This is a genomic window from Citrobacter sp. Cb080, assembly GCF_030334745.1.
Taxonomy (GTDB): domain Bacteria; phylum Pseudomonadota; class Gammaproteobacteria; order Enterobacterales; family Enterobacteriaceae; genus Citrobacter; species Citrobacter braakii.
In genome coordinates this window covers 57,355-115,025 of sequence record NZ_JAOWDG010000062.1, presented here as the reverse complement: position 1 = coordinate 115,025, position 57,671 = coordinate 57,355, and the positions used below count along the sequence as shown (strand labels likewise).

At 52.8% G+C, this 57,671-nt stretch carries 53 protein-coding genes, 1 tRNA gene and 1 other RNA gene (2 of these 55 only partly in view); 29 read left to right on the top strand and 26 right to left on the bottom strand.

Annotated elements, in window-relative coordinates:
* Positions 1-501, top strand: partial view of an SLC5/6 family protein gene (locus OGV38_RS11045; protein ID WP_103283339.1) — the end only. Its footprint begins 798 nt before the window's first position; only the last 501 of its 1,299 coding nucleotides appear in the window; its start codon lies beyond the left edge, outside the window; it ends in the stop codon at positions 499-501.
* Positions 502-534: 33 nt separating this feature from the next.
* Here the strand turns inward: OGV38_RS11045 and OGV38_RS11040 are convergent, their stop codons facing one another.
* From OGV38_RS11040 to OGV38_RS10985, 12 genes are all read right to left on the bottom strand, one after another.
* On the bottom strand, positions 535-1,737 hold the full coding sequence (locus OGV38_RS11040; RefSeq protein ID WP_141895690.1) for a sigma-54 interaction domain-containing protein: 1,203 nt from the start codon (positions 1,735-1,737) through the stop codon (positions 535-537).
* A gap of 176 nt (positions 1,738-1,913) precedes the next feature.
* Positions 1,914-2,918, bottom strand: coding sequence for a dipeptide ABC transporter ATP-binding subunit DppF (gene dppF, locus OGV38_RS11035; RefSeq protein ID WP_003827418.1), 1,005 nt, complete (start codon positions 2,916-2,918; stop codon positions 1,914-1,916).
* A complete protein-coding gene (gene dppD / locus OGV38_RS11030) occupies positions 2,915-3,898 on the bottom strand; it encodes a dipeptide ABC transporter ATP-binding protein (protein ID WP_016154901.1) in 984 nt (327 codons plus the stop codon). The genes dppF and dppD overlap by 4 nt, the downstream gene beginning before the upstream one ends.
* 10 nt (positions 3,899-3,908) lie before the next feature.
* Positions 3,909-4,811 (bottom strand): dipeptide ABC transporter permease DppC, encoded by a 903-nt coding sequence (dppC, locus tag OGV38_RS11025; RefSeq protein ID WP_016154902.1) that lies wholly within the window; start codon positions 4,809-4,811, stop codon positions 3,909-3,911.
* A 9-nt stretch (positions 4,812-4,820) separates the two neighbouring features.
* Complete coding sequence (gene dppB / locus OGV38_RS11020) at positions 4,821-5,840, bottom strand: dipeptide ABC transporter permease DppB (RefSeq protein ID WP_016154903.1); 1,020 nt, start codon at positions 5,838-5,840, stop codon at positions 4,821-4,823.
* 161 nt (positions 5,841-6,001) lie between these two features.
* Positions 6,002-7,609: a dipeptide ABC transporter periplasmic-binding protein DppA gene (gene dppA / locus OGV38_RS11015; RefSeq protein WP_016154904.1), complete on the bottom strand. Its 1,608-nt coding sequence runs from the start codon at positions 7,607-7,609 to the stop codon at positions 6,002-6,004.
* A complete protein-coding gene (locus OGV38_RS11010) occupies positions 7,524-7,760 on the bottom strand; it encodes a hypothetical protein (protein ID WP_137398959.1) in 237 nt (78 codons plus the stop codon). The genes dppA and OGV38_RS11010 overlap by 86 nt, the downstream gene beginning before the upstream one ends.
* Before the next feature lie 419 nt (positions 7,761-8,179).
* Positions 8,180-8,313, bottom strand: a non-coding RNA gene (locus OGV38_RS11005) — RtT sRNA.
* 33 nt (positions 8,314-8,346) lie between these two features.
* Positions 8,347-8,423, bottom strand: a tRNA-Pro gene (locus OGV38_RS11000).
* Between the two features lie 90 nt (positions 8,424-8,513).
* The gene (gene eptB, locus OGV38_RS10995; protein ID WP_181546697.1) at positions 8,514-10,208 is read right to left on the bottom strand and encodes a kdo(2)-lipid A phosphoethanolamine 7''-transferase; all 1,695 of its coding nucleotides are present in this window, start codon (positions 10,206-10,208) and stop codon (positions 8,514-8,516) included.
* Positions 10,209-10,418: 210 nt separating this feature from the next.
* The gene (locus OGV38_RS10990) at positions 10,419-11,621 is read right to left on the bottom strand and encodes an L-lactate MFS transporter (RefSeq protein ID WP_016154906.1); all 1,203 of its coding nucleotides are present in this window, start codon (positions 11,619-11,621) and stop codon (positions 10,419-10,421) included.
* A 251-nt stretch (positions 11,622-11,872) separates the two neighbouring features.
* On the bottom strand, positions 11,873-12,574 hold the full coding sequence (locus OGV38_RS10985) for an autotransporter outer membrane beta-barrel domain-containing protein (RefSeq protein ID WP_016154907.1): 702 nt from the start codon (positions 12,572-12,574) through the stop codon (positions 11,873-11,875).
* A gap of 159 nt (positions 12,575-12,733) precedes the next feature.
* On the opposite strand from OGV38_RS10985, the gene tag reads away from it, so the two are divergent.
* Both tag and OGV38_RS10975 read left to right on the top strand, forming a co-directional pair.
* Positions 12,734-13,303, top strand: coding sequence for a DNA-3-methyladenine glycosylase I (gene tag, locus OGV38_RS10980; RefSeq protein ID WP_047358205.1), 570 nt, complete (start codon positions 12,734-12,736; stop codon positions 13,301-13,303).
* Entirely contained in the window at positions 13,293-13,733 is a 441-nt protein-coding gene (locus OGV38_RS10975; protein WP_016157718.1) for an N-acetyltransferase, read from the top strand. The genes tag and OGV38_RS10975 overlap by 11 nt, the downstream gene beginning before the upstream one ends.
* Here OGV38_RS10975 and OGV38_RS10970 read toward each other — a convergent pair.
* Positions 13,702-16,035 (bottom strand): molybdopterin guanine dinucleotide-containing S/N-oxide reductase, encoded by a 2,334-nt coding sequence (locus OGV38_RS10970; protein ID WP_211941390.1) that lies wholly within the window; start codon positions 16,033-16,035, stop codon positions 13,702-13,704. The genes OGV38_RS10975 and OGV38_RS10970 overlap by 32 nt on opposite strands.
* Before the next feature lie 159 nt (positions 16,036-16,194).
* Here OGV38_RS10970 and OGV38_RS10965 point away from each other — a divergent pair, with 159 nt between their 5' ends.
* From OGV38_RS10965 to ghrB, 6 genes are all read left to right on the top strand, one after another.
* On the top strand, positions 16,195-16,857 hold the full coding sequence (locus OGV38_RS10965) for an OmpA family lipoprotein (RefSeq protein WP_016157720.1): 663 nt from the start codon (positions 16,195-16,197) through the stop codon (positions 16,855-16,857).
* 101 nt (positions 16,858-16,958) lie between these two features.
* Positions 16,959-17,975, top strand: a complete 1,017-nt coding sequence (locus tag OGV38_RS10960; protein ID WP_005133828.1) for a LacI family DNA-binding transcriptional regulator — start codon at positions 16,959-16,961, stop codon at positions 17,973-17,975.
* Positions 17,976-18,074: 99 nt separating this feature from the next.
* On the top strand, positions 18,075-18,824 hold the full coding sequence (locus OGV38_RS10955) for a sugar phosphate isomerase/epimerase family protein (RefSeq protein ID WP_269519139.1): 750 nt from the start codon (positions 18,075-18,077) through the stop codon (positions 18,822-18,824).
* 3 nt (positions 18,825-18,827) lie between these two features.
* On the top strand, positions 18,828-19,766 hold the full coding sequence (locus tag OGV38_RS10950) for a sugar kinase (RefSeq protein ID WP_046275780.1): 939 nt from the start codon (positions 18,828-18,830) through the stop codon (positions 19,764-19,766).
* Positions 19,767-19,836: 70 nt separating this feature from the next.
* Entirely contained in the window at positions 19,837-21,117 is a 1,281-nt protein-coding gene (locus OGV38_RS10945) for an MFS transporter (protein WP_003827389.1), read from the top strand.
* Between the two features lie 22 nt (positions 21,118-21,139).
* Positions 21,140-22,114 carry a glyoxylate/hydroxypyruvate reductase GhrB gene (gene ghrB / locus OGV38_RS10940; protein ID WP_047415858.1) on the top strand — a complete coding sequence of 325 codons (975 nt, stop codon included), beginning with the start codon at positions 21,140-21,142 and terminating at the stop codon, positions 22,112-22,114.
* Between the two features lie 58 nt (positions 22,115-22,172).
* Here ghrB and OGV38_RS10935 read toward each other — a convergent pair whose 3' ends face one another.
* Positions 22,173-22,883 carry a DUF3053 domain-containing protein gene (locus OGV38_RS10935; protein ID WP_016154915.1) on the bottom strand — a complete coding sequence of 237 codons (711 nt, stop codon included), beginning with the start codon at positions 22,881-22,883 and terminating at the stop codon, positions 22,173-22,175.
* A 380-nt stretch (positions 22,884-23,263) separates the two neighbouring features.
* Between OGV38_RS10935 and OGV38_RS10930 the strand changes: the two genes are divergently transcribed.
* The 3 genes from OGV38_RS10930 (at position 23,264) to cueP (ending at position 24,773) form a co-directional block, all read left to right on the top strand.
* On the top strand, positions 23,264-23,554 hold the full coding sequence (locus OGV38_RS10930) for an HTH-type transcriptional regulator (protein WP_016157726.1): 291 nt from the start codon (positions 23,264-23,266) through the stop codon (positions 23,552-23,554).
* 279 nt (positions 23,555-23,833) lie between these two features.
* On the top strand, positions 23,834-24,046 hold the full coding sequence (gene cspE, locus OGV38_RS10925; protein ID WP_000014594.1) for a transcription antiterminator/RNA stability regulator CspE: 213 nt from the start codon (positions 23,834-23,836) through the stop codon (positions 24,044-24,046).
* 187 nt (positions 24,047-24,233) lie between these two features.
* Entirely contained in the window at positions 24,234-24,773 is a 540-nt protein-coding gene (gene cueP, locus OGV38_RS10920) for a copper-binding periplasmic metallochaperone CueP (RefSeq protein WP_104651747.1), read from the top strand.
* 63 nt (positions 24,774-24,836) lie between these two features.
* Here cueP and glyS read toward each other — a convergent pair whose 3' ends face one another.
* The 3 genes from glyS to OGV38_RS10905 all read right to left on the bottom strand — a co-directional run bounded on the left by glyS (position 24,837) and on the right by OGV38_RS10905 (position 28,231).
* Positions 24,837-26,906, bottom strand: a complete 2,070-nt coding sequence (gene glyS, locus OGV38_RS10915) for a glycine--tRNA ligase subunit beta (protein ID WP_286473299.1) — start codon at positions 26,904-26,906, stop codon at positions 24,837-24,839.
* Between the two features lie 9 nt (positions 26,907-26,915).
* Positions 26,916-27,827, bottom strand: coding sequence for a glycine--tRNA ligase subunit alpha (gene glyQ, locus OGV38_RS10910; protein WP_001168551.1), 912 nt, complete (start codon positions 27,825-27,827; stop codon positions 26,916-26,918).
* A gap of 95 nt (positions 27,828-27,922) precedes the next feature.
* Complete coding sequence (locus tag OGV38_RS10905; RefSeq protein ID WP_016154920.1) at positions 27,923-28,231, bottom strand: YsaB family lipoprotein; 309 nt, start codon at positions 28,229-28,231, stop codon at positions 27,923-27,925.
* A 173-nt stretch (positions 28,232-28,404) separates the two neighbouring features.
* On the opposite strand from OGV38_RS10905, the gene OGV38_RS10900 reads away from it, so the two are divergent.
* Complete coding sequence (locus OGV38_RS10900) at positions 28,405-29,400, top strand: acyltransferase (RefSeq protein WP_046275799.1); 996 nt, start codon at positions 28,405-28,407, stop codon at positions 29,398-29,400.
* Between the two features lie 40 nt (positions 29,401-29,440).
* Here the strand turns inward: OGV38_RS10900 and yiaA are convergent, their stop codons facing one another.
* The 4 genes from yiaA to xylA all read right to left on the bottom strand — a co-directional run bounded on the left by yiaA (position 29,441) and on the right by xylA (position 33,262).
* Positions 29,441-29,878: an inner membrane protein YiaA gene (gene yiaA / locus OGV38_RS10895; protein ID WP_286473298.1), complete on the bottom strand. Its 438-nt coding sequence runs from the start codon at positions 29,876-29,878 to the stop codon at positions 29,441-29,443.
* Positions 29,879-30,247, bottom strand: coding sequence for an inner membrane protein YiaB (gene yiaB / locus OGV38_RS10890; protein WP_047415855.1), 369 nt, complete (start codon positions 30,245-30,247; stop codon positions 29,879-29,881).
* A gap of 166 nt (positions 30,248-30,413) precedes the next feature.
* Positions 30,414-31,868: a xylulokinase gene (gene xylB, locus OGV38_RS10885; RefSeq protein WP_222186612.1), complete on the bottom strand. Its 1,455-nt coding sequence runs from the start codon at positions 31,866-31,868 to the stop codon at positions 30,414-30,416.
* Between the two features lie 71 nt (positions 31,869-31,939).
* A complete protein-coding gene (xylA, locus tag OGV38_RS10880; RefSeq protein ID WP_222186611.1) occupies positions 31,940-33,262 on the bottom strand; it encodes a xylose isomerase in 1,323 nt (440 codons plus the stop codon).
* A 365-nt stretch (positions 33,263-33,627) separates the two neighbouring features.
* On the opposite strand from xylA, the gene xylF reads away from it, so the two are divergent.
* From xylF to xylR, 4 genes are all read left to right on the top strand, one after another.
* Positions 33,628-34,620 carry a D-xylose ABC transporter substrate-binding protein gene (gene xylF / locus OGV38_RS10875; protein WP_016154926.1) on the top strand — a complete coding sequence of 331 codons (993 nt, stop codon included), beginning with the start codon at positions 33,628-33,630 and terminating at the stop codon, positions 34,618-34,620.
* 109 nt (positions 34,621-34,729) lie between these two features.
* Positions 34,730-36,271, top strand: a complete 1,542-nt coding sequence (locus OGV38_RS10870; protein ID WP_286473296.1) for a xylose ABC transporter ATP-binding protein — start codon at positions 34,730-34,732, stop codon at positions 36,269-36,271.
* A complete protein-coding gene (gene xylH, locus OGV38_RS10865) occupies positions 36,249-37,430 on the top strand; it encodes a xylose ABC transporter permease XylH (RefSeq protein ID WP_286473295.1) in 1,182 nt (393 codons plus the stop codon). The genes OGV38_RS10870 and xylH overlap by 23 nt, the downstream gene beginning before the upstream one ends.
* Positions 37,431-37,510: 80 nt before the next feature.
* Positions 37,511-38,689 (top strand): D-xylose utilization transcriptional activator XylR, encoded by a 1,179-nt coding sequence (gene xylR / locus OGV38_RS10860; RefSeq protein WP_016154929.1) that lies wholly within the window; start codon positions 37,511-37,513, stop codon positions 38,687-38,689.
* A 42-nt stretch (positions 38,690-38,731) separates the two neighbouring features.
* On the opposite strand, the gene OGV38_RS10855 is transcribed toward xylR, so the two are convergent.
* Positions 38,732-39,556, bottom strand: coding sequence for a protein bax (locus OGV38_RS10855; RefSeq protein WP_286473294.1), 825 nt, complete (start codon positions 39,554-39,556; stop codon positions 38,732-38,734).
* Positions 39,557-39,872: 316 nt separating this feature from the next.
* Here OGV38_RS10855 and malS point away from each other — a divergent pair, with 316 nt between their 5' ends.
* Positions 39,873-41,903 carry an alpha-amylase gene (gene malS / locus OGV38_RS10850; RefSeq protein WP_286473293.1) on the top strand — a complete coding sequence of 677 codons (2,031 nt, stop codon included), beginning with the start codon at positions 39,873-39,875 and terminating at the stop codon, positions 41,901-41,903.
* 176 nt (positions 41,904-42,079) lie between these two features.
* Entirely contained in the window at positions 42,080-43,330 is a 1,251-nt protein-coding gene (gene avtA / locus OGV38_RS10845) for a valine--pyruvate transaminase (RefSeq protein WP_075848044.1), read from the top strand.
* Between the two features lie 34 nt (positions 43,331-43,364).
* On the opposite strand, the gene OGV38_RS10840 is transcribed toward avtA, so the two are convergent.
* Positions 43,365-43,838 (bottom strand): 4Fe-4S binding protein, encoded by a 474-nt coding sequence (locus OGV38_RS10840; RefSeq protein ID WP_075848042.1) that lies wholly within the window; start codon positions 43,836-43,838, stop codon positions 43,365-43,367.
* Between the two features lie 117 nt (positions 43,839-43,955).
* On the bottom strand, positions 43,956-44,771 hold the full coding sequence (yiaJ, locus tag OGV38_RS10835) for an IclR family transcriptional regulator YiaJ (protein ID WP_016154934.1): 816 nt from the start codon (positions 44,769-44,771) through the stop codon (positions 43,956-43,958).
* Positions 44,772-44,988: 217 nt separating this feature from the next.
* Between yiaJ and yiaK the strand changes: the two genes are divergently transcribed.
* The 8 genes from yiaK (at position 44,989) to araD (ending at position 52,565) form a co-directional block, all read left to right on the top strand.
* Entirely contained in the window at positions 44,989-45,987 is a 999-nt protein-coding gene (gene yiaK / locus OGV38_RS10830; protein WP_269519161.1) for a 3-dehydro-L-gulonate 2-dehydrogenase, read from the top strand.
* Between the two features lie 11 nt (positions 45,988-45,998).
* Positions 45,999-46,463, top strand: coding sequence for a YhcH/YjgK/YiaL family protein (locus OGV38_RS10825; RefSeq protein WP_075848038.1), 465 nt, complete (start codon positions 45,999-46,001; stop codon positions 46,461-46,463).
* Between the two features lie 13 nt (positions 46,464-46,476).
* Positions 46,477-47,409, top strand: coding sequence for a DUF4862 family protein (locus OGV38_RS10820; protein ID WP_286473292.1), 933 nt, complete (start codon positions 46,477-46,479; stop codon positions 47,407-47,409).
* A gap of 31 nt (positions 47,410-47,440) precedes the next feature.
* Positions 47,441-48,760: an MFS transporter gene (locus tag OGV38_RS10815; RefSeq protein WP_286473291.1), complete on the top strand. Its 1,320-nt coding sequence runs from the start codon at positions 47,441-47,443 to the stop codon at positions 48,758-48,760.
* Between the two features lie 98 nt (positions 48,761-48,858).
* Entirely contained in the window at positions 48,859-50,361 is a 1,503-nt protein-coding gene (locus OGV38_RS10810; RefSeq protein ID WP_075848032.1) for an FGGY-family carbohydrate kinase, read from the top strand.
* Positions 50,361-51,023 carry a 3-keto-L-gulonate-6-phosphate decarboxylase UlaD gene (gene ulaD / locus OGV38_RS10805; RefSeq protein ID WP_075848133.1) on the top strand — a complete coding sequence of 221 codons (663 nt, stop codon included), beginning with the start codon at positions 50,361-50,363 and terminating at the stop codon, positions 51,021-51,023. The genes OGV38_RS10810 and ulaD overlap by 1 nt, the downstream gene beginning before the upstream one ends.
* Positions 51,016-51,876 (top strand): L-ribulose-5-phosphate 3-epimerase, encoded by an 861-nt coding sequence (locus OGV38_RS10800; RefSeq protein WP_047415838.1) that lies wholly within the window; start codon positions 51,016-51,018, stop codon positions 51,874-51,876. The genes ulaD and OGV38_RS10800 overlap by 8 nt, the downstream gene beginning before the upstream one ends.
* Positions 51,870-52,565 (top strand): L-ribulose-5-phosphate 4-epimerase, encoded by a 696-nt coding sequence (gene araD, locus OGV38_RS10795; protein ID WP_049271758.1) that lies wholly within the window; start codon positions 51,870-51,872, stop codon positions 52,563-52,565. The genes OGV38_RS10800 and araD overlap by 7 nt, the downstream gene beginning before the upstream one ends.
* 4 nt (positions 52,566-52,569) lie before the next feature.
* Here araD and OGV38_RS10790 read toward each other — a convergent pair whose 3' ends face one another.
* On the bottom strand, positions 52,570-53,385 hold the full coding sequence (locus OGV38_RS10790) for a helix-turn-helix domain-containing protein (protein ID WP_047415836.1): 816 nt from the start codon (positions 53,383-53,385) through the stop codon (positions 52,570-52,572).
* Between the two features lie 253 nt (positions 53,386-53,638).
* On the opposite strand from OGV38_RS10790, the gene OGV38_RS10785 reads away from it, so the two are divergent.
* Together OGV38_RS10785 and OGV38_RS10780 are read left to right on the top strand one after the other, a co-directional pair.
* The gene (locus tag OGV38_RS10785; RefSeq protein WP_047415834.1) at positions 53,639-55,039 is read left to right on the top strand and encodes an MFS transporter; all 1,401 of its coding nucleotides are present in this window, start codon (positions 53,639-53,641) and stop codon (positions 55,037-55,039) included.
* Between the two features lie 10 nt (positions 55,040-55,049).
* The gene (locus tag OGV38_RS10780; RefSeq protein ID WP_049271757.1) at positions 55,050-57,002 is read left to right on the top strand and encodes a glycoside hydrolase family 127 protein; all 1,953 of its coding nucleotides are present in this window, start codon (positions 55,050-55,052) and stop codon (positions 57,000-57,002) included.
* 95 nt (positions 57,003-57,097) lie between these two features.
* On the opposite strand, the gene OGV38_RS10775 is transcribed toward OGV38_RS10780, so the two are convergent.
* On the bottom strand, positions 57,098-57,671 hold the 3' portion of the coding sequence (locus OGV38_RS10775) for a MipA/OmpV family protein (RefSeq protein ID WP_016154944.1). Its footprint extends 167 nt past the window's final position; the window shows 574 of its 741 coding nt (coding positions 168-741); its start codon lies beyond the right edge, outside the window; the stop codon is at positions 57,098-57,100.

Below are 57,671 nucleotides of genomic sequence, written 5' to 3'. Positions count from 1 at the left end.
TTTTTCTCATTCTCTTTTACCTTTTCTATTAGTCATGAAGAGGCCGTTTCGGCCTTCGAACAAAATATTTCCGCACTGGCGCTGGCAGCGCAAGTCATTCCTGGGCAAATTATTCATATCACCTCAACGGTGCTAAATATCTTCGCCGTATTAACCGCATTCTTTGGTATTTATCTGGGGTTCCACGAGGCGATTAAGGGTATTATTCTTAATGTTCTGAGCCGTATTATTGATGTGGAAAAAATTAATCCCCTGGTGCTTACGCTGGGTATTTGCACCTTTATTGTTATCACCCTGGTGATCTGGGTGTCATTTCGTGTATCGGTACTGGTGTTCTTCCAGTTGGGTAGCCCACTTTACGGGATTGTGTCCTGTATTATTCCGTTTTTCCTGATCTATAAAGTAACGCAACTGGAAAAACTACGCGGGCTGAAAACCTGGCTAATCCTGTTGTACGGGATCCTGCTGTGCCTGTCGCCATTATTGAAGCTGATTGACTAATCCGTTTACAGCGCCGTCAGTCACTGACGGCGCTTAACTCACACTCTCCAGTTGATAGCTGCGAATTTTATTCAGTACCGTGGTATGTGACACCCCCAGCGCTTTAGCGATATGCCGCGACGACACATTCTCTTCCACCATCTGTTCAATAAGCTGGCGTTCAGCACACAAAACCTGTTCTTTAAAAGGACGCTCTGTCGGCGTCAGCTCAACGGCAGGCAAATTCACCATCCCTAATTCTTCCCGCGTAATGACATCGGATTCCGCCATCAGCATCAGGCGAATGATGGTATTTTCCAGTTCGCGAACGTTTCCCGGCCAGGTGTGATGATGCAGGGTATCAAAGCAGGCTTTATCCAGAATGATCCGTCGTTGGAATTCCTTCGCGTATTTCTGCACAAAGTGGCGAATCAATAGGCTGATATCCTGCGGGCGCTCCCGCAGGGGCGGAATGGTCAGTGAAAGTACATTGATGCGGTAATAGAGATCGGCGCGCAGCAGACGTTGTTCCACCATCTCTTCCAGATTGGCGTTGGTTGCCACAATAATGCGCACATTGACCGGAATAATTTGCGCCCCGCCAACGCGACGGATCCCGCCATCCTGAAGTACGCGCAGTAATTTAGCCTGTGAGCTCAGCGACATTTCACCAAACTCATCGAGAAAAAGGGTGCCTTTATCGGCCATTTCAAACAGCCCTTTTTTGCCTTTACAATCTGCACCGCTAAAAGCTCCTTTCTCATAGCCAAAGAATTCACTCTCCATCAACGACTCAGGTAGCGCAGAGCAGTTGACAGGAATAAACGGATAAAAACGTCGCTGCCCGGAATTATGGATAGCCCGGGCAAGCAGTTCTTTGCCAGTACCCGTATCGCCGCGGATCAAAACGGTATATTTGCTGTCGGCAATTTTTATCGCCTTTTCGATAAGCGAGTGCATGCTCTGGCTGCTACAAATAATGTCAGAGAAATAGCGCGGGCGTTCCGGCTCAGGCGTTGACAGTTCGCTTATCTCTTCACACAGGTAAGCGACGTTAATAATATCGGCGCGCCGGCCTAAACAGGATTGCACGCAGGAAATATCCTGTAACTGACGGCACCAGGATTTAATCAGGATCCGTCCAGGCGTGACTTTCATGGAGATGATATTGATATCGCAGCAGGAAAATTCCTTCAGGACATCCTCAACCATCGACAGACGATCAATTGTTTTAATATCCCAGCGTATCGTGACCACATTTGCTCCTGACAGTTAGCAACTGCGAAATAGATATTTCTGTGACGAGAGGAAATCTGACTACATTTTAGACGCTGTGGAATAATGTTCTGCCAGAGGACTCACATTGTGGATGTAAAAACAAAATATAAAAAAACCGGAGCACAAGGCTCCGGTTATCAGGTCATAACCCACGTTTATTGCTGTGGATTTTCATCCTGGTCAACAGCGAAACAGGCCACGAGTTGTCCACCGTAATCCTTCAACTGCGGCTGAAGCTGGGTACACGGACCAAAACGCCGACGGCAGCGGGCATTGAACGCACAGCCCGGCGGTGGATTCAGCGGGCTTGGCAGCTCACCGGTCAGCTTGATACGCTCGCGGCGATCGTCCGGGTTCAGGCGTGGCGTTGCGGAGAGCAGCGCCTGCGTATACGGATGACGCGGATTATTGAAGATCTGATCCTTCGTTCCTTTTTCCACGCAACGGCCTAAATACATCACCATCACCTCATCGGCAATGTGCTCTACCACCGACAGGTCGTGCGAGATAAAGACGTATGACAGCCCCAGTTCCTGCTGCAAGTCCATCATCAGGTTCAGCACCTGCGCACGAACAGAAACGTCCAGCGCCGAGACCGGTTCGTCGGCAATCACCACGTCTGGATCAAGCATCAGCCCGCGAGCGATGGCAATACGCTGACGCTGACCGCCGGAGAACATGTGCGGATAGCGGTCGTAGTGCTCGGTTTTCAGCCCCACTTTCGCCATCATCGCCAGCGCTTTTTCACGACGCTCCTCTTTACTTAGCGTGGAGTTGATCAGCAGCGGCTCTTCCAGAATCTGCCCTACTTTCTTGCGCGGGTTCAGGGAACCGTAAGGGTTCTGGAACACAATCTGGATTTTCTGCCGGCGCAGCTTCTGCGCCTGCGGGTCGTGCTTAAGCAGATCCTGCCCCTGATAATACAGCTCGCCGCCGGTCGGGACTTCAATCATCGTCAGCAGGCGACCAAGGGTGGATTTCCCACAGCCCGACTCGCCTACCACCGCCAGGGTTTTGCCGCGTTCCAGCGTAAAGGAGACGCCGTCCAGCGCTTTCACCAGGCGTTCCGGGGCGAACATCCCCTTCTTCACCGGGTAGTGTTTTTTCAGGTCAATTGCCTGCAACAGCGGCTGTGGCAAAGCGGCCTTTTGCGTACTCATAGCCCAGGCCTCCCGGCATCATCAAGTGGGTAGTGGCATTTCGACTGACGACCGCCTTCCAGCAGGTTCAGTTCAGGTTCTTCAGCGCGGCATTTGTCAGTCGCATAGGGGCAGCGCGGGTTCAGTAAACAACCGGTCGGGCGGTCATATTTACCTGGCACCACGCCCGGCAACGAAGCCAGACGCGCTTTATCCTGAGCGAACTCCGGCAACGCGCGCAGCAACGCCTGGGTATACGGATGACGCGGCGCGCGAAAAATATCCTGCGCGGCCCCGGCTTCCACTACCTGCCCGGCGTACATCACAATGATCTTGTGCGCCGCTTCGGCCACCAGCGCCAGGTCGTGCGTGATTAGGACCAGCGCCATGTTCTCTTTTTGCTGCAATTCCAGCAGTAGCTCGATGATCTGCGCCTGAATGGTCACATCCAGCGCTGTTGTCGGTTCGTCGGCAATCAACAGCTTTGGACGACAGGCAATCGCCATCGCGATCATCACGCGCTGGCTCATCCCACCGGACAACTGGTGCGGATAGACATCCAGACGCGAGGCCGGATCGGGGATCCCCACCAGCGTCAGCAGGTCAATCGCCCGCTGAATACGCGTTTTTTTGTTGCCGCCCTGGTGCACCTTAATGGCTTCCATAATCTGGTAGCCGACGGTGTAGCACGGGTTAAGGCTGGTCATCGGGTCCTGGAAGATCATCGCCACTTCCGCGCCCACTAACTGGCGACGCTCTTTCTCAGAGATGCGCTTCAGGTCACGACCATTAAACTCCAGATTTTCGGCCATAACGCGACCTGGGTAGTCAATCAGTCCCATGATCGCCAGCGAGCTGACGGACTTACCAGAACCGGATTCCCCTACAATGCCAACCACTTCACCCTGGTTCACGCTGTAACTAATGCGGTCTACGGCACGGAATTCGGACCCCACATCGCCGAAGTGCACCGATAATTTATCTACATTTAATAACGCCATCTCGAACCTCTTACTGCTTCAGTTTGGGATCGAGCGCGTCACGCAGACCGTCACCCATCAGGTTAAATGCCAGCACCGTCAGCAGGATTGCCAGCCCCGGGAAGGTCACGACCCACCAGGCGCTTTGGGCAAATTGCAACACGTCAGAGAGCATGGTGCCCCATTCCGGCGTAGGCGGCTGTGCGCCCATCCCCAGGAAGCCGAGGGCAGCCATATCGAGAATGGCGTTAGAGAAGCCAAGCGACGCCTGAACAATCAGCGGCGCAAGACAGTTAGGAAGAATATTGACGAACATCTGGCGCATCGCACCGGCTCCGGCCACGCGGGATGCGGTAACGTAGTCGCGGTTAACCTCCACCAGGACGGCGGCGCGCGTCAGACGCACATAGTGCGGCAATGCCACGAACGTCAGCGCCAGCGCGGCATTGCCAATTGAGGGCCCAAATACCGCCACCAGCACCAGCGCCAGTAACAGGCTCGGCAGTGCCAGCATGATATCGACCACACGCATGATGACGTTATCGACAATCCCACCAAAGTAACCGGCAATCAGCCCGAGAATCACGCCCATCAGCAGGGAGAGCACCACCACCAGACAGCCGACCAACAGAGACAAACGCGCACCGTACATCAGGCGGGACAGCACATCGCGGCCCACATCATCAGTACCAAACAGATGCGCCATGGTACCGCCTTCCTGCCACGCAGGAGGAGCCAGCAGCGTATCGCGGAACTGCTCTGCCGGGTTGTACGGCGCGAGGACGTTGGCAAAGACCGCAATCAGGATCATCACTACAACGTACACCAACCCAACAACCGCACCTTTGTTGCGTTTAAAATAGTGCCAGAACTCCTGCAGCGGGGTCATGGGCACCGGTGCAGCAATAACTTTATTTTCAGTAACCTGTGACATGATGGCCCCTTACTTCCTATGCCGAATACGCGGGTTCACCACGCCGTACAGCAGGTCTACCAGCAGGTTGACGAGGATAATCATCGTCGCGACCAGCAGCACCCCGCCCTGTACCACTGGATAATCACGGCGTTGTAGCGCATCGATCAACCAGCGTCCCAGTCCCGGCCACGAGAAAATAGTCTCGGTCAGGATCGCCCCAGCCAATAACGTACCGACCTGCAGGCCGATAACGGTCACAACGGGCAGCATCGCGTTACGCAGAGCGTGAATGATGATGACGCGCATACGGGTCAGGCCTTTGGCGCGTGCGGTACGAATGTAATCTTCACCCAGTACTTCCAGCATCGATGAACGAGTCATACGCACAATTACCGCCAGAGGGATGGTGCCAAGCACCATTGCCGGCAGGATCATATGCGCCAGCGCATCGATAAAGTTGCCCTCTTCACCCCAAATGGCGGTGTCAATCAGCATAAAACCGGTCAGGGGATTGGAATCATCAAGGAACACCATGTCGCTCACCCGACCGGAAACCGGCGTCAGGTTCCACTGCACGGAAACCAGCATGATCAGCATCATGCCCCACCAGAAAATCGGCATGGAGTAACCGGTCAGCGCCAGGCCAACGGCAGTGTGGTCGAAAATTGAGCCGCGCTTAACGGCAGCAAGTACACCCACCGGAATACCCACCGCAACGGCGAAAATCATCGCGCAGACGCCAAGTTCCAGCGTTGCTTTAAAGCGAGGAACGAACTCTTCCCACACCGGTAATCGGCTTTTCAGCGAGATACCTAAATCACCATGCATAACCCCCCAGATGTAATGGAGGTACTGCTGCCACATCGGTTTATCCAGACCGAGTTCAGCCAACAGTTGAGCATGACGCTCAGGGGAAATTCCACGCTCACCCGCCATGATCATTACCGGATCGCCGGGTATCATATGAACGAAAGCAAAGGTGAGAAGAGTGATACCGATAAACGTGGGGATGACAAGTCCCAAACGTCGGAGAATGAACTGCAACATAACCCGGATTCTCTCTAATGACGCACGGCCTGGAACCGTGAATCTGTATTGCTCACAAATCTTATCTCCCCCTCCAGCGAGAGGGAGATAAAGCATTACTGTCAGGTGGCGCTACGGTGACCCGACTTAACGGTCCGTAGCGCTGCCTGGCTTGCTTTTAATTATTCGACAGAGACGTTTTCGAAGTGATGTTTGCCTAATGGATCAACCACATAGCCTTTCACTTCTTTACGCACTGGTTCATACACGGTGGAGTGAGCAACAATCAGAGCCGGGGCCTGATCGTGCATAACAACCTGAGCTTGCTTGTACAGTTCAATACGTTTGTTGTGATCGTCGGTCGCACGCGCCGGCTGGATCAGATCTTCAAACGGCTTGTAGCACCAGCGAGAGTAGTTGGAACCGTCTTTCGCTGCCGCACAGCTGAACAGGGTGGCGAAGAAGTTGTCCGGATCCCCGTTGTCACCGGTCCAACCCATCATCACCGCCTGATGCTCACCCGCTTTGGCGCGTTTCAGATATTCGCCCCACTCGTAGGTCACAATCTTGGCCTGAACGCCAATTTTCGCCCAGTCAGCCTGAACCATTTCCGCCATACGGCGGGCGTTCGGATTGTAAGGACGCTGTACCGGCATGGCCCACAGCTCAACGGTGAAGCCTTTATCCTGACCCGCTTCCTTCAGCAGCGCTTTAGCCTTTTCAGGATCGTAGGTGTAGTCTTTAACGTCGTCGTTATAGCCCCACATGGTCGGTGGGATCAGGTTTTTCGCGGCAACGCCGGCGCCCTGATATACCGCTTTAATGATGGCTTCTTTGTTCACCGCGTAGGTCAGCGCCTGACGGACTTTCACGTCATCAAACGGTTTCTTCTCGGTGTTGAAAGAGAGGTAACCAACGTTCAGACCGGCCTGCTCCATCAGGTTAATGTTTTTATCCTGCTTCATGCGCGCGATATCTGCCGGGTTCGGGTACGGCATCACCTGGCACTCGTTCTTCTGCAGTTTGGCGTAACGCACGGAAGCGTCAGGCGTAATGGAGAAGACCAGACGGTCAATCTGTGGCTTGGTGCCCCAGTAACCTTCGAATGCTTTATACAGAATACGGGAGTCTTTCTGGTACTGCTGCAGCTGGAACGGACCGGTCCCAATTGGGTTCAGATCCACTTTCTCCGGGGAGCCGGCTTTCAGCATGTTGTCTGCATATTCTTTGGAAAGAATAGAAGCGAAGTCCATCGCCAGGTCAGCCAGGAAAGGCGCTTCCGGGCGAGTCAGCACGAACTGAACGGTTTTATCGTCCACTTTTTTCACTTCGGAGATCAGATCTGGCAGACCCATCCCTTCGAAGTATTCATAGCTACCGCCAGAGACTTTGTGGTACGGGTTCTGGGCATTTTTCTGACGATCGAAAGAGAACACCACGTCATCGGCGTTTAAATCGCGCGTCGGTTTGAAATCTTTGTTGTCCTGCCACTTCACGCCCTGGCGCAGGTGGAAGGTATAGGTTTTACCGTCTTCGCTGATTTCCCACTTCTCAGCAAGGCCCGGGATCACTTCAGTTGTACCGGTTTTGAACTCGACCAGGCGGTTATAGATCGGTACGGAGCTGGCATCATAGGTCGTGCCAGAGGTGAAAAGCTGTGGGTTAAAGCCTTCAGGAGATCCTTCTGAACAATAAACCAGAGTTTTAGCCTGTACGCTTGCGGCGCAGGTCATAGCCACCAGGCTCAGACCAAGCTTCAGCATCCCTGACTTCTTCAAGGAAATACTCATTCTTCTGCTCCAAATGTGATGTTTGTTGTTTTACCCTTTGCAGTGGGTTTGCACCGCCTGGCCTTTTTTGTTTTTTACCCGGCCGGGTCGGCGTTAAGAGGATAGGGATTCCGTTCACATAAGCGACTGAGTTGCAGTGCGGATTCTCCATGAAATGCCCCTCATGCCCTACAATCTGTCAACAGAATGTGAAAACGTCAATACAGGTAACCGTGATTTACACCAACGGTGAGAATTCGCAAACAAAGATTAAAAAAAGTGCAGAAGGACATTTTCAGCAGGGAAATTTGTGCTACGCGCACTATGCCAGAATAAACATCTTCATATTTCGCAACATTTGGTGATTAACATTTATGCAAATTATTAAAACTTTCTAAATTAATGCTGCATATCTGAGCGATTAATGCCATGAACGCTAAAGCGCACAGCGGAAAATGCCAGGTTCAGCCATAAGTAGCGCAAAAAAAGTTTCAAGCAAATATAAAAAAAGGCAATGGAATATGTCACAGAATCGTTAACAGTCAGTGGGAAGTGGTGCACAATTTTTGCAGATAAAAGGAAGGTCAATTTTGGTCGGAGAGAGAGGATTACTCGCCACTGACGTGGCTCGCCCTACGGGCCGTTGCTAACGCAACGTTCTCTCGCTGCGCTCGAGTCGAACCTCTTACCCCCGGAGGTTCTCATCATCGTGGGTTTCAAATGCAAAAAACCCTGCTCGTTGAGCAGGGTTTTGAATTTGGTCGGTGATAGAGGATTCGAACCTCCGACCCCTTCGTCCCGAACGAAGTGCGCTACCAGGCTGCGCCAATCACCGAATGCGGGCGCATCTTACTGCTCAGCCGCGCCCCCGTCAATCCCTTAGTATCAAAATGCCATTTGATCGGCGAGAAAGTCAGCAGCCCAATTACTGAGCCGTAACCTTCTTCGCGTCCGGGATACGGCACCAGTTGTTATTCTCGTTAATACCGCCATTTGGCGAGGTATAACCGAGGCAACCCAAGATAGTGTCGTACAGTTCCACATGACGACGCGGCACCTTCATATCAGCTTCTTGCTTCAGGTGTGCAAACGCCTTCGCATGGTCTGGGTCTTCCAGATATTTATCTGACATCCACACCAGCATAGGAACGCGGAACTGCTCTGGCGGAGCCATTTTACGCGGCGTACCGTGCAGGTGCTCACGCTCGTTAATCGACTCACCGTGATCGGCGGCGTAGAACACTATCGCTTTCTTATCCCGCAGTTGATCAAACACTTTGGTAATAAAGTGATCAACATAGGTTACCGAGTTATCAAAAGAGTTAATCATCTCGGCTTTCGAGCAACCGCTATCCACATTGACACACTCCGGCTTCCACTGCGCATATTCGCGGGTGTAGCGCTGCGTGTAGTTAAAATGCGAACCTTTGGTATGCAGAATAATCAGACGTTTGCCATCATCGTCATTCGGTTGCAGAGACTGCTGCATTTCAGTAATCAACAGCATATCGTCAACGTTCTTGCCACGGTTACGCGGCTCTGCGCCAATCTGCTCTCGGTAAGCGATGTTCTCCGCCATGGTATTGCTGTAGAACCACATCTCGCTTTGCATCGCGTAGAGGTCTGTCTTGAACCCTAACTGACCGAGCACGGAAAAGACGTTTTGTTCTTTCAGGGTACGCTGCGGGTTTTCTTCCGCCCCACCTTCACGCACAAACATACAGCGCAGCGAAAGCTTGGTCGCCGTATCACAGGAATATCCACGGAACGCGGCCAGATTTTTCTCCTGGGCGAGCCTTGGCGTGGTATTTCGCTCATAGCCAAAAATCCCCATATGGTCCCAGCGGGTGGTTTCGCCGATAATAAAAACCACATAGGTGTCGTCGAGGTTCTTAGGCTCAACATAGGTAAATTTCTTCGCCGGGTTCATCAGCGATTTGTTGTCTGAGGATTCATCCACCTGTGCCCAGGCGTACAAACCCAGCGCAGAGAGCCAGTTTGACGGCAAGTAAGAATTCGCCACAACCCCGCCATAGCTGGGTAAATCGATACCTGTTTCTCGCTCTACGCTTCTCTGTTGCATGCTCAGCAGGCGAATCGGCGCCCATACCATCAGGCCGGCCAGTAAAACTACCGCTACGCTACGCCACCTCATGCCCGGTGTACGAATTTGTCTCATCAACGTGTAGCGGCAGCGGTTACTCCAAATCAGCACCAAGGGAATAATACTGACCGAAACCAGCCACACGATGAAATGCCAGCCGACGACTTCTTTCGATAAATCAATATCCGTGGTCATTACGGAGGCGATAATACCGTAACCAATTACCACGTTCAGGAAGGTCATATAATAACTGGCGCCAGCAGAACACAGCACCAAACAGGTTGCCAGGACACGCCAGGCGCGGCGGCCAAACAAAGAGAGAAGTCGTAGTAAAAAGAAGGTCACCAGCACAGTGCCGGCCAATTCAACAACCGCGGAGAGTCCTTTCCAGACGGTAAAATCGTGCGCATATCCGCTAAAGCGACGGAAAAATACAGCACAGTTCATAAACAAACCGATATAGATTGCCAGCAAGAAACTGAGTTTCTGCTGCGTCATCGACTTAATGTATCTCATGCAAACAAACCCTGGAAATCGGGATAAAAAACCCTGAGCAGCGATCAATCAGACCTGACAGAGGAAAAATGCGACAACAGCAGAGGTGAAATGTCTACGGGCGCGGGTAAGTAGACCACAGGAGGGAGCAAAAGTGCTTATAGAGAATGAAAATGGCGCATAAATTTTTGTAAATATATGCGCCAGGTATTAATCATACTACTAATAGATTTAGGCGTGCGCCTCGGTATAGACGCTACGTTGTGGCTGACGAATAGTGGTAGAAAGCGCCAGCGAAATGATTAACAGCGCAAAGATAACGCAGAAGGTCACATAGAACCCGCCAAACAGCGAGGCGATAATGGAACCGCAAATGCTACCGATACCGAAGCCCAGGTAAATAACACCGTAGTTTTTAGCCAGGTTATTCAGACCGAAGAACTCGCTGACCAGTGACGGGAATACGGTGATGGTGCCGCCAAAGTTAAATGCGACACAGGCAATAGCCATAAAGAAGGTTACGTCATTCAGCGGCGCGAACAACAGTGCAGCCATACCGACCAGCGAAACGACCTGACCAATGGTGATCACGCGAATACGGGAGATTTTATCGGACAGAATCCCCAGCACCAGACGACCCGACAGGTTCGCGATAGAAATGACGGTAACCGCATTCGCCGCCGTCGCCACATCCATATGCGCCAGGCTTTGTGCGATATCTTTCGCCACGCCAATGACGTACAGACCGCTCATACACGCTGTCAGGAACATGACTGCCAGCATCCAGTACTGCGGTTTGCGCATGGACTGCGCCAGGGTGTAGTCGTTCTCAACTACGCCATTCTTCGCTTTCACTTCCTGATTCGGCGCATCTTTCATCAGCGTGGAGCCAAAGACGATCATCACCAGTACGATCGCGCCCCAAATCATGAAGGTTTTTTCCAGGCCCACGGTGCTCAGCAGTTGGCTGTCGATAAATTTAAAACCGAGGCTGCCAAGGCCATAAGAACCGATGGCAAAGGCGGAAATCAGCCCTTTACGCTCAGGGAACCATTTTACGCAGTTGGAAAGCGTTAACAGGTAACCTGCACCATCCGCCAGACCAACCAGCACACCGGCGCTCAGCCACAGCATAATCAGGCTGTTGGAATGGGCGGTTAAGAAGAAACCGACGCCGAGTAAAATACCGGAGGCCATGGTGACGCGTTTCACGCCAAAACGTTCCTGCAGCTTGCCGGCAACGGAAGAGGAAATCGCCAGCCCGAGGCTCAGCAGGCCAAAGGAAAATGCCACCTGACTTACCGGCGCATCGAGCTTAGAAGAGAGCGCGCCATTAAACAGGCTCCAGGTATAAACAGAACCTAAAGCAAATTGGGTAATAATCGTGCCGATCAGTGTTAGCCAGCGAGTGCGCTGATAATCAGAAGTTTTCATGGCAGTCTTCCTGCATAAGCAAAATGGGAAATTCTCTGCCAACAACCATACCGAAGCGCTTTTATGGCCAGGAGAAAACGGCATGAAATGCCACCAGGACGGAATGAAATGCCTGGAATGCGGAATGAATGACGAGACAAAAAGTCGGGTTACTGAATTTTATCGTAAGAGTTAGTACACGCTATCGCTGAGGGGCGTGTGATTGTTGATCTCAATATGTAACAGAGATGTTTATATGATGATTGTTTGCGTTAAAATTTGGCACTCACTCCCATGGTGTACATATAGTCGCTGTTATTGGTGCTATTTTCCGCCTGCGAAAGCGCCGCGTAAGCCGCCATGTGCCGGTTCAACAGCATATCTGCGCCAACGGTAACATCCAGCCAGTTACCGTCTTGACCCGCCGCCGTCATGCGACTGAGGCCCGACTGCGCTTTCCAGATATTCTCGCCAAACTGCTGGTTATAGCTGATTTGCGCCCACGGTCGCACATCACCGAACTGAGAATTGACTCGCCAGCCTAACGTGCTGACGCTGGCATGCCACAGCGGATCGTTCTGCGTTACCGACGTCACGCTATCGCCAAATTCGTTGTAAGTAGACGTGGTCGAACCGTCATAATGCAGCGCGGCCACCGGACCGGTCATCACCTGCCTTGAAAGCGGAAAGTTCCAGCCCATACTCATGCCGCTGGTCGCATCCATAGGCGTTTCATCCGCCAGATTCACCACGGGACCCGCCACGTTTTGAGTGGAGCGAATACGTTCTTCCAGAATGTCGTTATAACGTGGTTGGTGATCGCTGTCCCATGTATAACGTTCAGCCGTATGCCCTGACATCGCATCAACGATATATTCTTGTTGCCAGCCATATGCTGTATTGATGAACAGCGCACAAACTACGACGCTCGCCAGAGTTAACCTTTGGCGACCACTACTGTTTCTTATAATCATCAACGCGACTCCAGAAAAGAGCCGAATTCGGCGATATTATTGTCATTGTGTGAAGGATATCGGGCCCATCAGGCCCTGTATTAAATATTGTCTTTTTAGCTGGCGCGTCAAGGCGGGCCGAATGAAATTTTTACGCCAGTAAAAACAGCGAGGAAGAATATGCAGCGTTGCGGATGGGTCAGCCAGGACCCACTTTACATTGCCTACCACGACAAGGAATGGGGCGTCCCCGAAACAGATGGCAACAAGCTGTTCGAAATGATCTGTCTGGAAGGCCAACAGGCCGGTTTATCGTGGATCACCGTGCTAAAGAAACGGGAAAATTATCGCCACGCCTTCCACCATTTTGACCCGGAAAAAGTGGCGGCCATGACCGAAGAGGATGTGGAAAGACTGGTACTGGATGCCGGCATTATTCGCCATAGAGGAAAAATTCAGGCCATTATCGGCAACGCTCGCGCCTTTCTGACCATGGCGCAAAACGGAGAATCGTTTAGCGAGTTCGTCTGGTCGTTTGTTGATAACCAACCGCAACTGACCCGCGCCGCCAACCTGAGCGATATCCCCACCTCTACACCGGCGTCAGATGCTCTGTCTAAAGCGTTAAAAAAACGCGGATTTAAGTTTGTCGGCACCACCATCTGTTACTCCTTTATGCAGGCATGCGGCCTGGTCAATGACCATGTCACCAGCTGTATCTGTTACCCGGGAGAACAACATGATTCGTGAATCAAAGGCTGACGATCTACCGTCGATTCTGGCGCTGTGGATGGAAAGCACGATCCATGCCCATCCGTTTATCGAAGAACGCTACTGGCGCGAAAGTGAATCCATCGTGCGGGATGTTTATCTGCCAGCCGCACAAACCTGGGTATGGGAAGAAGAAGGGGTGCTCAAAGGCTTTGCCAGCGTCATTGACGACCGCTTTCTCGGCGCGCTGTTCGTCGCGCCTGCCGCCATCAGAAGCGGGATCGGCAAAGCGCTGGTGCAGCATGTGCAGCAGCGCTTTTCGTTACTCAGCCTCGAGGTCTACCAGAAGAATCAATCAGCGGTGAACTTCTACCATGCGCTGGGTTTTCGCATTGAAGATGGCGCATGGCAGGAAGAGACTCACCATCCCACGTGGATTATGGGCTGGCAGGCGGATCAAACGCCGTAAGCGCCAACGTTGGTCCGCTGTATTTTTCGAGCCACGCCAGCGCAGTGTTGCCCGCACAGCCATTCCCCAGCTTCGAGCTGGGGAGATCTTTGGTCAGCACGTTGACGGCGCCATTTTTACAAATACCGTTGGCGGCGAGATCCAAATCAGGCCAGGCGCCCTCATGAATACAGATGACACCGGGTTTAATTCCCGTCGTCACGACCGCTCCCGCCAGAACGTGCCCACGCTGGTTCCACACCCTGACCGTGTCGCCATCCGCAATACCGCGCGCTTTGGCATCCTGCGGATGAATCGTGACGGGCTCACGATCCGCTACCGCATACTGTTCGCGCAACGCGCTGTAATTTAGCTGACTGTGCAAACGGTGCGCCGGATGGGCGGAAAGCAGCTGTAACTGGCCCGGCTCGGCGTTACCGAACCACTCATCCGGCTCCAGCCACATCGGATGCCCCGCACAGTCCGCGTAACCGTAACTGGCAATCCTCGCGGAGTAGATTTCAATTTTACCGCTGTCCGTTTTCAGCGGATGCGCCTGTGGGTTGCGGCGAAAATCCGCGAAACGGATAAACTCCGCGCTGGCGGCGTTTTCTGGCATTTCGATCAGCGCATTCCGCTGCCAAAACTCGGTGAATGGCGGCAACGTCACCTGCTGGCTAGCCCCACGCTGCCCGGCAATGTTGTAAAAAGTCTCCAGCCATTCCAGCTCGCTTTTGCCTTCGGTAAATCGCTCATACCCGCCCTTCTCCCAGCGTTCACTCAGCTCGGCAAAGACATCAAAATCATTTCGCGCTTCATCCTGCGGCGATACAACCTGCTTCATCGGCACCAGATGCTGGTTGCTGTAATCGCCGGTCATGGTCAAATCATTACGCTCAAAAGACGTCGTCGCCGGCAGCACGATATCGGCATGCTTCGCTGCGGCTGTCCAGAAACACTCCGAGATAACCACCAGCTCCGGTTTTTGCCAGGCGCGAATCAGACGGTTGGTGTCCTGATGATGGGTGAAGTTAGCGCCGCCCGCCCACCACAGCATACGGATGTCCGGGAAATGGCGGTCCATACCGTTGTGCTGATAAAAACCACCCGGGTTCTCCAGCGCTTCAACAATTCGCGCCACCGGGATTTTATCCACCGCGTCGGTGCCGTTTTTAACGCTGCCCTGCATTGAAGCCAGCACCGCAGCGCGGCGCGTTGGGTTGCCGCCGTTGGCAAAATGGTACGACAGCCCAAAGCCGCCGCCAGGCGTCCCGATTTGCCCGAGCATGGCAGCCAGCGTGACAATCATCCAGTGTTTCTGCTCGCCATACTGCTGGCGTTGCATACCCCACCCCGCCATCAGCATGGTGGTGTTTTGGTGAAATATCGCCGCAAGTTCACGTATTTTCGCCGCCGGAACACCACAAATTTCAGCGGCCCATTCTGCCGTTTTTGCAACATCGTCAGATTTGCCCAGCAGATAGTCGGCAAAACGGTCATATCCGGTCGTACACCGGGCGAGAAAGTCCGCGTCGTGCCAGCCGTTTTCCACCAGCGTATGCGCGATACCCAGCATCAGCGCCACGTCGGTCCCCATATGCGGAGCGATCCATTCCATCTTCTCGCCAAAGAAATCGACGCTTTCCGATCGCATCGGATCGATACAGATCAACCGCTTCCCGCTGCCACGCAGTGCCTCAAAGTAAGCGAGGCCCTGCTCGTCGGAGGCGTTCCAGGCAATTTTCAGGGTATTCAGCGGATTGGCGCTCCATAACACCACCACTTCGCTGTTCTCCAGCACCACCGGCCAACTGGTCTGCTGCTGGTAAACTTCGTTACCGCCCACCACGTACGGCATGATGGCCTGCGCAGCACCCGTCGAGTAATCCCCCAGATGCCCGGTATAACCACCCGCCAGCGCCATATAACGCTGTAGCAGGGTCGCTGCTTTGTGTAACACGCCGTTGGAACGCCAGCCGTAGGAACCGGCAAAAATCGAGGCCGGGCCGTAGCTGTCACGGATGCGTTTATGCTGCGTATGGATAAGATTCAGCGCGTCGTCCCAACTGACACGAACAAATTCATCCTGCCCGCGCACCCCCTGCGGATCCTCCGGCGAGGCGAGAAAGCCTTTACGCACCATGGGAAAACGTACCCGCGTTTTACTGTGTACCTGGTCGCGCACCACGGTTTGCAAAGAGTTGGGATGGGCGGTGGGCAGCACGCCGCGAGAGGAGAAAACCGTCTCGCCATCGGTTTCGACGAGAATAGGTCCCCAGTGGGCGGCGGTTAACACCGAGTAATGTGCGGGTGAATTAGCCAAGATGGCGCTCCTGAATGCGATGTGACGGCTTATTTATTATGCCGTTCAATGTTACTTACAAATTTCAGAGTCTTCCCTGGAATTTTCTTCATGTTCACACGTCATAATCAACCGCCACGGTCGCTGTGGCAAAGAAGAAAAAGTCATTAAGGAATTAAGATGAAGAAACGTGTTTTTGTTATTGCTGCCATCGTGAGCGGCGCCCTGGCGGTTTCTGGCTGCACAACAAACCCTTACACCGGAGAACGCGAAGCGGGTAAATCCGGCATTGGCGCGGGTATTGGCTCTCTGGTCGGCGCGGGTATTGGCGCACTCTCTTCTTCGAAGAAAGATCGCGGCAAAGGCGCGCTGATTGGTGCGGCGGCTGGCGCGGCCGTTGGCGGCGGTGTCGGCTATTACATGGACGTGCAGGAAGCAAAACTGCGCGACAAAATGCAGGGAACGGGCGTCAGCGTGACGCGCAGTGGCGATAACATCATCCTGAATATGCCAAATAACGTCACCTTCGACAGCAACAGCAGCAACCTGAAACCTGCGGGTGCCAACACCCTGACCGGCGTGGCAATGGTACTGAAAGAGTACAATAAAACCGCCGTCAACGTGCTCGGCTTCACCGACAGCACCGGCAGTCAGGATCTGAATATGCGCCTGTCGCAGCAGCGCGCGGACTCTGTGGCCAGCGCCTTAATCACTCAAGGCGTCGCCGCTAACCGTATCCGCACTCAGGGTATGGGCCCGGCAAACCCGATCGCCAGTAACAGCACGGCGGAAGGTAAAGCGCAAAACCGCCGCGTAGAGATCACTTTAAGCCCGCTCCAGTAACGTTTTGTGCCGGATAATGGCAGCGTCTTATCCGGCATGAAGCACTTGCCATCGTTGATTTTCGCGTTAAGGTGTTGTCACCAAATTTAGGGAAATCAGCGATGAGCAAATCAACACGGGCAACCATCAGCGATGTGGCGAAAGCCGCAAAAACCGGCAAGACCAGCATTTCACGCTACCTCAACGGTGAAAAGCACCTGCTTTCCGACGCGCTACTGGCCCGCATTGAACAAGCCATTGCCGATCTCGACTACCGTCCCAGCTTGATGGCAAGAGGCCTGAAACACGGTCGTACCCGTCTGATTGGTCTGATCATCGCCGATATTACTAATCCCTACTCCGTCAACGTGTTAAGCGGGATTGAAGCCGCCTGTCGCGATAAGGGCTTTACCCCGCTGGTGTGTAACACCAACAACGAAGTGGATCAGGAGCTGCATTATCTCGACCTACTGCGCAGCTACCAGGTCGAAGGGATTGTGGTCAACGCCGTTGGAATGCGCGAAGAGGGGCTGAACCGCCTGCAACAGTCTGCGCTACCGATGGTACTGATTGACCGTAAAATCCCCGATTTCGCCTGTGATATGGTCGGGCTGGATAACACCCAGGCGGCAACGGTTGCCACTGAACATCTGGTCGAGCAAGGCTTTGAAGCCATCCTGTTCCTCAGCGAACCGCTGGGCATGGTGAATACCCGCCGCGAACGCCTGAGCGCTTTTCGCGCCACGCTCGCACAGTACCCCGGCGTTATCGCGCAAAATGCCGAAGTCCCGCTAACGGACAATACGCAACTGGATGACACGCTGCGCCAGTTTCACCAGCAGCATCGGGGGATGCGCAAAGCCGTTATCTCTGCCAACGGCGCTCTCACGCTGCAGGTTGCCCGCGCCCTGAAGCGCATTGGCCTTAACTGGGGCAGCGATATCGGCCTGCTCGGTTTTGACGAACTGGAATGGGCGGAGCTGGCGGGCGTCGGTATTACCACGTTGAAACAACCCACATGGCAGATTGGCTACACCGCCGTTGAGCAGGTTGTACGCCGAATTGATGGCGGCTCTGCTGCCATTCAGGAACAGGTATTCTCCGGCGAGCTGATCGTGCGCGGCTCAACCGCCCGTTAAATTTCCTTCGTGATGGTGATCATAAATTCGACATCATGAGCTTTTCTTTGGAACCGGTTCCATCTAGCGTTATAACAAGAATGCTAGTCTGGAGTTTCCATGAAAAGAAAAATTATGGTGGTTACCGCCGCCTACGGCTACGACCAGGTGCAGGCCGCAGGCGGGCAAACGGCAATGTTGCCCATCATTGCCGAAGCCGGTGCTGACGGCGTCGAAATCCGCCGCGAGTTATTAACCGACGCCGAGCTGAAAACGCTGTCCACAATGGCCTCTGCAATCGAACTCTTCGGCCTGCTGGCCTGTTATTCAGCGCCTGAACCGTTATTCCTTGAGGATGGGAACCTGAATCCCCGACTTCCGCAGCTCCTCGAAGAAGCGCAGGCCCTACAGGCACTGTGGTTAAAAGTCTCTCTCGGTCATTTTTCCCATACCGAACAGTTCGACGATTTACGTGAATGGCTGGACAACAGCGGTATGGAGCTGGTTGTGGAAAACGATCAGACCGCCTGCGGACGCCTGCAGCCGATGCAACGTTTTAATGAAGCCTGTCAGACGCAAAGCCTGCCGATATCTCTGACTTTCGATATGGGCAACTGGCTGTGGGTTGGCGACTCCCCGGAACAGGCCGCGCAGAACCTGGCGCCAACCGTCGGATATATCCATGTCAAAGCCGCAGTTACGCATCGCGATAGCTACCGTGCCGTACCGCCTGATGAAGCAGATTCACGCTGGCTGGCGCTGTTAAAAACGCTGCCCAACGATGTTCCGCGCGGTATTGAGTTCCCCCTGGAAGGGCAGGATTTGACGGCGGTTACCCGCCACTACGTCGAGCTGTTACGCGAGGAGTAACACATGAAAAATTCACTGGATGCGGTCACTATTGGTGAAGCGATGGCGATGTTTGTCGCCACGCAAACCGGCGAACTGACGGATGTAGAGCAGTTTATCAAGCGCGTTGCAGGCGCTGAACTCAACGTGGCGACCGGTCTTGCTCGTCTGGGCCTGAAGGTCGGCTGGGTGAGCCGCGTAGGCAACGACAGTTTTGGTCGTTTTATCGTTAAGTCGCTGGAAAAAGAAGGGATAGATGCGCAGGGAGTTACCCAGGACGGGCGTTACGCTACCGGCTTTCAGCTTAAATCTAAGGTCGAAAATGGAACCGATCCCATTGTGGAGTATTTCCGCAAAGGTTCCGCCGCCAGCCACCTCAGCGTTGAGGATTATCACGAGGACTATTTCGCCAGCGCGCGCCACTTGCACCTGAGCGGCGTGGCGGCGGCGCTTTCTGCCAGCTCCTATGAACTACTGGCGCACACCGCCCGCACGCTGAAAGCCCAGGGGAAGACCATCTCGTTCGACCCAAATTTGCGTCCGGTACTGTGGAAAAGCGAAGCCGAAATGGTGGAAAAACTGAACCGGCTGGCATTCCAGGCTGACTGGGTTTTACCTGGATTAAAAGAGGGGATGATTTTAACCGGCCAACAGACGCCTGAAGCCATCGCCGACTTTTATCTGCGCCACGGGGTGAAGGCCGTGATCATCAAAACCGGGGCTGATGGTGCCTGGTACAAAACAGCCAGCGGTGAACAAGGTTGCGTTGCACCGGTAAAAGTCGACAACGTGGTCGATACGGTCGGCGCAGGCGATGGCTTTGCCGTAGGCGTTATCAGCGCCCTGCTGGAAGGCCGTTCGCTGCATCAGGCGGTGACCCGCGGCAATAAAATCGGCGCACTGGCCATTCAGGTTCAGGGCGACAGCGAAGGATTACCCACACGTGAACAATTAGGGGAATAAACTCCCGGCCAACTCTGTCTCTGTACCCTACATACAGAGGCGGCGTATCAGCATAACCAGAGGGCAGTCTATGAATAGCTCAACTAATGCAGCAAAACGCTGGTGGTACATTATGCCAATCGTGTTTATCACGTATAGCCTGGCGTACCTTGACCGTGCGAACTTCAGCTTCGCCTCCGCCGCCGGTATCAACGAGGACCTCGGCATTACCAAAGGGATCTCTTCCCTGCTGGGCGCTCTGTTTTTCCTCGGCTATTTCTTCTTTCAGATCCCAGGCGCGATTTACGCAGAACGGCGCAGCGTACGAAAACTGATTTTTGTCTGTCTGATCCTCTGGGGCGCATGCGCGTCGTTAACCGGTATGGTCAGCAATATTCCAATGCTTGCCGCCATCCGCTTTATTCTTGGCGTCGTTGAAGCCGCGGTGATGCCCGCAATGCTGATTTATATCAGCAACTGGTTTACGAAATCCGAGCGCTCGCGCGCTAACACTTTCCTGATCCTCGGTAACCCGGTTACCGTCCTGTGGATGTCTGTGGTTTCCGGTTATCTGATCCAGGCGCTGGGCTGGCGGGAAATGTTTATCATCGAGGGCTTCCCGGCCATCATCTGGGCGTTCTGCTGGTGGGTATTGGTAAAAGACAAACCGTCTCAGGTCGGCTGGCTGTCAGAATCTGAAAAAGCCGCCCTTCAGGCGCAACTGGAAAAAGAGCAGCAAGGCATCAAAGCCGTGCGTAACTATAGCGAGGCCTTCCGCTCACGTAACGTCATCCTGCTGTGCATGCAGTATTTCGCCTGGAGTATTGGCGTCTATGGTTTTGTCCTGTGGCTACCGTCGATTATCCGCAACGGCGGCGCAAATCTGGGCATGGTAGAGGTTGGCTGGCTGTCATCCGTACCTTATCTGGCGGCGACGGCGGCGATGATCCTCGTCTCCTGGGCCTCCGATAAGCTGCAAAACCGTAAACTGTTTGTCTGGCCGCTGTTATTGATAGCCGCTTTCGCTTTTATCGGCTCCTGGGCCGTGGGTGCAGACCACTTCTGGATTTCTTACACGCTGTTAGTTATTGCGGGTGCGGCAATGTACGCCCCATATGGCCCCTTCTTCGCCATCATCCCGGAAATGCTGCCGCGCAACGTCGCCGGGGGTGCAATGGCGCTGATTAACAGCATGGGCGCGCTAGGCTCATTCTTTGGTTCATGGTTTGTCGGCTACCTCAATGGCGCAACCGGCAGCCCATCCGCCTCGTACATTTTTATGGGGGTAGCGCTTTTTGTCTCAGTATGGCTAACTTTAATTGTTAAGCCTGCTAATAATCAGCAATTACCTATTGGCGCACGCCACGCTTAAATTTTAACTTACGGAGATTCGCATGAAGCCGTCCATTATTCTCTATAAAGCGTTACCTGACGATTTACTGCATCGCCTGGAAGAGCATTTTACTGTGACTCATGTGCCTAACCTGCGCCCGGAAACGGTCGCACAGTACGCCGAGGCTTTTGCCAACGCGGAAGGTCTGCTGGGTTCCAGTGAAGCCGTCAATACCGCCCTACTGGAGAGAATGCCCAGGCTACGTGCGACATCCACGATTTCCGTAGGCTATGACAACTTCGACGTCGATGCCCTCAACGCGCGCAAGGTGCTGTTGATGCACACGCCAACCGTGCTGACGGAAACTGTCGCCGATACGGTAATGGCGCTGGTGTTAAGCACCGCTCGCCGCGTGGTAGAAGTTGCTGAACGGGTGAAAATTGGCGAGTGGACCAAAAGTATCGGGCCGGACTGGTTTGGTACGGATGTACACCACAAAACGCTGGGGATTGTCGGCATGGGCCGTATTGGTCTGGCGCTGGCGCAACGCGCGCATTTTGGTTTTAGCATGCCGATTCTTTATAACGCGCGCCGTCATCACCAGGAGGCGGAAGAACGCTTCAACGCGCGTTACTGCGACCTCGATACGCTGTTGCAGGAGTCCGATTTTGTCTGCCTGATCCTGCCGTTAACCGCAGAAACGCATCATCTGTTTAGTACCGAACAGTTTGCCAAAATGAAGTCCTCCGCCATTTTCATTAACGCCGGGCGTGGGCCAGTGGTCGATGAAAAAGCGCTGATTGCCGCCCTGCAAAGCGGGGAAATTCATGCCGCAGGCCTGGATGTGTTTGAGCAGGAGCCATTACCAGCAGACTCACCGTTATTGGCGTTGCCAAACGTGGTAGCCGTGCCGCACATAGGTTCAGCTACGCATGAAACGCGCTATAACATGGCGGCCTGTGCGGTGGATAACTTAATCGATGCTCTGCAAGGACGCGTTGAGAAGAATTGCGTGAACCCGCAGGTCGCGCCATAAACAAAAGGCCGGGTAGCACTTACGCTTACCCGGCCTTTTATGTATTACAGCGCCTTCATTACTGAGCGGCATTCACCGCAGCAGTCCAGGCCTGATTAAATGCCTGATGCTGAGAGGCCAACGGGCCAATCAGAGTGTTGTACTGACTTGCCTGCTGTGAAGTTGGGAACTGGATACCGTTAGCGACAAAGCTCACCTGCGTATCCTGCTGTGCCACAAAATCACCGACCTGCACTAACTGCTGCGTGAAGATTTGCGCGGCAGGGATCAGCGGCTGTAGCGCCTCTGAAGGTACAGTGACGACTTTATTGTAGACCTGGTCAAAGACCGGCTTCAGATCCTCGCCCTGCTTCAGCGCGCCATGCGCAGCATCTGCCTGCAGTTTCGCATTCTGCAACTGTTGCCCTAATACGCCCAACGCACCATTTGCCTGACGCAGCGGTTCACGCTGAGTCACATAATCCTGAGGAACACGAATCGCATTTACGCTATCAACCACCGGGCGCAGACCGGAGTCCATTGCCTGATTAACCTGCTGCGAATAGCCATACAGAATCGCGTAATCGGACACAAACGGGCCAAACTGTTTTTTCTGATCGGCGGTCAGCGTTGGTAAACGCTCTCCGCTACGCATTGCAGTATTCTGCAGAAAATCGATAAACGCTTTGCGTTGATCGCCTTCTTTATCAAAACACCCACTCAGGCCAACTACCATTAAGAGCGCCAAAACAGGCGCAAACCAGCGAGAGCAGGACTTACCTGTCGCCATTTTAATACTCCTTTCACCCAAAAATGCGCACAACGACACCCGCGTGCCTGACGTTGACAAGGATAGTCCAGGTCAGCCCCGCAAGATACCCTTTCCGCGTAATCTTGTGGGGGAAAATAACCGCTCCCGCCACCCATCGTTTTGCTAAACAATGCGCCATTTACCACACGACGTCATATTTTAGTCATCTTTACAATTGGGATCGATCGTTCGCAGATCCCGACCTTTATCAGTTCGTTAGCCTGCAAAAGATTGTCGACCCCGATCCGCTGAAACGAATCCATCACGCAAACCTAAAATCCGGCTTCATTTTTTCCGACTACTCTTAATGAGCTTCGATGAAATTCACGATCCCGCTGTGTGATTTGTAGGAGTTCTCAATGGAATACAAAGATCCTATGTTTGAACTGCTGAGCAGTCTGGAGCAGATTGTTTTTAAAGATGTATCGCAGACGGTTACTCTGACGCAAAAAACCAACCCTTTCACCGAATTTGAACAGCTACGACGAGGGACAGGTTTAAAAACAGATGATTTTGCCCGAGTGATGGGCGTGACAGTCGCGACGGTTCATGAATGGGAGTCTAAACGCGTAAAGCCTTCCAATACCGAATTGAAGTTAATGCGCCTGATTCAGGCAGACCCAAGATTAAGTAAGCAACTGATGGATTGAACTATTTTTCAATTTTACTTATGAACGGTCCTGTAAAAGGGCCGTTCCCTTAAGGGGGTTATCCACAAAAAAGAAAATAGTAGTTGCATCCACATGCGTAAAATGAGTTAATGCCCTCAACGGTTTGACGTACAGACCATTACAGCAGTTAGTAAGGCAAGTCCCTTCAAGAGTTATCGTTGATACCCTTCGTAGTGAGCATTTCCTTTACTGTTAAAAAATCTGTAAAGCACGCCATATCGCCGAAAGGCACACTTATTTTTTAAAAGGTAATACACTATGTCCGGTAAAATGACTGGTATCGTAAAATGGTTCAACGCTGACAAAGGTTTCGGCTTCATCACTCCTGACGATGGCTCTAAAGACGTGTTCGTACACTTCTCTGCTATCCAGAACGATGGCTACAAATCTCTGGACGAAGGTCAGAAAGTTTCCTTCACCATCGAAAGCGGCGCTAAAGGCCCGGCAGCTGGCAACGTAACCAGCCTGTAAGCTTAAAAAGCTCAAAATTCTGAATCCCTGCCAAACGGCGGGGATTTTTTTTATCTGTACTTCGCAAGACTCCCCGCCCAAACGCTTCTTTGCATTACTTTACCCGTCCTCCCTTTGACCTTTCCCTAAGGGCAAGCTTTATAGTGAGCCAGTCTGTATTCCACAATATTCACAAGGAATTGAAGCTATGTCGAAATCCTCACTGCTGCTGGTTTTAGGTTTGCTCACAACCGGTAGCGCGTTCGCAGCAACTCCGGAAGCTGCTTTTCTGGCGGAACACGGGCTCAGCGGTAAATCCGTCGAGCAAATCGTCGAGACCATTGACCAGTCGCCACAGAACCGCCCGCTGCCGTACTCAGCATCTATCACCAGTACCGAACTGAAGCTCTCTTCGGGCGATCAGATTTATACCCTACCGCTCGGTGACAAGTTCTATCTGTCATTTGCCCCCTATGAATGGCAAACACATCCTTGCTTCAACCACAGCCTTTCTGGCTGCCAGGGCGAAATGCCGGAGAAGGCATTCAATGTCAAAGTGACGGATAACAAGGGTGAGGTGATGGTACAAAAAGTGATGAAGAGCGGTCGAAATGGCTTCGTCGGGGTATGGCTACCGCGCAATATGGCAGGCACAATCGCGGTAAGTTACAACGGTAAAACGGCAGAGTATCCCATCAAGACGATGGAAGACAGCCAGACCTGTCTGACAAAATTACAGCTGCGCTAACAACATACAAAAAAGCCGGATGGCACAATGCTTATCCGGCTTTTCTAAGTCAGCTCAGGAGCGTTACTGCAGCAGAGAAATATCCGCTACGCGCAGGAACAGTTCGCGCAGTTTTGCGAGCATAGACAGACGGTTAATACGCAGATCTTTATCTTCCACGTTGACCATCACTTTCTCGAAGAACGCATCAACCGGTTCACGCAGTTCCGCCAACTCAACCAGCGCTTCCTGGTAACGACCAGCTGCAAAGACAGGCTCCAGCTTATCGCGCAGCACCACAACCTGCAGCGCCAGCGCAATTTCTTCCGGCTCTTTCAGCGTTGCCGAATTTACGCGGTCATTCAGCGTCTCTTCAGACTTCGCCAGGATGTTCGATACACGCTTGTTCGCTGCAGCCAGCGCGGACGCGGCTTCCAGCGTACGGAAGTGCGAAACCGCCTTCATACGTGCGTCGAAATCAGCCGGACGAGTCGGACGACGCGCCAGTACTGCCTGAATGGTATCGACGGTGTAACCTTCATCCTGATACCAGGCGCGGAAGCGACCGAGCATAAAGTCGATCACATCATCCACCACGTTGGCGTTAGTCAGCTTGTCGCCATACAGACGAACCGCTTCTTCGGTCAACGTTTGTAGATCCAGATTCAGGTTCTTCTCAACGATGATACGCAGTACGCCCAGCGCGGCACGACGCAGCGCAAACGGGTCTTTGTCGCCTTTCGGATGCTGACCGATACCGAAGATACCCGCCAGTGTGTCCATCTTATCGGCAATCGCCACGGCACAGGCAACCGGGTTAGATGGCAGGTCATCACCAGCAAAACGCGGCTGATACTGCTCGTTCAGCGCCACAGCGACATCTTCCGCTTCACCATCGTGACGCGCGTAGTGCATGCCCATCACGCCCTGGGTATCGGTGAACTCGAAGACCATGTTGGTCATCAGGTCGCACTTGGACAGCAGGCCAGCACGCGTTGCGTGGTTAACGTCAGCGCCAATTTGACCAGCAATCCAGCCCGCCAGCGCCTGGATACGGTCAGTTTTGTCGCGCAGCGTACCCAGTTGCTGTTGGAACAGCACGGTTTGCAGACGCGGCAGATGGTCTTCCAGACGTTTTTTACGGTCAGTATTGAAGAAGAATTCGGCATCCGCCAGACGCGGACGAACCACCTTCTCGTTACCGGAGATGATTTGCTGCGGGTCTTTGGATTCGATGTTGGCAACGAAGATAAAATTCGGCAGCAGTTTGCCGTCGTTCGCGTATACCGGGAAGTACTTCTGGTCACCTTTCATGGTGTGTACCAGCGCTTCGGACGGAACAGCGAGGAATTTCTCTTCGAACTTCGCGGTCAGCACGACCGGCCATTCCACCAGCGAGGTGACTTCTTCCAGCAGGCTTTCACTCAGATCGGCGTTGCCGCCAATTTTACGCGCCGCGTCTTCGGCATCAGCTTTGATTTTGGCTTTACGCTCAGCGTAATCCGCAATCACTTTGCCGCGCTCACGCAGAATTTCTGGGTACTGATCGGCATTATCGATGGTGAACTCCGGCTCGCCCATAAAGCGATGCCCGCGGATCACGCGATCGGACTGAATACCCAGAATAGTTGCCGGAATAACTTTGTCGCCCAGCAGCAACGTCACGGTGTGAACCGGACGCACGAAGTGAACGTCAGACGCGCCCCAGCGCATCAGTTTCGGGATCGGCAGCTTCGCCAGTGAGGTGGCGATCATATTCGGCAGCAACGCTTCAGCGCTTTCGCCTTTCACATGCGCGCGATACAGCAGCCACTCGCCTTTGTCGGTGGTCAGACGCTCAGCCTGATCAACCGTGATGCCACAGCCACGCGCCCAACCTTCGGCCGCTTTGCTCGGTTTACCTTCGGCGTCAAACGCCTGGGCAATGGCCGGGCCGCGTTTTTCTGCTTCACGGTCGGGTTGTGCTTCAGCCAGGGCAGCGACTTTCAACGCCAGACGACGCGGCGCGGCGAACCACTCCACGTTGCCGTGCGCGATGCCAGCATTATCCAGCTCCGCGGTAAAGTTCGCAGCAAAGGACTCAGCCAGGCTGCGCAGTGCTTTTGGTGGCAGCTCTTCAGTGCCGATTTCCACCAGAAAAGTTTTCTCAGACATGGCCGCCTCTTATTTGTCTTTGTTGCACATCGGGAAGCCAAGGGCTTCACGGGAAGCGTAGTAAGCTTCTGCCACTGCTTTGGTCAGGGTGCGAATACGCAGGATATAGCGCTGACGCTCGGTGACGGAGATGGCTTTACGCGCATCCAGCAGGTTGAAGCTATGGGCGGCTTTCAGAATACGTTCATACGCAGGCAGCGGCAGCGGATTTTCCAGCGCCAGCAGCTGCTGCGCTTCTTTCTCGTACTGCTCGAAGCAGGTGAACAGGAAGTCCACGTCGGCGTATTCGAAGTTGTAGGTGGATTGCTCCACTTCGTTCTGATGGAACACGTCGCCGTAAGTGGTTTTACCCAGCGGGCCGTCGCTCCAGACCAGGTCGTAAACGCTGTCTACGCCCTGAATGTACATGGCCAGACGTTCCAGACCGTAGGTAATTTCCCCGGTCACTGGTTTACATTCCAGACCACCAACCTGCTGGAAGTAGGTGAACTGCGTGACTTCCATGCCGTTCAGCCACACTTCCCAACCCAGACCCCAGGCACCCAGCGTTGGGTTTTCCCAGTTATCTTCCACGAAACGGATATCGTGAATGGTCGGGTCCATACCCAGCTCTTTCAGAGAACCCAGGTACAGCTCCTGAATGTTGTCCGGAGACGGCTTAATCACTACCTGGAACTGATAGTAGTGCTGTAAGCGGTTCGGGTTTTCGCCATAGCGGCCGTCGGTCGGACGACGAGAAGGCTGCACATAAGCAGTCGCCATCGGTTCCGGCCCCAGCGCCCGCAGGCAGGTCATTGGGTGAGATGTCCCCGCGCCGACTTCCATGTCCAATGGTTGAACGATGGTGCAGCCCTGGCGAGCCCAGTAATCCTGTAAGGTCAGGATCAAGCCCTGGAAGGTCCTGGTATCAAACTTTTGCATATTATTTCGTGCTGGATACGTGTGGATTTAAAGGAAGCGGTCAGTATACCCGCTGGCTGCAAGATATACAGTACGAAACGGGAAAAAGGGGGAACTTAGCGCATGGAAAGGTGTAAAAACTGCCCGTCTGCATCAAAAGAGCATACAAAACTCTCTTTACGGAAGGTAGAACCACGCATCTCATAGCTGCCCTGGAATTGTTCCAGACCGGAGATATCAATTTTCTGCACTCCAGTGTTGTAGATTTGTGCCGCCTCATTTTTACATAGTGACTCCATATCCAGCGAACGTGTTGCACTGACTTTGATCTTTTGCGCCTTCTGCGCGGGTGCAGGCGGCTGGGTGTCGGCGCACGCAACCAGTAAAAGGGTAACGATCGCGGAAAAGAAATACTTCATCATCATTTTATTACCGCCTGGTTTGCTGGTCAGTCTTATTATTAAGTGTCTGGAAACGGATGCTATTTTGAGAATCTCATCAGACCATCTCAAGCTTTAGCGTAAGAACTCGGATTTTTCCAGTGAGCTACGCTCGCAAATTTTCGGTCAGACTTTTTTTAATGGATACAGAGGAACTGATGCAGCCCAAAATATTCTGGATTGATAACCTGCGCGGGATAGCCTGTCTCATGGTTGTGATGATCCACACCACGACCTGGTACATCACCAATGCGCAAAGCGTCAGCCCATTGAATTGGGATCTGGCCAATGTGCTCAATTCAGCTTCTCGCGTCAGCGTCCCGTTGTTCTTTATGATTTCGGGCTATCTGTTTTTTGGCGAGCGCAGCGCCAAACCGCGCCATTTCATGCGCATTGCGCTCTGCATCCTGTTTTACAGCAGCGTGGCGCTGGCCTACATCCTGCTGTTTACCTCGATCAACGCTGAGCTGTCGCTGAAAAACCTGCTGCAAAAGCCGGTGTTCTATCACCTGTGGTTTTTCTTCGCGATCGCCGTAATCTACCTGGTTTCCCCGCTGATACAGGTAAAAAATATCAGCGGCAAGATGCTGCTGGCGCTTATGGTGGTTATTGGGGTGATTGCCAATCCCAATACCGTCTCACAAAAAATTGGCGGTTTTGAGTGGCTTCCCATCAACCTGTACATCAGTGGCGACACCTTCTACTACATTGTGTACGGTATGCTAGGCCGAGCGATTGGTATGATGGATACGCACAAGCGCGCGCTTACCTGGCTCTGTGCGGCGTTGTTTATCACCGCAGTGTTTATTATTTCTCGAGGCACGTTGCATGAACTGCGTTGGCGAGGCAATTTTGCCGATACTTGGTATCTCTATTGCGGCCCGGCGGTGTTTATTTGTGCTGCCTCCCTCCTGACGCTGGTCAAAAATACGCTCAGTACGCGCACTCTGCCGGTACTGGGCCTTATTTCCCGCCACTCCCTGGGCATTTATGGCTTTCATGCGCTGATCATTCACGCGCTACGCACCAACGGTGTAGAACTCAAAAACTGGCCGCCGCTGGATATGTTATGGATTTTTAGCGCCACGCTAGCGGGAAGTTTACTGTTGTCTGTATTGTTGCAGCGCATCGATACGCGCAGACTGGTGAGCTAACAATAAAAGCCCTCGATCGGTAACCATCGAGGGCATACGATCACTCCGTAAAATCGTCTGCGACTGCCAGCGTTTCTTTTGGATGCTCAAAGTCACTATCACGGATATTTTTCTGCACCGCAACGGTACCAAACAGGCTTAAAAAGAAGGCCAGGCCGTAAAACCCTTTCTCGTTTAGCAGCAGCGGGGCATTCCACAAACCGATAACCAACAATGCAACCGCAATAATAAACGCGGCAAGACAGGTTATGTAGTAAATCGGCGTAGTCGGGATCCCCTCATATTTATCCCGTACCGTCTTTTGATACGACGCAGCAGAAAACAAACCAAGCACCAAAACAGCAAAGTAATACCCCTTTTCGTTCAACTGCATATCGGCATTCCACAATCCCAGCAGATAAACCACAATGCCGCCGAGAAGCGCGACCCATGACACAATACTAAATGCCGGTGAATAAGTTGATGTCCTGTTTTCCATTTAGAGTTCCGGTCCTTTAGATAAATATTCTGCTGAACGCATGAGTAAAACTTGCCCCAGTAAACATACGATGAATGCCAGCGGGAACAGCCCCTTTTCGAGGGGTGATAATGGGACATTCAATACGCCCACCAACAGCACCCCTACCGTGATGAGCGCCACCATCTGACATACAGAGGCGAAGTGTTCATCGTTCTGATTGAGATTTTCTGCACGCTGATAAACGTACGTCACAAACATTCCCGTCATCAGCACGGCAAAAAAATAGCCTTTGCTACTCAATAACGGGCATGCCCGCCATAAGCCAATAACGTAAATCAATGCACCAGAGAAGAATAATATCCATGGCAACAGCCTTGTTGTCTTCATTGGGACCTCCTTATCCATCATGGATACAATATGAATAACCCGCTAAAGACAACACAGAAAAGGTCACTACGCCGGACTTTCAGAATAAATTCATGCGCGCTAATTATTAATTAGATTGAAATATATATTTGATAAATCCCCTCTGTTTATCAGAGGGGATTTAGGGTCAGGACATCAGCGGTTGTAATTGCTGATAGATTCGGCGGAAGGTTTCCCGACGCTGTTGGTAAAGGGCATGGCGCTCGGCATCAGGATAATGCGCCTGCTCCAGCGTAAGCTGAGGTAGAAGGTCTGATAATGGCTGCTGCGGATTAATGGCAATCTGCGCCAGACGCGCCGCACCGAGAGCAGGACCAACATCGCCGCCGGTACGGTAATCCAACTGCAATCCGCTGATGTCAGACAGCATCTGACGCCAGTATTCGCTGCGCGCCCCGCCGCCAATCAGCGTAATGCTGGAGGGCTGCACGCCGCAGGCGTGTACCACGTCCATACCCTCAGCCAATGCAAAACCAACGCCTTCCAGCACCGCCTGTGCCAGCTCCGCCGGACCATGCTGATGCGTCAGACCGAAAAATACGCCCTTCGCCTGCGGGTTGTTGTGCGGCGTACGTTCACCGGACAGATAGGGTAAAAACCAGACCGGCTCAGCGTGTTCATCCGCCTGTTGCGCTGCGGCAATCAACGCAGGAACGCTCGCCAGTCCGGTTAATTTTGCCGCCCAGTCCAGGCAGGATGCCGCACTTAACATCACGGACATCAGGTGCCATCGTTCAGGCAATGCATGGCAAAAGCTATGGACCGCGCTTTCCGGTTTGCTGAGAAAGCCGTCGCTGACCGCAAAATAGACCCCGGAAGTACCCAGCGATAGCATCGCCTGACCGGCATTCATCATGCCCACGCCAACCGCCCCCGCTGCGTTATCCCCACCTCCGGCGACCACCGCAACCTCCTGCATTCCCCAGGCCCTGGCGACTGCTGGCAACAATGTTCCGGTAATCTCACTGCCTTCATAGAGCGCAGGCATATGCGCACGAGTCAGCTTACAGGCTTCCAGCATGACATCACTCCAGTCACGCTTCGCAACATCCAGCCACAAGGTACCAGCCGCATCAGACATATCGCTGGCGAAATCGCCGGTCATACGCAGGCGCAGGTAATCTTTCGGCAGCAGGACTTTATCAACCCGGCTAAAAATCTCCGGTTCGTGGCGCTGTAGCCACAGCAGCTTTGGCGCGGTAAAGCCAGGCATCATCAGGTTGCCGGTGATGGCACGAGACTGCGGAACCAGGCTCTCCAGCATGACGCACTCTTCGGCGCAGCGACCATCGTTCCACAGGATAGCCGGGCGCAATACCTTCTGTTGTTCATCCAGTAGCGTCGCGCCGTGCATCTGTCCGGCAATCCCCAACGCTTTCACCTCGCGAAGTGAATGCTGCCGACCCAGGGCTTTCACAGCGCGATCCGTTGCCAGCCACCACTGCTCTGGGTCTTGTTCTGACCATAACGGGTGCGGGCGCGAGACGGTGAGTTTCTCTGTTTGCGAAGCGACCACATCGCCCTGCTCGTTGAGCAGAATGGCCTTTACGCCTGATGTGCCAAGATCTATCCCGATATACATAGGGCATCGTTCCTTAAAGAAAGGCCCGGTAGCGCGAGCTGACCGGGCTTACGGACATTCTCAGAGACCCGTTATTTGTCGAACAAATAATGGTTCACCAGATTTTCCAGCAATTCCTGATGACCGCTTTGGTGCACTGGCGCCAGGTTGTGTTGTTCAGCGTACTGCGCAATTTCCGTCAGCGTCATCTGCCCTTTCAGAATTTGCTGGCCCAGCTCACCATTCCAACCGGCATAACGTTTAGCCACGCGCTGATCCAGACCACCGTCTTCAATCATACGCGCCGCAATTTTCAGCGACAGCGCCATGGTATCCATCGCACCAATATGACCATAGAACAGATCGTTTTTATCGGTACTCTGACGACGAACCTTGGCATCGAAGTTCAGGCCACCGGTGGTGAAGCCGCCGGCTTTCAGGATTTCGTACATCACCAACGCATTCTCTTCTACGCTGTTCGGGAACTGATCAGTATCCCAGCCCAGTTGCGCGTCCCCACGGTTGGCATCGACAGAGCCAAACAGACCCAGCGCGATAGCGGTGGCGATTTCGTGATGGAACGAGTGACCCGCCAGCGTGGCGTGGTTGGCTTCGATATTCAGTTTGATCTCTTTTTCCAGACCGAACTGCTTGAGGAATCCGTATACGGTCGCCGCATCGTAATCGTACTGGTGCTTGGTCGGTTCCTGCGGCTTCGGCTCGATAAGCAAAGTGCCCTGGAAACCGGTTTTGTGTTTGTGTTCCACGACCAGTTGCATGAAGCGACCAATTTGCTCACGTTCCTGACGCAGATCGGTATTCAGCAGCGTTTCATAGCCTTCACGACCGCCCCACAGAACGTAGTTTTCACCGCCTAATTTATGCGTGGCATCCATAGCCGTAACCACCTGCGTGGCGGCCCAGCTGAACACTTCTGGATCCGGGTTCGTGGCCGCGCCCGCGCCGTAACGTGGGTTGGTGAAGCAGTTTGCCGTTCCCCACAGCAGCTTCACGCCGCTCTGCTCCTGTTTTGCCGCCAGTACATCAACCATCTGCGCGAAATTGTTTTTGTACTCTTTCAGCGACGCACCTTCCGGCGAGACATCCACGTCATGGAAGCAGTAGTAGGGCACGTTCAGTTTGTGGAAAAACTCGAACGCCACGTCCGCCTTGCGCTTCGCTAATTCCAGCGCTTCACCGGGCTGCTGCCACGGGCGATTAAATGCACCAACACCAAACATATCTGCACCATTCCAGCAGAAAGTGTGCCAGTAGCAGGCAGCAAATCGCAGGTGATCTTCCATACGCTTGCCTAACACTAACTCATCAGAGTTGTAGTGACGAAATGCTAATGGATTAGTTGATTTGGTGCCTTCATAACGAACGCGCTCAAGCTGGTCAAAATAGGCTGGCATAATGAACTCCATAATCAGGTAATGCGGCGGGTGATGGATAATGTCGTAATATTGGGCACTCCCCACCTATTGCTCAATTATGTTATTTCATACTGCCATTGAGATAATTCACAAGTGTGCGCTACTTCTCAAAATAAAATCTGACCAATTTAAAAATTGTTACTTATCAAACTTAAATGCAACCCAGGTAACGAATCATTTAAAATACGATCCCGGTCATAAATCAAGAAATAAACCAAAAAACGTAATTGGAAGATAAAAATCTATAATTGCCTTCCCGCCGTTACCTGTTAAAACTCTGCTACGTCTTATGCTGTGATTGTTACTTTTACTGCTGTTTCCCCCCTACAAAAGGCATCACGATTATGAAGATGAAGAACATTTTACTTGCTGTTTGCACATCCCTTTTACTCACCAGCGTCGCAGGTCATGCCAAAGAAGTAAAAATCGGTATGGCGATTGATGATCTCCGCCTGGAACGCTGGCAGAAAGATCGCGATATTTTCGTCAACAAAGCTGAATCGCTTGGTGCGAAAGTATTTGTACAATCGGCGAATGGTAATGAAGAAACCCAAATGTCGCAGATTGAAAACATGATAAACCGGGGCGTGGATGTCCTTGTGATAATCCCTTACAACGGCCAGGTATTAAGCAATGTTATCAAAGAAGCAAAACAAGAAGGGATCAAGGTGCTGGCTTACGATCGCATGATCAATGATGCTGACATCGATTTTTATATCTCTTTCGATAATGAAAAAGTAGGTGAATTACAGGCTCAATCATTAGTCAATATTGTCCCCGAAGGGAATTATTTCCTGATGGGGGGCTCACCCGTTGATAACAACGCGAAGCTGTTCCGCGCTGGACAAATGAAAGTATTAAAACCGTATATCGACAGCGGAAAAATTAAGGTGGTGGGCGATCAATGGGTTGACGGCTGGTTACCGGAGAATGCGTTGAAGATTATGGAAAATGCGCTAACCGCCAACAATAACAAAATTGACGCAGTAGTTGCCTCAAATGACGCCACAGCTGGCGGTGCGATTCAGGCGCTGAGTGCGCAAGGATTATCAGGAAAAGTCGCTATTTCCGGACAAGATGCAGACCTTGCAGGCATCAAGCGCATTGTCGCCGGGACTCAAACCATGACGGTTTATAAACCTATTACATTGCTCGCAAATACCGCTGCGGAAATCGCCGTCGAACTGGGAAATGATCAACAGCCTAAAGCAGATACTTCGCTGAATAATGGCCTGAAAGATGTCCCTTCCCGACTACTCACACCTATTGATGTTAACAAAGATAATATTAACGAGACCGTCATTAAAGACGGATTCCACAAGAAAAGCGATCTGTAAGCCATGTGCCCTCTGCAAATCAGAGGGCAATAAAACGTGGTGTCAAATTCGCCACGGATATACGTGAATGTCCACGCAGGGTTCTCTTATTGGCTTATGTGGAGCAGTTATGCCATATCTTCTTGAAATGAAAAACATTACCAAGACATTCGGCGTAGTGAAGGCGGTTGATAACGTTAGCCTTAGGATCAATGCTGGCGAAATCATTTCATTATGCGGTGAAAATGGTTCGGGTAAATCGACGCTAATGAAAGTTCTGTGCGGAATTTACCCGCATGGAACCTACGAAGGCGAGATCATTTTTGCTGGCGAAGCCATCCGTGCCAGCCATATTCGTGATACCGAACGTAAGGGTATTGCGATCATCCACCAGGAATTAGCCCTGGTGAAAGAGTTAACAATACTGGAAAATATTTTCCTCGGTAACGAAATGACCCGTAACGGCGTTTTTGATTACGAGATGATGACGTTACGCTGTCAAAAATTACTCGATCAAGTCAGTTTGTCTATTTCGCCAGATACGCGCGTGGGCGATTTAGGATTAGGGCAACAACAGCTGGTAGAAATTGCAAAAGCGCTGAATAAGCAGGTCCGCTTACTTATTCTGGATGAACCAACGGCCTCCCTCACCGAGCAGGAAACTGCAATACTGCTGAATATTATACGTGACCTACAACAGCATGATATCGCCTGCATTTATATTTCACACAAATTGAATGAAGTTAAGGCCATCTCGAATACCATTTGCGTTATTCGCGACGGTAAACACATCGGCACACGCGATGCGACCAACATGACTGAAGACGATATTATCACCATGATGGTTGGTCGTGAGCTCACCGCACTTTACCCCAGCGAGCCTCATATCACGGGAGAAGATATTTTACGGGTTGAGAATCTGACAGCCTGGCATCCCGTCAATCGCCATATAAAACGCGTCAACGACATTTCTTTCTCACTCAAGCAGGGCGAAATTCTCGGCATTGCCGGACTCGTCGGTGCAGGACGTACCGAAGCCGTACAGTGTCTGTTTGGCGTCTGGTCTGGTCGTTGGGAGGGAAAGATTTTTATTGAAGGCACTCAGGTGCATATCCATAACTGCCAGCAAGCTATTGCTCATGGCATCGCCATGGTGCCTGAAGACAGAAAAAAAGATGGCATTGTTCCGGTGATGGCTGTGGGGAAAAATATCACGCTGGCTGCACTCGATAAATTTACCGGGGGCATGAGCCATCTTGATGATGCCGCTGAACAAAAATGCATTCTGGAATCGCTTCAACAGCTCAAAGTAAAAACATCGTCCCCCGACCTTGCGATCGGGCGTCTGAGCGGAGGGAATCAGCAAAAAGCGATTCTCGCACGTTGCCTCCTGTTAAATCCCCGGATTCTCATTCTTGATGAACCCACCAGGGGTATTGATATCGGCGCCAAATATGAAATCTACAAACTCATCAACCAGCTCGTCCAGGAAGGCATTGCCGTGATTGTCATCTCCTCTGAATTACCTGAAGTGCTCGGACTAAGCGATCGCATCCTCGTGATGCATGAAGGAAAACTGAAAGCTAACCTGGTAAATCATAACCTGACTCAGGAGCAGGTGATGGAAGCCGCATTAAGGAGCGAACATCATGTCGAAAAACAATCCGTCTGAAGCGAAACTTTCTCCCTCTATCACAGGTGGTTTCCCAGCAATAAAATCGCTTAACTTGCAAGTCTTCGTCATGATTGCGGCGATTATCGTGATTATACTGTTTTTCACGTGGACCACTGATGGCGCATACCTGAGCGCACGTAATGTCTCGAACCTGCTTCGACAGACTGCGATTACCGGTATTCTTGCCGTGGGTATGGTGTTTGTGATCATTTCCGCTGAAATCGATCTCTCTGTCGGTTCCATGATGGGATTATTGGGCGGCGTAGCGGCGATCTGTGATGTTTGGCTAGGCTGGCCTTTACCGCTGACGGTGATCGTAACCTTGACTCTGGGATTGCTCCTCGGGGCATGGAATGGATGGTGGGTTGCTTACCGCAAGGTTCCGTCGTTTATCGTCACCCTTGCGGGAATGCTGGCTTTCCGCGGTATTCTGATTGGCATCACCAACGGCACCACCGTATCCCCCACCAGCGCAGCAATGTCTCAGATTGGTCAGAGCTACTTGTCTGATGGCACAGGCTTTGTCATCGGTGCTCTCGGCTTAATGGCGTTTGTTGGCTGGCAATGGCGAGGCCGTATGCGTCGCCAGGCGTTAGGCCTTGCCACTCCCGCATCAACGTCGGCTGTGGGTCGCCAGGCATTCACAGCCATTGTCGTCTTAGGGGCAATCTGGCTATTAAACGATTATCGTGGTGTTCCAACGCCCGTCCTGCTGCTGACGCTGCTGCTGCTCGGTGGGATGTTTATGGCCACGCGCACGGCATTCGGTCGGAGAATTTACGCCATTGGCGGGAACCTGGAAGCCGCCCGCCTTTCAGGTATCAACGTTGAACGCACCAAACTTGCCGTCTTCGCTATTAATGGTTTGATGGTCGCCATTGCCGGGCTCATTCTTAGCTCCCGGCTTGGCGCAGGTTCCCCTTCCGCAGGGAACATTGCAGAACTGGATGCCATTGCCGCATGTGTTATCGGGGGAACCAGCCTGGCGGGAGGGGTCGGGAGTGTTGCCGGCGCCGTCATGGGCGCATTCATTATGGCTTCTCTCGATAATGGAATGAGTATGATGGACGTCCCCACCTTCTGGCAATACATAGTGAAAGGGGCGATATTGTTGTTGGCGGTATGGATGGACTCAGCAACCAAACGTCGTTCCTGAATTTAAGAAGTGGGTGTATCTCAATGCCGGTTAATGCAACCGGCATTGTCTTATCTACATGATTCAGCGGGAAAAGAACCATGTTTTATAAACGTCATCGTATTACGTTGTTATTTAATGCCAATAAAGCCTACGACCGTCAGGTGGTTGAAGGGGTTGGCGAGTATCTGCAAGCGTCGCAATCGGAGTGGGATATCTTCATAGAAGAAGATTTTCGTGCTCGCATTGATAACATTAAAGAGTGGTTAGGCGACGGCGTTATTGCCGATTATGACGATGATGATATTGCGCAATTACTTGTCGATGTGGATGTTCCGATCATTGGCGTTGGGGGTTCCTACCATCTGCAGCAAGATTATCCACCAGTACATTACATTGCCACCGACAACCACGCGCTGGTAGAAAGCGCCTTCCTGCATCTGAAAGAGAAAGGGATTAACCGGTTTGCATTTTATGGTCTTCCGGCTTCAAGCGGTAAACGCTGGGCCGCAGAACGTGAATATGCGTTTTGCCAGTTGGTTGCCAAAGAGAAGTACCGCGGCGTCGTCTATCAGGGGCTGGAAACCGCGCCGGAGAACTGGCAGCACGCGCAAAATAGGCTGGCGGACTGGCTGCAAACCTTACCTCCACAAACCGGGATTATCGCCGTCACCGACGCACGTGCGCGGCACGTTCTGCAGGCCTGTGAACATCTGCATATTCCGGTACCGGAAAAACTGTGCGTCATTGGTATCGATAACGAAGAGCTGACCCGTTACCTGTCACGAGTCGCCTTGTCCTCCGTCGCTCAGGGGGCCAGACAAATGGGGTATCAGGCAGCCAAACTACTCCACCGCCTGCTGGCTCACGAAGAGATACCCTTACAGCGCATTCTGGTTCCTCCTGTACGCGTTGTTGCGCGTCAGTCTACAGATTATCGTTCACTTACCGATCCTGCCGTTATTCAGGCGATGCATTACATTCGCAACCATGCCTGCAAAGGTATCAAGGTTGATCAAGTGTTGGACTCAGTAGGGATTTCACGTTCGAATCTGGAGAAACGCTTTAAAGAAGAGGTCGGAGAGACCATTCACGCCGTGATTCATGCCGAAAAGCTGGAAAAGGCGCGCAGTCTGTTGATTTCTACCACGCTTTCAATCAACGAAATTTCACAGATGTGCGGCTATCCGTCTCTGCAGTATTTCTATTCGGTATTCAAGAAAGAGTACGACACGACGCCAAAAGAGTATCGCGATGTGAACAGTGAAGTGTTGCTATAAGGATGATAGCCGGATGGCGAAGTCGCCATCCGGCACTCGAAATTACATATGCGCGGCGATTAAACGCTGGTTGTCCTGATACATTGCGAACAGATAGTTGTTATAACTCTGTCCCTTAGTGGAATAACCCTTCAGCTTATGGATCATCGCGGTGGCGGTGACTTCCTGATCGGCTTTACGCAACTGCGCACGTGACTTACGGAAGGAAGAGTAGGCCGGATGCGTATTCAAATTAATGACGTAAGCATTCACCGACTCTTTCACTGATTCAAACTGTGAGTAGCCTTTCACCTTACCCGGAGCATTGTTACAACGACCCTTGCCACATTTCATGCCAAACAGGTTGTTGTTGCTACGCGCCAGCTTCGACGTACCCCAGCCGCTTTCTGCCGCAGCCATGGTTGCCACCATACTGGTCGGGATAATGTCTACACGCTCAAGCAGCGTATTCCACGGAATTTTACGCGTGTTACCAGACCAGTTCACCTTGTAGCGCTTCGCGATGTCTTTCATACGCGTACGCTCAGTCGGTGACCAGCGGTTCTGGTACTGTTTTGAAATCAACCAGTTACGGTCCGCCGTAATGGCAGCATTTTGACTGCTAATATAAGGCATAACCGTCCGGAGAAACGCTTTTTTCCTTGGTGTTCCGGAAGGGTATTTTCGCAAATCAGGAAGTGAACTACTCTTTGCACTATTGCGAGAATACTCTTGTTTACTGCTAACCTGTTTATTACTTGCCTTGGTTATCTGGGGCTTGTGACTCGTTGTCGCCGTGTGTGTCTTTGCCAGCACCTCACCCGAAAATGCAACGGTGAGTAACATAAGAATCATTGCCCCATATCGTCGAATGGTAGTCAATATCATTAGGTCTCCTGGTCGGATTTATACATTCCAACACCTTATATTTTTCACAAAAATGAGAGATGAATCTCAAATCATATCAAAAATAGCCGTCAAGAGCACCCACAGGAATAGTCCAATTCTGAAACTATGTCACGTATTAACAGTTCTGGGTGCCATTAATTCGAAGAAAATGTGGAGGTTATCGCAAAATAAGTTCATTTTTTGCGCGCGATCGCTCCCCCTCACTTCTCCTCCTGGCGGAATCAACTCAAAGGAGGAGTTTCCGGCCTGATTTCGCTGGCAAACTGGCGAAAATCGCAGCATCAAGGACAGCACTATGAAACTTGCCGCCGTTGCGCTGGCGCTAATGCCCGGCATTGCCATCGCCTCATCATGGACGTCTCAAGGACTTCCCACCTTCGAAGCGGAAGGTACGGGTAAATTCGTCAGCCATGCAGCGTTGACGAAGGGTACCCGTCCTTTAACCCTGAATTTTGACCAACAGTGCTGGCAGCCTGCTGATGCGATAAAACTCAACCAGATGCTGTCGCTAAAACCTTGTGAAGGCACGCCGCCACAGTGGCGTTTATTCAAAGACGGCGATTACACGCTGGAAATCGATACCCGCTCCGGTACGCCAACGCTGATGCTGTTGGTAAAAAGTGCTAAGGACACCGTCACCCCCCAGATTCGCCAATGCCCGAAATGGGACGGTTCACCATTAACGCTGGACGTGAGCCAGACCTTCCCGGAAGGTGCCGTGGTGCGTGATTTCTACAGCCAGCAAACGGCAACGGTAAAAAACGGGTCGATTACCCTACAACCCGCCGCAACCAGTAACGGGCTGTTGCTACTGGAACGGGCGGAAACCGATGCCCCCGCCGCTTTCGACTGGAATAACGCCACGGTGTATTTCGTCCTGACGGACCGCTTTGTGAATGGCGATCCGAGTAACGACCACAGCTATGGGCGTCGCAACGACGGCATGCAGGAAATTGGCACGTTCCACGGTGGCGATTTGCGCGGGCTCGCCAGCAAACTCGACTACCTGCAACAGTTAGGTGTCAACGCCCTGTGGATCAGTGCGCCGTTTGAGCAAATCCACGGCTGGGTCGGCGGTGGCGCCAAAGGGGACTTCCCCCATTACGCTTACCACGGCTACTACACCCAGGACTGGACCACGCTTGACGCCAATATGGGAAACGAAGCGGACCTGCGCGCGCTGGTTGATGGCGCACACCAGCGCGGCATCCGTGTCTTGTTTGATGTGGTGATGAACCATACCGGCTACGCCACGCTGGCGGATATGCAGGAGTATCAGTTTGGGGCACTGTACCTATCGGGCGATGAACTGAAAAAAACGCTCGGGGAACGCTGGACGGACTGGCAGCCATCCGCCGGGCAAAGCTGGCACAGTTTCAATGATTACATCAACTTTAGCGATAAAGCTGGCTGGGAAAAATGGTGGGGAAAAAACTGGATCCGCACCGATATTGGCGATTACGACAATCCTGGCTTTGACGACCTGACGATGTCGCTGGCTTTCCTGCCCGATCTGAAAACCGAATCCACCACGCCTTCCGGGCTGCCAAACTTTTATCAGCACAAGCCGGATACGCACGCCAAAGCCATCGCCGGTTACACGCCCCGGGATTATCTGACGCACTGGCTCAGTCAGTGGGTGCGTGATTATAGGATTGACGGCTTTCGGGTCGACACCGCTAAACACGTCGAGCTTCCCGCCTGGCAGCAGCTAAAAACACAAGCCAGCGCGGCGCTGGTCGAATGGAAGAAAGCCAATCCGGAAAAAGCGCTGGATGATAACCCCTTCTGGATGACCGGCGAGGCCTGGGGTCACGGTGTGATGCAAAGCGACTATTACCGTCACGGCTTCGATGCGATGATCAATTTCGACTACCAGGAGCAGGCGGCAAAGGCCGTCGATTGTCTGGCAAATATGGACCCCACCTGGCAGCAGATGGCGGATAAATTGCAGAACTTCAACGTCCTGAGCTATCTCTCCTCGCACGATACACGTCTGTTCCGCGAAGGTGGAGACAACGGCGCCGAGCTATTGCTGCTGGCACCTGGCGCGGTTCAACTCTTTTATGGCGACGAGTCGGCCCGCCCCTTTGGCCCAACCGGCTCAGACCCATTACAGGGTACGCGCTCAGAGATGAACTGGCAGGATGTGACCGGGAAATCTGCCGCCAGCGTCGCCCACTGGCAGCGAATCAGTCAGTTCAGGGCCAGACATCCCGCCATTGGCGCCGGTAAACAAATCACGCTGCCGCTGACGCAGGGATACGGATTTATTCGTGAGCATGGCGACGATAAGGTGATGGTGGTGTGGGCCGGTCAGCCCTGATCCCGGCAGGCTTCTCGCTGTGCACGCAGCGGGAAGCCTTACTCAACATTAAAAACCAGCCAAATAAAAATCAGTAGCACAAAATCTCAATCCGGCCTGCTACCCCTGATTTGCACCCTGCCATGGGTAGCGCTATGGTTAGCCACTTTACTACTCAGTTCGACAGACCACCTGCTATGACATTCTCACTTTTTGGCGACAAATTTACCCGCCATTCAGGCATCACACGCCTGATGGAGGACCTTAACGACGGTTTACGCACCCCAGGCGCCATCATGCTCGGTGGCGGCAATCCGGCGCAAATTCCAGAGATGCAAAATTACTTTCAGTCTCTGCTGGCAGATATGCTGGAAAACGGCAAAGCCACTGATGCGCTTTGCAATTACGATGGTCCACAAGGTAAAACCGAGCTGCTGACTGAGCTGGCGAAACTGCTACGTGAGAAGCAGGGTTGGGATATCGAGCCACAAAATATTGCACTGACAAATGGCAGTCAGAGCGCATTTTTCTACTTATTCAATCTGTTCGCCGGACGCCGCGCCGACGGAACAACGCAAAAAGTGTTGTTCCCGTTAGCTCCGGAATACATTGGCTATGCCGATTCCGGGCTGGAAGAGGATCTTTTTGTCTCCGCGCGTCCAAACATCGAACTGTTACCAGAAGGTCAGTTTAAGTATCACGTTGATTTTGAACACCTGCACATCGGTGAAGAGACGGGCATGATCTGCGTGTCACGTCCGACAAACCCGACAGGCAACGTGATCACCGATGAAGAGCTGATGAAGCTGGACCGGCTGGCCAACCAGCATGGGATCCCGCTGGTGATTGATAACGCCTATGGCGTACCGTTCCCCGGCATCATCTTTAGCGAAGCGCGCCCGCTGTGGAACCCCAATATTGTGCTGTGCATGAGCCTTTCCAAGCTGGGTCTGCCAGGCTCCCGCTGCGGCATCATTATCGCGAATGAAAAAATCATCACCGCTATCACCAACATGAACGGCATTATCAGTCTCGCGCCTGGCGGAATGGGTCCAGCAATCATGTGCGAAATGATTAAGCGCAACGACCTTCTGCGCCTGTCCGAGACGGTGATCAAGCCGTTTTATTATCAGCGCGTTCAGGAGACGATTGCGATCATTCGCCGCTATTTATCTGAAGATCGCTGCCTTATTCATAAACCGGAGGGCGCGATTTTCCTGTGGTTATGGTTCAAAGATTTGCCTATCACTACCGAACTGTTGTATCAGCGTCTGAAAGCGCGCGGCGTGCTGATGGTTCCCGGTGACTACTTCTTCCCGGGTCTGGATAAACCCTGGCCGCATACGCACCAGTGCATGCGGATGAACTACGTGCCAGAACCGGAGAAAATCGAAGCTGGAGTGAAGATTCTGGCTGAAGAGATCGAACGCGCCTGGCTGGAAGGCTAACGCAAACCCGACCCCAGAGCGGGTCGGGCTCACTTCACAGCGGCTGTGAACGCAGGCGCTGGCGCTGAATACTGACGGCATCAATACACTGCAACGCGCTGGTCGGGCAGGCTTCGACACACGCGGGTCCCGCATCACGGTGCCAGCATAAATCGCACTTTATCGCCTGCACCCGTGACGAGCGGGCGACGACATTCATTGCCCCAAACGGGCAGGCCAGCATACAACTTTTACAGCCAATACAACGCGTCTGTTCAACGAAGATATGCCCATGTTCACGACGAATTGCGTGCGTCGGGCAGACATTTGCACAGGGAGCGTCCTCGCATTGATGGCAGGCGACTGCCGTCGTAAAGGCGTCGTCTTTGATCACGCGGATGCGCGGGGTAAACGCAGTAGGAGAGACCGACGCGCAGTCCTGGTTTTGCTGGTGCGCGACGACGCAAGCAACTTCGCAGGTACGACACCCAATACATTTTGCCGCATCCGCCATAATAAACTCGTTCATTGCTCCCTCCGTCTGCGTGAAAACCACAGAGTGCCAGAGAGGTTGCCCCTGACGCCTTGATCGGACAGGGGAAACGGTTAAATATTGTCAGGTGCCTGAACAACTATGGCGATCCGCCTAATCGCGAACGGTAAAACCCAGCTCATTGGAAATCGCCTGCGCGGTTTCCCGTAGCGGCTTGAGTAGATTTTTTTCCCCTATCTGCTTAAGTCGCGAAGTAGAGAGTGAAATTGACACCGCGTACGGCACCCGACCATGAATATCAAACACCGGTACAGCAATACAGGAAACGCCCAGTTCGTTCTCTTCCCGATCCATCGCCATACTGCTTTCGCGGATCTGCGCCAATTCGTCGTACATCGCCGGCAAACCGGTAATGGTATTGCGGGTCAGCGGCTGAATAAGATCCTGATGGCTCTCCCAATAAGATTCCACATAATCCGCATGTCCAAACGCCATGTAAATTTTACCCATCGCGGAGCAATACAGCGGCATATGTTGACCGATATAAGCGCGGGTACGCAGCATGCCCGTCGTCGGTTCCAGCTTATAAATCAGAATCGCGTGGTCATCTTCACGGCTTGAGAAGTTGATTGTTTCACCCGTGGCAATGTTCAACGCTTCGAGGTGCGGTGCGGCAACATGGATGATATTCAGTGAAGATAGTGCCTTCTGACCCACGGCGATAAATTTAGTGGTCAACCTATAGCTACCCGCAGCAGGTGCAGGCGTGACATATCCGCAGGACTGCAGCCCTTGCAGGAGTCGATGCACAGTACTTTTGTTCAGCCCGGCCAGTTCAGACAGATGGGCCAGTGGGCACCCATTCGGATAGTTACTCAGAATCTCAATCAACATTAAACCACGGAACAGGCTCTGACTTCCGGCTGGCCTCTCTTTGTCTTGCGTCATTTCACTCTCTTTTGTGCCCATCGCTTCCGCTCCCCTTTTCGTCGCGCTCTGATGGTAGCGCAAAGTGTGTTTCAGTTCACGATCTGAACCGAAAAAACACAACCATTTGATTTTGATGATTTTAAAAAATAGACCACCCCGTTGATCTGTCAAAATTTGATCGCTATATTTGAAATCAGATTTCGCATAGTGAAATTTAGAGATAAAAAAGCGATCAAATTTAAACAAGGAAACAGGAATGAAAGTCACTTTTGAGCAGTTGAAAGATGCGTTCAAGCGGGTACTGCTGGCACGCGGTATTGCCGTTGAAACCGCCGATGCCTGTGCCGAAATGTTTGCGCGCACCACCGAGTCCGGCGTTTATTCGCACGGTGTGAATCGTTTTCCTCGTTTTATTCAGCAATTGGATAACGGCGACATCATTCCTGAGGCCAAACCGCAACGCATTACCAGCCTGGGGGCGATTGAACAATGGGATGCCCAGCGTTCGATCGGCAACCTGACGGCGAAAAAGATGATGGACAGAGCCATTGAGCTGGCCTCCGATCACGGTATTGGCCTGGTCGCACTGCGTAACGCCAACCACTGGATGCGCGGCGGTAGCTATGGCTGGCAGGCGGCGGAGAAAGGTTACATCGGTATCTGCTGGACTAACTCGATTGCCGTCATGCCACCGTGGGGTTCGAAAGAGTGCCGCATTGGTACTAACCCGCTGATCGTCGCGATCCCCTCATCACCAATCACCATGGTTGATATGTCGATGTCGATGTTCTCCTACGGCATGCTGGAAGTGAATCGCCTGGCCGGTCGCCAACTGCCGGTAGATGGTGGCTTTGATGATGAAGGCAATCTCACCAAAGAGCCGGGTGTTATCGAAAAAAACCGCCGCATTTTGCCAATGGGCTACTGGAAAGGTTCAGGTCTGTCGATTGTGCTGGATATGATTGCCACCCTGCTTTCTGATGGCTCCTCCGTTGCGGAAGTCACCCAGGATAACAGCGATGAATATGGCGTTTCACAGATTTTTATCGCCATTGAAGTTGATAAGCTGATCGACGGCGCCACCCGCGATGCCAAGCTACAGCGGATTATGGATTTCATCATCACCGCCGAACGCGCAGATGAAAACACGTCTGTCCGTCTGCCGGGCCACGAGTTTACAAAGCTACTGGAAGAAAATCGCCGGAACGGTATCACCGTTGACGACAGCGTCTGGGCAAAAATTCAGGCCCTGTAAGGAGCAACACCATGATCTTCGGACATATTGCTCAACCTAACCCATGCCGTTTGCCCGCTGCGATTGAAAGGGCGCTCGACTTTCTGCGCACCACAGATTTTCAAAAACTGGAGCCGGGCGTGGTGGAGATCGACGGTAAAAATATCTTCGCGCAAATTATCGATTTAACCACCCGTGACGTTGCCGAAAATCGTCCTGAGGTGCATCGCCGCTATCTGGATATTCAGTTTCTGGCCTGGGGTGAAGAGAAAATCGGGATCGCCATTGATACCGGGAATAACCAAATCAGTGAATCGTTATTAGAACAGCGCGATATTATTTTTTATCACGCCAGCGAAAATGAATCTTTCATTGAAATGATTCCGGGAAGTTATGCCATATTTTTCCCGCAGGATGTTCACCGCCCTGCATGTCATAAAACTGTCGCCACGCCGATCCGTAAAATAGTTGTGAAGGTCGCTATTTCAGTTTTATAAAAAGGAGCACAACATGAGCGTTAATAATGCCGGTTATATTATCGGTGCGTACCCCTGTGCACCCTCATTTCACCAAAAGAGTGAAGAGGAAGAGAAGGATTTCTGGCGACAACTCGCCGATACCCCGGATATTCGCGGACTGGAGCAGCCCTGCCTTGAACATCTTCACCCGTTAGGCGACGAATGGTTATTACGTCATACACCGGGCGACTGGCAAATCGTGGTCACAGCTATAATGGAAACCATGCGCCGTCGTGGCGCAAACAGCGCTTTTGGGCTGGCTTCCAGCGACGAAGAACAACGTAAAGCCTGCGTGGCGTATTACCGCCATCTGCAGCAGAAAATCAACCATATCAATGCGGCCCACGCCGGAAAAGTAATCGCGCTGGAGCTGCATGCCGCACCCTGTGCCTGCAATCCAGATGTTGCGCAGGCCACCGACGCATTCGCCCGTTCGCTTAAAGAGATAGCCAATTGGGACTGGTCCTGCGATCTGGTGCTGGAACATTGTGATGCCATGACCGGTATTGCGCCGCGCAAAGGTTTTCTGCCGTTGGAAAACGTGCTGGAGGTCATTGCCGGGTATGACATCAGCGTGTGCATTAACTGGGCGCGCTCGGCCATTGAAGGACGGAACCTCACCCTACCGCTGACCCACACGCAGCAGGCCAAACGGGCTGGAAAACTGGGCGCACTGATGTTTTCCGGTACCACGCTTGCGGGGGAATACGGCGAGTGGCAGGACTTACACGCACCGTTTGCCCCTTTCTGTCCAGAAGGTTTGATGACCACAGAGCATGCCCGCGAATTATTCGCCTGCGCAGGAACCGAGCCATTGCAATTTGCCGGCATTAAATTACTGGAAATAAATGCCAATGCAGATGTGGCTCATCGTGTAGCAATATTGCGCGACGGTATCGCCGCATTAAATAAAGCAAAACTATAAAAATAAAATACTACTCTACGAGAATATTAATATGAACATGACCTCTCGCCCTACACTTCAAGATATACCCCGTCAGCGCTGGCTACGGATTATTCCACCTATTCTCATCGCCTGTATTATTTCTTATATGGACCGCGTCAATATCGCATTCGCGATGCCCGGCGGAATGGATGAGGAATTAGGTATTTCCGCCACCATGGCCGGTCTGGCCGGTGGTATTTTCTTTATCGGCTATCTGTTTTTACAGGTTCCCGGCGGAAAAATTGCCGTACACGGCAGCGGCAAGAAATTTATCGGCTGGTCGTTGGTTGCCTGGGCGGTCATTTCCGTTTTGACGGGGTTGATCACGAATCAGTATCAACTGCTGGTTTTGCGCTTCTTACTCGGCGTTGCCGAAGGCGGCATGCTGCCGGTCGTGCTGACGATGATCAGTAATTGGTTCCCCGATGCCGAACGCGGTCGCGCCAATGCGATTGTGATTATGTTTGTGCCGATTGCCGGGATCATTACCGCCCCGCTCTCGGGTTGGATCATCACCGTGCTCGACTGGCGCTGGCTGTTTATCATTGAAGGTTTACTGTCTGTCGTCGTCCTGGTGCTGTGGGCCTATACCGTTTACGACCGTCCGCAGGAAGCGCGCTGGATCTCTGACGCCGAGAAAAATTACCTGGTGGAAACGCTGGCCGCCGAGCAAAAAGCCATTGCCGGAACCGAAGTCAAAAATGCCTCTCTGGGCGCAGTACTTTCCGATAAAACCATATGGCAGCTAATCGCGCTGAACTTCTTCTATCAGACCGGGATTTACGGTTACACCCTGTGGCTGCCGACCATTCTCAAAGAGTTGACTCACAGCAGCATGGGGCAGGTCGGCATGCTCGCCATTCTGCCTTACGTCGGCGCAATTGCCGGGATGTTCCTGTTCTCTTCTCTCTCTGACCGCACCGGTAAACGCAAGCTGTTCGTCTGCCTGCCGCTGACTGGCTTTGCCCTGTGCATGTTCCTCTCTGTGGCGCTGAAAAATAACGTCTGGCTGGCTTATGCCGCGCTGGTCGGCTGCGGATTCTTCCTGCAATCGGCTGCGGGCGTGTTCTGGACTATTCCGGCGCGTTTGTTCAGCGCGGAAATGGCCGGTGGCGCACGTGGGGTCATCAACGCTCTCGGCAACCTCGGTGGCTTTTGCGGTCCTTACGCGGTCGGCGTACTCATCACCCTGTACAGCAAAGATGCGGGCGTTTACTGCCTGGCAATTTCACTGGCTCTGGCCGCGCTGATGGCCCTGCTGCTGCCAGCGAAATGCGATGCCGGCGCCGCGCCGCTAAAGACGCTGAATCCACATAAACGTACAGCTTAAAACAATGCCCGGTGGCGCTTCGCTTACCGGGCCTACAGGTAGCAACCGTCGTAGGCCGGATAAGCGTAGCGCCATCCGGCAAAAATGAGATAACAAAGATGAGTGAGAAAGCGACCTTCTGGCTGGGTATTGATTGCGGCGGGACCTATCTGAAAGCGGGTTTGTATGATGCCAAAGGTCATGAGCAGGGAATTAACCGGCAATCGCTGCAGACAATATCGCCATTACCCGGGTACGCCGAACGCGATATGCATCAACTGTGGCAACAGTGCGTCGCGACCATTGCCGGGCTGTTAAAGCGTACAGGTGTCTGCGGCGAGCAAATCAAAGGTGTCGGTATATCCGCTCAGGGCAAAGGCCTGTTCCTACTTGATAAGCAAGATAAGCCGCTAGGTAATGCCATTCTCTCTTCTGACCGACGTGCGATGGACATCGTACAGCGCTGGCAGCAGGATGGGATCCCTGAGCAGCTCTACCCGGTCACCCGCCAGACATTGTGGACCGGGCATCCGGCATCGCTCCTGCGCTGGGTGAAAGAGAACACCCCTCAGCGCTACGCGCAAATTGGTAGCGTCATGATGGGTCATGACTACCTGCGCTGGTGCTTAACCGGCGTCAAAGGCTGCGAAGAGAGCAATATCTCCGAGTCGAACCTCTACAACATGACCACGGGTCAGTACGACCCGAGGCTGACTCAGTGGCTGGGTATCAGTGAAATCGACCATGCCCTGCCCCCCATCGTGGGGTCAGCAGAAATATGCGGGGAAATCACCGCTCAGACAGCCGCCATCACCGGTCTGGCGGCGGGTACGCCCGTCGTCGGCGGCCTGTTTGATGTGGTTTCCACCGCACTCTGCGCCGGTATCGAAGATGAGCACACCCTTAACGCGGTGATGGGAACGTGGGCTGTCACCAGCGGGATCGCTCACAGGCTGCGCGACCACGAGCCTCATCCCTATGTTTATGGCCGCTATGTGAATGACGGGCAGTACATCGTTCATGAAGCCAGTCCGACCTCCTCCGGCAATCTGGAATGGTTTACCGCTCAGTGGGGCGAACTCTCTTTTGATGAGATCAATCAGGCCGTCGCCAGTTTACCGAAAGCCGGTAGCGCGCTTTTCTTCCTGCCCTTTTTGTACGGCAGTAACGCCGGGCTGGAGATGACCAGCGGCTTTTATGGCATGCAGGCTATACACACTCGCGCCCACTTATTACAGGCCATCTACGAAGGCGTGGTTTTCAGCCACATGACCCACCTGAACCGCATGCGTGAACGTTTTACGCAAGCACATACCCTGCGCGTCACCGGAGGTCCGGCGCACTCCGACATCTGGATGCAAATGCTGGCAGACGTCAGCGGCTTACGTATCGAGCTGCCGCAGATTGAAGAGACCGGCTGCTTTGGCGCAGCGCTCGCCGCCCGCGTAGGCACCGGCGTTTATCACAATTTCAGCGACGCGCAGCGCAGCTTACAGCACCCAGTGCGCACGCTGCTGCCAGACGCAGCGGCGCATGCGAGCTACCAGCGTAAATATCGCCAATACATAGATTTAATTACCGCACTACAGGGCTATCACGCCCGCATTAAGGAGCATGAATGATGAGTCGACCATTACTGCAACTGGCGCTCGACCACACCAACCTGCAGGCAGCCCAGCGCGATGTCGCACTGCTACAAGAAAGTGTCGATATCGTTGAAGCGGGAACGATTCTCTGCTTGACCGAAGGCCTTAGCGCCGTCAAAGCGCTGCGCACCCAGTGCCCAAATAAAATCATCGTCGCCGACTGGAAGGTAGCCGATGCGGGCGAAACCCTTGCACAGCAAGCGTTTGGCGCTGGCGCTAACTGGATGACCATCATCTGCGCTGCGCCGCTGGCGACAGTAGAGAAAGGCCATGGCGTCGCGCAGTCCTGCGGCGGCGAAATTCAGATGGAACTGTTCGGCAACTGGACGCTGGATGACGCCCGTGACTGGTATCGCGTTGGGGTTCGCCAGGCGATTTACCATCGTGGGCGCGATGCCCAGGCCAGCGGGCAACAGTGGGGAGAAGCTGATCTGGCGCGCATGAAAGCGCTTTCCGATATCGGTCTGGAGTTGTCAATTACCGGCGGGATTACGCCCGCCGACCTGCCGCTGTTTCGCGATATCAACGTCAAAGCCTTTATCGCCGGACGCGCGCTGGCTGGGGCGCAAAACCCAACGCAGGTTGCCGCTGAATTCCATGCGCAAATCGACGCCATCTGGGGAGCACAGTATGCGTAATCATCCGTTAGGTATCTATGAAAAAGCGCTGGCGAAAGACCTCTCCTGGCCGGAGCGTTTGGTGCTGGCGAAAAGCTGCGGTTTTGATTTCGTCGAGATGTCGGTGGATGAAACCGATGAACGTCTGTCGCGTCTCGACTGGAGCCCCGCTCAGCGCGCATCGCTGGTGAGCGCGATGCTGGAAACCGGCGTGGCAATCCCCTCAATGTGCCTGTCCGCCCACCGCCGTTTTCCCTTTGGCAGCCGCGATGAATCAGTCCGCGTTCGGGCGCGCGACATCATGACCAAAGCCATTCGTCTGGCGCGCGATCTCGGTATTCGCACCATTCAACTGGCAGGTTACGACGTCTATTACGAGGAACATGACGAAGGTACGCAGCAGCGCTTTGCCGAAGGGCTGGCATGGGCAGTCGAGCAAGCCGCCGCCGCGCAGGTCATGCTGGCGGTAGAAATTATGGATACCGCTTTTATGAACTCGATTAGCAAGTGGAAAAAGTGGGACGAAATGCTGTCATCGCCGTGGTTCACCGTCTATCCGGACGTAGGCAATCTCAGCGCCTGGGGAAATGACGTCACTGCCGAATTGACGCTGGGCATCGACCGTATCGCCGCTATCCACCTGAAAGACACGCTACCGGTAACCGAAACCCATCCGGGCCAGTTTCGCGATGTGCCTTTTGGCGAAGGGTGCGTGGACTTTGTCGGTATCTTCAAAACGCTGCATGAGCTGAACTATCGCGGATCGTTTCTGATTGAAATGTGGACTGAAAAAGCGAATGAGCCGGTACTGGAAATTATCCAGGCGCGACGCTGGATAGAAGCACGTATGCAGGAAGGAGGATTTCCATGTTAGAACAACTGAAGGCCGAGGTGCTGGCGGCCAATCTGGCGCTTCCGGCTCATGGTTTAGTCACCTTTACCTGGGGTAACGTCAGCGCGGTGGATGAAACGCGTAAGCTGATGGTGATTAAGCCGTCCGGCGTGGAATATGACGTGATGGCCGCCGACGATATGGTGGTGGTGGATATTGCCAGCGGCAATGTGGTTGAAGGTAGTAAAAAACCCTCCTCAGACACGCCAACCCATCTGGCGCTGTACCGTCGCTACCCTGAAATCGGTGGGATCGTCCACACCCATTCACGCCACGCGACGATCTGGTCACAGGCGGGTCTTGATCTCCCGGCATGGGGTACCACACATGCCGATTATTTCTATGGTTCTATTCCGTGTACTCGTCTGATGACCGTTGAGGAGATTAACGGCGAATATGAATATCAAACCGGTGAGGTCATTATTCAGACCTTTGAGCAACGCGATCTTAATCCGCTGCATGTTCCGGCGGTATTAGTGCATTCACACGGTCCGTTCGCCTGGGGTAAAGATGCCGCAGACGCCGTACATAACGCCGTGGTGCTCGAAGAGTGCGCCTATATGGGGCTGTTCTCGCGCCAGTTAGCCCCTCAGTTGCCGGATATGCAGTCGGAGTTGCTGGATAAACACTATCTGCGCAAACACGGTGTGAACGCGTATTACGGGCAGTAACGGGTCAGGCGCTATTAATATGCTCTTTGCAATAGCGCCGTTTCCACGCTGCGGGTGTCAGGCTGGTATGCTTGCGAAAGATTTTGCGAAAGTAACCCACATCATTAAATCCACATTTTATCGCCACTTCGGTAAGCGACAGCGAGCCACTGATCAACAGTTTTTCTGCCGCTCTTACCCGCTGGCGATGCAATGCTTCAGTTAGCGTCAGCCTGAAAGCGCTACGGAATACACGCCCCAGATAATCCGCATTGCAATGCAGCTCTTTCGCCAGAGTTGAAGCACTAATCGGCAGGTGGAACTGGGTGTGGATTATTTGTTGCGCTTTCCATGCCAGCGCATTACCGGGGCTATCTGCGGGTTGCTCGCTAGCCGCCGCGGAGATTTGCTGCAAAATCAGCAGTAGGATCAGTTCCAACGCAACGCTGCGATGAATATTTTCCTGCTCGCGTAAGAACTGCCGAAACAGCGAAATAATATATTGTGGCTCGCTAACCCGGGCATGCTGAGGAATCGCAAGCAACGGTTCTGTAAGTGAAGCATCGTTTTCTGCTGTCACCTCAAAGTGCAACCAGTAAAATTTCAAATCAGCCGGAAATTGTCCCACACCAATATGCAAACGCTGCGGCCATAGCAACAAACTTTCTCCAGCATTCACACAAAAAACGGTCTGGCCTTCGCGAATCGTTAATGTCCCTTTTTCGACAAAGATGATTTCCCAGGATTGCAATTGCCGCGCCGGATGGCTTCCCACGCCTCGGGAAATAAATAGCCCACCATTTTGCACTTTAATCGGAAGAGACATGGATAATTCGAGCATATATATTCAAATTCCCGCTTTTTTGCATTATTTAAACTACTCTTTATCATTGATTATTCACGATAAAACTGCTTTTCGCTGGATCGAAATCACATTTTTATAATGAAGTCGGAATTGTCATCTTTTTATACTTTTCTCTTCCCTTGTTGACCCTAACATTTCGTGCAGAATAAATAACGTACTTTGCAAATTACAAACAAATAACCCGCAACGTAGCGGGGTACTTTCTGAAAATCCTCTCCGGGAGTTATTTATGACTTCGGCTCCGATTACGACATCTGATTTGGCACAGCGTGCCCAGGACGACAAATTATCCCTGCGTGAAAAAATTGGCTACGGCCTGGGCGATGCAGGCGGGACGGTAATTACCTGTCTGATCATGAACTTTCTGACATTTTTCTACACCGATGTCTTCGGGTTAACGCCCGCGCTGGTCGGCACATTGTTTATTGCCCTGCGCGTATTTGATGCTATTTCCGATCCGATAATGGGCATACTTGCCGACCGCACGCAAAGCCGCTGGGGGCGTTTTCGCCCATGGCAGCTGTGGGTGGCAATTCCCATTGGCATCATTGGCGTACTCACGTTTACCGTCCCTGACGCCAGCATGAGCGTAAAAATCGCCTGGGCATTCGGCACCTATCTGTTGCTCTCCGTCGGCTATACCGCCATTAACGTGCCGTACTGTGCGTTGATCAACACCATGACCACCCGCCACAATGAAGTGATCGCCTGCCAGTCCTGGCGCTTTGTGTTGTGCGGCGTGGCGGGATTCCTTGTCTCCGTCGGCCTGCCGTGGATGGTGGATATTCTGGGTCAGGGCAACGCCGCGCAGGGTTATCAGTTCGGCGTGGGCATCCTGTGCGCCATCGCAGTGGTGATGTTCCTGTGCTGTTTCTTCTGGGTTCGCGAGCGTGTGCCGCTGGCGATGATGGGAAAATTTACCCTGCGCGAACACATTGGCGGGCTGCGCAAAAATGACCAGTTGCTGCTGATGCTGGTGATGTCTTTCCTGCTGATTAACGTCTTCAATATTCGCGGCGGCGGGTACATGTACTTCATTACCTACGTGCTGGAGGGCAGCACCGCTTACACGTCGCTGTTTTTCACCATGGTCACCTTCGCGTCCATCATCGGTTCAGTGGTTGTCAGCCCGCTGACCCGCCGCATTGATACCGTCAAACTCTATTACTACACCAACGTGGTGCTGGCAGCCCTGGCAGTGATGATGTGGTTCCTGCCGACCGGTTCGGCTTATCAGACATTATGGCTGGCGGTTATTCTCGGCAACGGCATTATTTTAGGCTTCACGCTGCCGCTGCACTTCTCGCTGATGGCCTTTGCCGACGATTACGGCGAGTGGAAAACCGGCGTGCGTTCCTCCGGCATGAATTTCGCCTTCAACCTGTTTTTCATCAAGCTGGCCTGGGCCTCAAGCGCGGGGATCATCAGCCTGTTGTTTATTTTTGTCGCCTATCAGCCAGGCGCTGGCAACCAAACCGCCAGTTCGCTGCAAGGGATTACGGCGATGGAAACGCTGCTGCCCGCGCTGTTCCACCTGCTGCTGGCGCTGTCTATCCGCATTTGTAAACTCAATAACCCGATGATGTCGCGCATTGCCACCGATCTGCGTCAGCGTCATGTACAGCCTTAAGGAGCATGAAATGAACGTACTGGAAGTCGACCTGCACAAGCTCACGGTCAGCGATCCGTTTCTCGGACAATATCAGCAGTTGGTGCGTGATGTGGTGCTCCCCTACCAGTGGGATGCGCTCAATGACCGCATTGCAGAGGCGGAACCAAGCCATGCGATAGAGAACTTCCGCATCGCCGCAGGGCTGCAGGATGGCGAGTTTTACGGCATGGTTTTTCAGGATAGCGATGTAGCGAAATGGCTGGAGGCCGTTGCCTGGTCGCTGTGCCAGAAACCCGATGCGGAACTTGAGAAAACCGCTGATGAGGTCATTGAACTGGTGGCTGCGGCACAGTGTGAAGATGGCTATCTCAATACTTACTTTACGGTAAAAGCCCCGGATGAACGCTGGACCAACCTCGCGGAATGCCATGAACTGTACTGCGCCGGTCATTTAATTGAAGCGGGCGTCGCATTTTTCCAGGCGACGGGTAAGCGTCGTCTGTTAGAGGTGGTGTGCCGCCTGGCGGATCACATCGACAGCGTGTTTGGTCTCGGAGAGAATCAACTGCGTGGCTACCCCGGACACCCGGAAATCGAGCTGGCCTTAATGCGCTTGTTCGAAGTGACCCAGCAACCTCGCTATATGACGCTGGTAAATTACTTTGTTGAGCAGCGCGGCGCACAGCCCCATTTCTATGACGAAGAGTATGAAAAGCGCGGCCAAACCTCTTACTGGCATACTTACGGCCCAGCATGGATGGTGAAGGATAAACCCTATAGCCAGGCACATCAGCCCATTTCAGAACAGCAAACGGCGATCGGTCATGCAGTACGTTTTGTTTATCTGATGACCGGCGTGGCGCACCTGGCGCGCTTAAGCCGGGACGAAGGCAAACGTCAGGATTGCCTGCGTCTGTGGAAAAACATGGTCCAGCGTCAGTTGTACATTACCGGCGGGATCGGCTCTCAAAGCAGCGGTGAGGCGTTTAGCAGCGATTACGATCTGCCCAACGACTCCGTGTACGCGGAAAGCTGCGCTTCAATCGGACTGATGATGTTCGCCCGCAGAATGCTGGAAATGGAGGCCGACAGCCAGTATGCCGACGTAATGGAGCGCGCCCTGTATAACACCGTACTTGGCGGCATGGCGCTGGACGGTAAACACTTTTTCTACGTAAACCCACTGGAAGTACATCCTAACTCATTAAAATTCAATCATATTTACGACCACGTAAAGCCCGTTCGCCAACGCTGGTTCGGCTGCGCCTGCTGTCCGCCAAATATCGCCCGCGTGTTAACCTCAATTGGCCATTACATCTACACGCCACGTCAGGACGCGCTGTATATCAATATGTACGTGGGCAATAGCATGGAAGTCCCCATTGCAGATGGCTCGCTCAAACTGCGCATTAGCGGAGATTATCCATGGCATGAGCAGGTAAAAATCGCCATCGAATCGCCGCAATCGGTATATCACACTCTGGCCCTGCGCCTGCCAGACTGGTGCTCCGCGCCGCAGGTTTTACTGAATGGTCAGCCGGTTGAGCAGGATATTCGCAAAGGCTATTTGCACATCAGCCGAATCTGGCAGGAGGGAGATACGCTGAGTCTGACTCTGCCGATGCCAGTGCGTCGGGTGTACGGAAATCCACTGGTGCGTCATGTTGCCGGTAAGGTCGCCATTCAACGAGGGCCGCTGGTGTATTGCCTGGAGCAGGCCGACAACGGTGAGGAGCTACATAATTTGTGGCTGCCAAAAGAGAGTGAATTCAGGGTATTCGAGGGTAAGGGGCTGTTCAGCCATAAACAGTTAATTCAGGCTGAAGGCGTGAAGCAAAGTAGCGATGACGCGACACAGCAATCCTTGTGGCACTACGATGTTTCACCGACTACGCGCCAGTCACATACCCTGACGTTTATTCCGTGGTTTAGCTGGGCGAACCGTGGTGAAGGCGAAATGCGTATCTGGGTAAACGAGTAGTAACTGAAGGTATGCCGGATGACGATGCTTCGGGTCTTATCCGGTCTATCACATTGAAAAGATTGCCCTCCTCCCTGAGGACAAACGGGTGAGAATCAGAAACGCCAGGTCAGACCGGACATAAAGGTAAAGCTGTCATCACGGTCAACCATCGGGCTATTTTTAATATCATCTGGCAGCGCACTATAGTTGGCGCTGGCCAGCAGCGTCAGATTGCTGGTCAATGCGTATTTAGCGGACAGACCAACATACGGTGTCCAGCTATCGCCAGGGGAGTAGCTTGATAACCCACTACGGCGGGATTCATTGCCAGAGATGCCGTAGTAATATTCGTTGAAGTTTTCGTCATAGTAGAGCACGCCAATCGCCGGCGTCAGCGTCAGCTTGCCCATCGGCATTTGGCGAAACAGAGACATTTCGCCAACCCAACCGTTGCTGTTGTCCAGCACATCCGCTGCTGCGGAGACTTTCACGCTGCCCCATTTCTCATGGTGATACCATGCAGCACCCGCCATCGCGGTTGCGTCACGCTTGTTCAGTTGCTTCATCGCTTGATCGTCGTTATCACCCGGATCAAACTCAAGCGGCATGTACGAGGCAGTAATGCTAAATTCATTACTTTCATTTTTTGAAAGAATATAACCTAACGTTGTTTGCCTAAAATAAAAT

Bases quoted from the DNA above. Each gene is read 5' to 3' on its own strand.
- eptB (WP_181546697.1), bottom strand. From the start codon at position 10,208: ATGAGATACATTAAGTCGATGACGCAGCAGAAACTCAGTTTCTTGCTG.
- OGV38_RS10955 (WP_269519139.1), top strand. From the start codon at position 18,075: ATGAAAAGAAAAATTATGGTGGTTACCGCCGCCTACGGCTACGACCAG.
- OGV38_RS10780 (WP_049271757.1), top strand. From the start codon at position 55,050: ATGAACGTACTGGAAGTCGACCTGCACAAGCTCACGGTCAGCGATCCG.
- OGV38_RS10975 (WP_016157718.1), top strand. From the start codon at position 13,293: ATGATTCGTGAATCAAAGGCTGACGATCTACCGTCGATTCTGGCGCTG.
- OGV38_RS10960 (WP_005133828.1), top strand. From the start codon at position 16,959: ATGAGCAAATCAACACGGGCAACCATCAGCGATGTGGCGAAAGCCGCA.
- yiaJ (WP_016154934.1), bottom strand. From the start codon at position 44,771: ATGGGCACAAAAGAGAGTGAAATGACGCAAGACAAAGAGAGGCCAGCC.
- cspE (WP_000014594.1), top strand. From the start codon at position 23,834: ATGTCCGGTAAAATGACTGGTATCGTAAAATGGTTCAACGCTGACAAA.
- tag (WP_047358205.1), top strand. From the start codon at position 12,734: ATGCAGCGTTGCGGATGGGTCAGCCAGGACCCACTTTACATTGCCTAC.
- glyS (WP_286473299.1), bottom strand. From the start codon at position 26,906: ATGTCTGAGAAAACTTTTCTGGTGGAAATCGGCACTGAAGAGCTGCCA.
- OGV38_RS10905 (WP_016154920.1), bottom strand. From the start codon at position 28,231: ATGATGATGAAGTATTTCTTTTCCGCGATCGTTACCCTTTTACTGGTT.
- xylH (WP_286473295.1), top strand. From the start codon at position 36,249: ATGTCGAAAAACAATCCGTCTGAAGCGAAACTTTCTCCCTCTATCACA.
- OGV38_RS10855 (WP_286473294.1), bottom strand. From the start codon at position 39,556: ATGATATTGACTACCATTCGACGATATGGGGCAATGATTCTTATGTTA.
- malS (WP_286473293.1), top strand. From the start codon at position 39,873: ATGAAACTTGCCGCCGTTGCGCTGGCGCTAATGCCCGGCATTGCCATC.
- OGV38_RS10840 (WP_075848042.1), bottom strand. From the start codon at position 43,838: ATGAACGAGTTTATTATGGCGGATGCGGCAAAATGTATTGGGTGTCGT.
- araD (WP_049271758.1), top strand. From the start codon at position 51,870: ATGTTAGAACAACTGAAGGCCGAGGTGCTGGCGGCCAATCTGGCGCTT.
- OGV38_RS10990 (WP_016154906.1), bottom strand. From the start codon at position 11,621: ATGAAAACTTCTGATTATCAGCGCACTCGCTGGCTAACACTGATCGGC.
- dppA (WP_016154904.1), bottom strand. From the start codon at position 7,609: ATGAGTATTTCCTTGAAGAAGTCAGGGATGCTGAAGCTTGGTCTGAGC.
- OGV38_RS10965 (WP_016157720.1), top strand. From the start codon at position 16,195: ATGAAGAAACGTGTTTTTGTTATTGCTGCCATCGTGAGCGGCGCCCTG.
- OGV38_RS11010 (WP_137398959.1), bottom strand. From the start codon at position 7,760: ATGGAGAATCCGCACTGCAACTCAGTCGCTTATGTGAACGGAATCCCT.
- xylA (WP_222186611.1), bottom strand. From the start codon at position 33,262: ATGCCAGCCTATTTTGACCAGCTTGAGCGCGTTCGTTATGAAGGCACC.
- OGV38_RS10950 (WP_046275780.1), top strand. From the start codon at position 18,828: ATGAAAAATTCACTGGATGCGGTCACTATTGGTGAAGCGATGGCGATG.
- OGV38_RS10930 (WP_016157726.1), top strand. From the start codon at position 23,264: ATGGAATACAAAGATCCTATGTTTGAACTGCTGAGCAGTCTGGAGCAG.
- OGV38_RS10945 (WP_003827389.1), top strand. From the start codon at position 19,837: ATGAATAGCTCAACTAATGCAGCAAAACGCTGGTGGTACATTATGCCA.
- yiaB (WP_047415855.1), bottom strand. From the start codon at position 30,247: ATGAAGACAACAAGGCTGTTGCCATGGATATTATTCTTCTCTGGTGCA.
- xylB (WP_222186612.1), bottom strand. From the start codon at position 31,868: ATGTATATCGGGATAGATCTTGGCACATCAGGCGTAAAGGCCATTCTG.
- OGV38_RS10935 (WP_016154915.1), bottom strand. From the start codon at position 22,883: ATGGCGACAGGTAAGTCCTGCTCTCGCTGGTTTGCGCCTGTTTTGGCG.
- OGV38_RS10790 (WP_047415836.1), bottom strand. From the start codon at position 53,385: ATGCTCGAATTATCCATGTCTCTTCCGATTAAAGTGCAAAATGGTGGG.
- OGV38_RS10800 (WP_047415838.1), top strand. From the start codon at position 51,016: ATGCGTAATCATCCGTTAGGTATCTATGAAAAAGCGCTGGCGAAAGAC.
- yiaK (WP_269519161.1), top strand. From the start codon at position 44,989: ATGAAAGTCACTTTTGAGCAGTTGAAAGATGCGTTCAAGCGGGTACTG.
- OGV38_RS10900 (WP_046275799.1), top strand. From the start codon at position 28,405: ATGCAGCCCAAAATATTCTGGATTGATAACCTGCGCGGGATAGCCTGT.
- cueP (WP_104651747.1), top strand. From the start codon at position 24,234: ATGTCGAAATCCTCACTGCTGCTGGTTTTAGGTTTGCTCACAACCGGT.
- OGV38_RS10785 (WP_047415834.1), top strand. From the start codon at position 53,639: ATGACTTCGGCTCCGATTACGACATCTGATTTGGCACAGCGTGCCCAG.
- ghrB (WP_047415858.1), top strand. From the start codon at position 21,140: ATGAAGCCGTCCATTATTCTCTATAAAGCGTTACCTGACGATTTACTG.
- dppD (WP_016154901.1), bottom strand. From the start codon at position 3,898: ATGGCGTTATTAAATGTAGATAAATTATCGGTGCACTTCGGCGATGTG.
- OGV38_RS10810 (WP_075848032.1), top strand. From the start codon at position 48,859: ATGAGTGAGAAAGCGACCTTCTGGCTGGGTATTGATTGCGGCGGGACC.
- dppC (WP_016154902.1), bottom strand. From the start codon at position 4,811: ATGTCACAGGTTACTGAAAATAAAGTTATTGCTGCACCGGTGCCCATG.
- OGV38_RS10820 (WP_286473292.1), top strand. From the start codon at position 46,477: ATGAGCGTTAATAATGCCGGTTATATTATCGGTGCGTACCCCTGTGCA.
- dppB (WP_016154903.1), bottom strand. From the start codon at position 5,840: ATGTTGCAGTTCATTCTCCGACGTTTGGGACTTGTCATCCCCACGTTT.
- xylR (WP_016154929.1), top strand. From the start codon at position 37,511: ATGTTTTATAAACGTCATCGTATTACGTTGTTATTTAATGCCAATAAA.
- dppF (WP_003827418.1), bottom strand. From the start codon at position 2,918: ATGAGTACGCAAAAGGCCGCTTTGCCACAGCCGCTGTTGCAGGCAATT.
- avtA (WP_075848044.1), top strand. From the start codon at position 42,080: ATGACATTCTCACTTTTTGGCGACAAATTTACCCGCCATTCAGGCATC.
- yiaA (WP_286473298.1), bottom strand. From the start codon at position 29,878: ATGGAAAACAGGACATCAACTTATTCACCGGCATTTAGTATTGTGTCA.
- OGV38_RS10825 (WP_075848038.1), top strand. From the start codon at position 45,999: ATGATCTTCGGACATATTGCTCAACCTAACCCATGCCGTTTGCCCGCT.
- OGV38_RS10985 (WP_016154907.1), bottom strand. From the start codon at position 12,574: ATGATTATAAGAAACAGTAGTGGTCGCCAAAGGTTAACTCTGGCGAGC.
- xylF (WP_016154926.1), top strand. From the start codon at position 33,628: ATGAAGATGAAGAACATTTTACTTGCTGTTTGCACATCCCTTTTACTC.
- OGV38_RS10870 (WP_286473296.1), top strand. From the start codon at position 34,730: ATGCCATATCTTCTTGAAATGAAAAACATTACCAAGACATTCGGCGTA.
- OGV38_RS10815 (WP_286473291.1), top strand. From the start codon at position 47,441: ATGAACATGACCTCTCGCCCTACACTTCAAGATATACCCCGTCAGCGC.
- ulaD (WP_075848133.1), top strand. From the start codon at position 50,361: ATGAGTCGACCATTACTGCAACTGGCGCTCGACCACACCAACCTGCAG.
- glyQ (WP_001168551.1), bottom strand. From the start codon at position 27,827: ATGCAAAAGTTTGATACCAGGACCTTCCAGGGCTTGATCCTGACCTTA.